This window comes from Bacillus cereus group sp. MYBK30-2, from assembly GCF_051915945.1.
Classification (GTDB): Bacteria; Bacillota; Bacilli; order Bacillales; family Bacillaceae_G; genus Bacillus_A; species Bacillus_A paramycoides.
The window spans coordinates 1-57,671 of record NZ_JBQAFR010000010.1 but is presented as its reverse complement, the minus strand read 5'-3'; the positions used below and the strand labels follow the sequence as shown (position 1 = coordinate 57,671).

Sequence of the window (57,671 nt, the reverse complement as noted above, 5' to 3'; positions counted from 1 at the left end):
GGCCGTCCAAAAGGAACTTATGAAGTTTCTTTAAAAGCGAACGGGCTTCCAGATGAAGTGAAAGGGACAGTTCAACCATCAACAATTAAAGTCACTCTTCATGAAAAAGCGAAAAAGTATGTTCATGTAGATTTAAAATTATCCAATGAAGATCAGATGCCAGCAGGTGCTACCGTTGAGAAATCAAGTATTAAGCCTGACACTGTTGAAGTAGTTGGAACAAAAGAAGAAATAGAAAGTATTTCATCTGCTAAGGCATATATAGATTTAAAAGGTGTTAATAAAACCGTTACAAAAACAGCGGAGGTTACATTGTACAATAAAGAAGGAAAACGTTTAAATGTAAAAACGAATCCATCTAAAATAAGTGTAACAGTGAATGTAGCGACACAAGCTACAGCAAATAACGTAGAAAAAACAGTTCCTTTAACATATGCGAAAAAAGGGAATTTACCAGAAGGTTTAGCTGTTACAAATATTAATGTTGAACCAGGAGAAGTAACGATAGCTGGTCCAAAAGACATTTTGGATAATATACAATCTATAGAGGGGGTCGAGGTAGATCTTAGTCAATTGACGGATTCTACAACATTCGATGCCTCTGTTTTATTGCCAAAGGGTGTCACAAGTGCAAAACCAAATCAAGTGAAGGTTTCAGTAGGGGTACAAAAAGTAAAGCAAACGAAAAGTAAAACTATTGATGGTATCCCGATTCAAAAAAATGGAATTCCGAACGATGTTACTGCTCAGCTACTTTCGCCGCAGGATGGGAAGATAAGCGTTGATATTTCAGGAGAAGCAAGTATAGTAGATAAAATAACAGCTGCTCAAATAACAGCGGTGATTAATCTACAAAATGCATCTCCGGGAACAAAAGATATTTCTATTCAAGTAAGCGGTCCTGGTAATATTTCGATCGAGCCAAAACAAAAAAGTGCTAAAGTTACAATTGTGAAGAAAGAAAAGCCAGATAAAGAAGTACAGGGTAATATTGAACACCCGGATTCAACAAACAATCAGGGAAATCAAACTGAAAAGCCAAAAAATCCTGAACCAGGTCCAGAAAAGGATCAGGAAAAAAATAAAGATAAAGACAAAGAAACTGGTCAAGAACCGAGCAAAGAACCAACAGTAGATAATCAAAAAGAGCAAGAAAAAGGAGCGAATCATAATGGGTAAATATTTTGGTACAGATGGAGTACGCGGGGTTGCGAACAAGGAGTTAACACCTGAATTAGCGTTCAAAATTGGACGTTTTGGAGGCTATGTATTAACAAAAGATACAGACCGTCCAAAAGTAATTATCGGCCGTGATACACGTGTATCTGGACATATGTTAGAAGGGGCCTTAGTAGCAGGTCTATTATCAACTGGAGCAGAAGTAATGCGTCTTGGTGTTATTTCTACACCAGGTGTGGCTTATTTAACAAAGGCGTTAGATGCACAAGCAGGTGTTATGATTTCTGCATCTCATAATCCAGTACAAGATAACGGAATTAAGTTCTTCGGTTCAGACGGTTTTAAATTAACGGATGAGCAAGAAGCAGAAATTGAAGCGTTATTAGACAAAGAAGTTGACGAATTACCACGTCCAACAGGCACTAACCTTGGACAAGTGAGTGATTATTTTGAAGGTGGACAAAAATATTTACAATACATTAAACAAACTGTAGAGGAAGATTTCTCTGGTCTACATATCGCTTTAGATTGTGCACATGGTGCTACATCTTCTTTAGCTCCATATTTATTTGCAGATTTAGAAGCCGACATTTCAACAATGGGAACTTCACCGAATGGTATGAATATTAATGAAGGTGTAGGATCTACACATCCAGAAGTATTAGCTGAATTAGTAAAAGAAAAAGGTGCTGACATCGGACTTGCTTTTGATGGCGATGGAGACCGTTTAATCGCAGTAGACGAAAAAGGAAACATCGTTGATGGCGATCAAATTATGTTCATTTGTGCGAAGTACATGAAAGAAACTGGTCAATTGAAACATAATACAGTTGTTTCAACAGTTATGAGTAACCTAGGTTTCTATAAAGCACTTGAAGCAAACGGTATTACAAGTGATAAAACAGCAGTTGGTGACCGCTACGTAATGGAAGAAATGAAGAGTGGTGGATATAATCTGGGCGGAGAGCAATCAGGTCACATTATCTTACTTGATTACATTACAACTGGTGACGGAATGTTAAGTGCACTTCAACTTGTAAACATCATGAAAATGACGAAAAAACCATTATCTGAGCTTGCAGGTGAGATGACGAAATTCCCACAATTACTAGTAAATGTTCGTGTAACAGATAAAAAACTAGCATTAGAAAATGAAAAAATTAAAGAGATTATTCGTGTTGTAGAGGAAGAAATGAACGGCGATGGCCGTATTCTTGTTCGTCCATCTGGAACAGAGCCACTTATTCGCGTAATGGCAGAAGCACCAACACAAGAAGTTTGTGATGCTTATGTACACCGTATTGTAGAAGTTGTGAAAGCTGAAGTTGGCGCCGAATAATTTGCTAAATTTGTTTTAAAAGGAGCACAAGAAGTGCTCCTTTTTCATATGTTTTATAGACAATGAAAAAAATTTCATTGACGGTTTATATTGTTTGTTATAAGATGGTCTTGTTCTTTTTCTCAAAGTAAATATTGTAAATTATAAAAGCGCCAGAACTACAAGTAGTGTAGTTGACGAGGTGGAGTTTATCGAGATTTCGGCGGATGACTCCCGGTTGTTTATCACAACCGCAAGCTTTTACTTAAAACATTAAGGTGACTTAGTGGACAAAGGTGAAAGTGTGATGAGAGAAAAGGAACGGATGAAAACTAGCTGTATAAGTGTATACGGACTTAAACCCAATTGAGAGGAAGGTGAAAGCCGTTACAAGCTTACAGGGCTAGCAATATGTAATCCGTTTTTTTAATATAAATAAATGGTATCGGACTATGTCGTTACATGTTCGCAGAGCAGTGTAAGCATTTGTAACGGCGACTAAACATGTGTGGAATCGTAGGATTTATTGGAGAGCAAGATGCAAAGGAAATTTTATTAAAAGGTTTAGAAAAGCTAGAATATCGTGGATATGATTCAGCAGGTATTGCAGTACAAGCAGAGAACGGTGTTGTTGTATACAAAGAAAAAGGCCGTATTGCAAAACTTCGCGAAATCGTAGATGAGAACGTAGCAGCAAGTGTGGGAATCGGTCATACACGCTGGGCTACACACGGTGTTCCAAGCAAAGTAAACGCGCATCCGCATCAAAGTACATCAAAACGCTTTACACTAGTTCATAACGGTGTAATTGAAAACTATGAGTTAGTGAAAAAGGAATATTTACAAGATGTAACGTTCGTAAGTGAGACAGATACAGAAGTTATCGTACAGCTTATGGAACAACAAGTAAGCACAGGACTAAGTGTAGAAGATGCATTCCGTAACACGTTATCTCTTTTACATGGTTCTTATGCAATCGGACTACTTGATGCTGAAAATCCAAACATGATTTATGTTGCTAAAAACAAAAGCCCGCTATTAGTAGGTGTTGGTGACAACTTTAATGTTGTGGCGAGCGACGCTATGGCGATGTTACAAGTTACAGATCAATTTATCGAGTTAATGGATAAAGAAATCGTAATCGTAACAAAAGAAAGTATTACAATTAAAAACTTACAAGGTGAAACGATTGAACGTGCACCTTATACAGCGGAATTAGACGCAAGTGATATTGAAAAAGGAACGTATCCTCATTTCATGCTAAAAGAAATCGATGAGCAACCACTTGTAATCCGTAATATTATTCAAAAGTACCAAGGTGAAAATGGCGAGATTGAACTGGATGCAGATATCCGTAATGCAATTTTAGATAGCGATCGTATTTATATCATTGCATGCGGAACAAGCTATCATGCAGGTCTTGTTGGAAAGCAATTCATTGAGAAATTTGCGAAAGTACCAGTTGAAGTACACGTAGCAAGTGAATTCTCTTACAACATGCCATTATTAACAGAAAGACCATTCTTCATTTACATCTCACAAAGTGGTGAAACAGCAGATAGCCGTGCAGTACTTGTGCAAACAAATGAAATGGGTCATAAAGCATTAACAATTACAAATGTACCTGGTTCTACGCTTTCTCGTGAAGCTGATTATACACTTCCATTATACGCAGGACCAGAAATCGCAGTTGCATCGACGAAAGCATACACAGCTCAGCTTGCAGTGCTTTCAATCTTAGCGGCTGACATTGCAAAAGCAAAAGGTGAAGTTCTTGAGTTCGATTTAACACATGAATTAGGACTTGTAGCAAACGCAATGGTAGTACTTTGTGATCAAAAAGAAGAAATGGACGCATTAGCAAAACAATTTTTAGCAACAACGCGTAACTGCTTCTTCATTGGACGTAGCGTAGACTTCTTCGTAGGTTTAGAAGGTGCGTTAAAACTAAAAGAAATCTCTTACATCCAAGCAGAAGGCTTTGCTGGAGGAGAATTAAAACACGGTACAATCGCCTTAATCGAAAACGGTACACCAGTTATCGCCCTTGCTACACAAGAGCACGTAAACCTTGGAATTCGCGGTAACGTGAAAGAAGTAGTAGCACGCGGAGCTAACCCATGTATCATCTCAATGAAAGGCTTAGAAATGGAAGGCGACAGCTTCGTATTACCAGCTGTACATGAAGCACTAGCACCGCTAGTAGCAGTTATTCCATTACAACTTATCTCATACTACGCAGCACTTCACCGCGAGTGTGACGTTGATAAGCCACGTAACTTAGCTAAATCTGTTACGGTTGAGTAGGAGATTGGTAGAGTAACGAGTTTATTATGGATTTGAAATAAAGTTGCGAAGTTTAAAATAAAGTCGCGACGTTTATAAAAAAGTTGTGAAGCTTTACCCCTTTGGATATGATTATCTAAAGGGGTATTTTTGTGTCGAAAAGAGAAAGAACATCTAAAATCGATAAGTGGATTAAAGAGGGGTGAGGAACTGGCAGTGGGAGAGATTATCAGCCTTAGCTTAAAATTCAAGATATTTCCTCATTAGGTCGGTCAATAAGATTAAAAGGTATAAAAACCGGCAGACAACATGAGTTTTTATCGGATTTGGAACGGAACTACTTTTATTTGACTGAATTTTCTGTTGTTATTTTGGCTATTCGTGAATGAAAAAACCCACTGATTAAAGGTTCACTTTATTGAACAAATTAGATTACTAGGCATTACGAGGGGGTTTATTAATGAAAATGAATGAAAAAGCATATCTAAGTATAGAAGAGATTATTTCATTACCAACCTTATCAGGTACAAACATAAGTGATGATGGCAAAAATGTAGCATTTGTCAAGAAGACAGCTAACTGGAAAGACAATAAATATAGGAATCATGTATGGATATATGAAAAAGATAAGGGGCAGAGTTACCCACTAACAACTGGGGATATAGATAGTACATACCCATTATGGTCTCCAAATTCTAGGGATATCGCATACCTTAGCCCAGTTGGTGACGGGGATGATAAGAAAAATCAAATCTTTGTTAAGTCAATAGATGGTTATAGTGGGGTTCAAATTACTGATGAGAAAGAAGGGGTCAGTAAATTCAAATGGGAGCCTACTGGCAAGGGTTTTTATTATGTTGCACAGTCAAAAGAATCTGAGGTGATAAAGAAACGTAAGGAACTATATGGGGATTTCCATCATATAGGTAAGGAATACCAAAATAATTGTTTATACTACATTGAAATAGAAAAAGTGATACAAAATGATAAATATGAACACGAAAATAGCGTTGTTTATCAACTAACTGATGGAAAGGATTTTCATATCCATGAATTTGATATTTCAAATGATGGGAAAAAGGTTGTATTTATGGCTACATCAAGCTCAAATATGGGAGATTATATAAATGGGGATCTATACATATTAGATATTAAAGCTGGAGAGTTACAAAAGCTGAATATAGATAAGTTGTTGGGAGGGAGCGTTTGTTTTTCTCCTGAAGGCAGCAAAATATGTTACTCAGCAAGTATAAGGGAGAAGGATTACTATAAGACTCATATACAAGACAGTACATTAGAGATATATGATATTAATAGTGGAGAGCTAATTCAACCTTTAACAGATTTTGATAGTACGGTTATTCCATTACGGTGGACAGCTAAAGGAATTTTAATTAGATGGCAGAATAAAACTAATTATCTTATTGGGTTGCTATCTGAGGATGGCACTGTGGAAATGTTAAGCGAAAAAGTAGATATCTTTATAATGGATGCTTCTATAACAAGGGATGGAAATCATATATCCTACAATAAGGCTATAACAAATGAAAACTTTGAAATCTATTTAGATGATAAAAAAATAACGAGTGAAAATAGCTTTTTCAAAGGAAAGCTTAAAAGTAACAGGGAAATAATCTCATGGAAAAGTAGTGATGGTCTTGAAATAGAGGGTGTTTTATCAACCCCAGTAGAGTTTGACGCAAATGAAAAATATCCCTTATTAGTGGTAATCCATGGTGGTCCGGCTTGGGCATCTTTTCCAATATTTTCAGACTGTTTTAATGAGAAATATCCTATTGAACAGTTTATCGAAAAAGGCTTTATAGTTTTAGAACCAAACTACAGGGGAAGTTCTGGTTATGGTAATGAATTCTTAAAAGCAAACTATAGAAAACAGGGAATTGCTGACTACGATGATGTTATATCTGGAGTGGATAAACTAGTTGACAAAGGGATTGCAGATAAAGATAGAGTAGGGATTATGGGGTGGAGTAACGGGGGATATATATCAGCTTTCTGTTCTACATTTAGTAGTAGATTTAAAGCTATTTCAGTTGGAGGTGGAATTACTAATTGGAGTACCCATTATGTAAATACAGATATACCTTACTTTATTAGGATGTATTTAGGAAATAATCCATGGAATGATCCAGAGATATATACTAAAACATCACCAATGACATATATTAAATCAGCCTGTACTCCCACCTTAATCCAACATGGTGAAAAGGATGCAAGAATTCCAACTCTAAATGCATATGAGTTATATCAAGGATTAAGGGATATGGAAGTTGATACAGAATTAATTATATTTAAAGGAATGGCGTATAGTTCTGACCAGCCAGGAATTAATGTGGCTATTATGAAGCAGAATTTGATGTGGTTTTCACACTATATTCTTGGAGAAAGTATGAAAGATTTTAGGGTTTTATGATTAATAAATGGATACTTTAGTACAATTGATTTATCTACGGAACAAAAAAAGATATATTAAATAAAATGATCAAACTTTTTTTAACACCTACATTTATTATAGAATTGAAATAAAGGTTAACTACTTTTAAAAAGTTGCAACGTAACACCCTGGTGGATATGATTATCTAACAGGGTGTTTTTATATTGAAAAGGAAAAGAACATTTGGAATTACAAGAACGATTAAGGAACTGCTGAGTGACAATAAGCCGTTTCGTTAAGGGGCCGAATTGTTGAAAAGTGGATTTAATAAAATATACAATTTATCCCGCTATTTGTGGATAGTAAGACTCCCACTGATTAAAGTTTCACATTATTATTAAATATATATTTAAACCATTATAAGTAAAAGCAATAAGGAGAATAATAACATGACAGAGAATAAAAAAGAGTTATCAATAGAACAGCGTGAAGAATTACTCGGAGCATTGAAAGCCCGTTTTGAGAAAAATATGAATCGTCATGAAGGTATTGAATGGGCTAAAGTCCAAACAAAAATAGATGCTAATACTGAAAAACTGTGGTCTCTCAATGAAATGGAGATAACTGGCGGCGAGCCGGATGTTGTTAGTTATGATAAAGGGAAGGACGAGTATACTTTCTATGATTGTTCAGCGGAAAGTCCTAAAGGTCGCAGAAGCCTTTGTTATGATCTTGAAGCGCTAGAGTCAAGAAAAAAACATAAACCAGAAAATAACGCTATTGATATGGCAACTGCAATGGGCATTGAACTATTAACCGAAGAACAATATCGGAAGTTGCAACAACTTGGGAATTTCGACATGAAATCATCGAGTTGGGTACAAACACCTTCTGATATTAGAGAACTCGGTGGTGCCATTTTTTGCGATTATCGCTTCGGGCACGTTTTCGTGTATCACAATGGAGCAGAATCTTATTATGCTGCCAGAGGTTTTCGTGGTTCGCTAAGGGTTTAAGTTTGGCGTAAATAAAAAATTTGTGTTAAGGCTTGTTTTTATAAAAATAGAAAGGGCATATAACAATCATATGTTATATGCCTTTTTTATTATATATTTGGTAATTTATTTAGGTAATGTAAATTTTGCTTTTTTACCTTGTGAAATATCTTTTGCCTCTTTATTTCTCATAGGTCCTAACTCAATCTCAAAGGTTTTGTCTTTCCAAATTTTTTCATATTGTTCTTGATCTAATGTGTATACTTGCAGTAACTCTCCAGATGTTCCAGTTTTAACAGAAGCGTTATAGTCGTAATTTAAAAGCATGCCTTCGCTAAGCGTATATTGTGTACCATCATTAACTCTTAATGTAGAGCTTATAGGAGATAGCGCAACGTCTTGAGTATCTTTGTTATCAAGTTTGAATTTTACTGTTAATAGAACAATACCATTTTTGAAATTTGCAAAGCGTGGAGCTTCGACGGAATTTGGTGTGAATTGAGTAAATTGGTATCCATCTAATGTAACATTAACAGCACCTAATTCTTGACTATTATTAATACTTGATTTCTCTTTTAACATTTTTTTATCGCCCATGTTATTAGCGGTAGCTTTATCTTGGTAGAAAGTTTTATCTGCTGCAACCTTTTCAGTGCCTTGTTTGTTCAAACTTAACGAAAAGTTTCCAGGGCTACCGATTGGGGCATCAAATTTTCCTTTATTAGCCTGTGCAGTTGGAACTTTGACGGAGACTGTTGATAGGCTTGAAATTTTTGTTAAATCATCTTTTCCAAATGGATAAGCGATATAACCAGAAATGGTTTCGCCTGCTTTTACTAAATAATCATTTGTTGGAGCAAGCTTGGATGGTAGCTGGTCTTCTTTTGGGATTAAATCTTTATAGTTACTATAGACTTTCTGAGCACCAGTAAATGACATGTCCAATGCCGGCATATAGTAAATATCTTTAGTTGAATTATTTTTCACACTATAATTTGCAAGAATAACTCCACCGTCTGTTTGATTATTAAAAGGGATGTTAAAGTCTGTATGGAAGCCATTTAATTCAACTAATGTATAACTATTAAGTGATACTGAAATATCCTCTGCTTTATAGATTTGTGGTTCCTTATTTTCAAAAAGAACTTTTGTTTTACCACCTGTTTCTTTCTCCATATAGGAGATCAGCTTGGAATAATCGCTTGAGTTAGTAGCTGTATCTTCCGTCTTTTTATCTTCGGATTTTTTATCTTCAGGTTTATTTTCTTTCGTTGTACCCGTTTTTTCTGTTTTGCTTTCTTTGGTTGTATTTTCTTTTTGTTCTTTATTTGTCGTATCGCTTTGACCACAGCCAGTTATTAGAAAGGCTGCTACGATTACTGTAGAAAATAAAGAAATTACTTTTTTCGACATTTCTCTTCCCCCTATTTGTTTAAAACTAGATGAGTCTGTATAATCAGACCATTTACAACATATCTCACATTAGTCCCATGTTTTATTATAAAAAACAAACCATTATTTACCAGATTTTTATGGTTATTTTTGTTATTTTAATATCTTAATGGTTATTGTGAATAGAAACATAGTCAAAGCTTATATGTAGGTAAATCACAATGTTTTTTGTTACAGGAGAAGTGAAATCATCTTTGTTATTTGAAATATTCCATCTTTTTGTTAGAATGAAAAATAGAGATATATTGAAAGGGGATAAAGACTAGATATGTGGATGAACTTGTAATGATTAGAAGTTGGATTGATGAATTTTTCTCTCTCATTAGTGAGGGTCTATTTAACTATCTATAAATCATTCAAGGACTGCATATTTGGCTTGTACATCCCTTTTGTAAGGATAGATGCCTATTTTATGTATCTGTCTTTTTTTGCGGGAAAGTTTATATCTCTTATATAAAATATGCGGCCTTTAATTTGGAGGAGTATATTATGAATCAATTAAAAAATAAAGTAGCAGTTGTTACAGGTGTTAGTCGTCTAGATGGTATGGGGGCAGCGATTTGTAAAGAATTAGCTGAAGCAGGATACGATATATTTTTTACGTATTGGACGAAGTATGATAAAGAGATGCCTTGGGGCGTTGATCAAAATGAACAAATACAATTAAAAGAAGAGCTAATACAAAACGGTGTGAAAGTATCAAGTATGGAGTTAGATTTAACTTGGAACGATGCACCGGAACAGCTTATAAATAAAGTTACTGAACAAATGGGGTACCCTGATATATTAATTAATAATGCGGCATACTCTAAGAATAATGATTTCTCAAATTTGACTGCAGAAGAATTAGACAAGCATTATATGGTAAATGTTCGCGGGACTACATTGTTAAGTAGTAAGTTTGCACGTGGATTTAAGAAGAAATCTGGTGGTAGAATCGTTAATATTACTTCGGGACAGTTTAAAGGACCTATGGCTGGAGAGCTAGCCTATGCAACAACGAAGGGAGCTATTGATGCTCTCACTAGTACTTTGTCAGCAGAGGTAGCCCATTTAGGTATAACTGTTAATGCAATTAATCCAGGTCCAACTGATACGGGGTGGATGACAGAAGAGATAAAAAGAGGGTTAAAACCGATGTTTCCTTTCGGCAGAATAGGTGAACCGAAAGATGCAGCGAGGCTTATTAAGTTTTTAGTGAGCGAAGAAGCAGAGTGGATTACAGGGCAGGTCATTCATTCAGAAGGTGGATTTAAAAGATAAGTTTTTTACCCCTTTAGATAGATCTAAAGGGGTATTTTATAAAGTGAAACTTTAATCAGTGGGGGTTTTGTTCATCCCCCACTGATTATTAGTTGAACCAATCGGGCGTTTACAGGCAGTAAGACTCCCACCTAACTTCTTTGCTCCAGCCGAATTTTGAGGTGGGAGTCTTACTGCCCGTTAATGCGGGATAAAGATGAAATCTAGCTCGAAAACTTTTATGTTCCTATAGTAATCACGACATTTCCCTTCTTGCGTCCTGTTTCCACATACGTATGAGCTTCTGAAATTTCTTCTAATGGGTACGTTCTATCAATAACTGACTTTAGTTTTTCTACTTCGGTTAGCTTTTTTAGTAGAAGTATATCTTCTTTGCTCACTTTTGCCATCGTTCCATTGACTGACACGTATTTACCGTTAGGAGCTAATGCTTTCTTACAATGTTGTTTTTGATGCTTCCCAACTGCATCAAATATAATATCGTAGCGTTCGCCTCGTTCAGTAAAATCCTCTTTCGTATAATCAATTGCGTTATCAGCCCCTAAAGATTTTACTAACTCAAAATTTGAATTACTACAAACAGCTGTAACAGTCGCGCCGAAATGTTTAGCAAGTTGCACAGCGGCGGTACCTACTGATCCGGAGGCGCCATATATAAGTACTTGCTGTCCTTTTTTTATGTGCCCTTTTCCTAAAAAATGTAATGCTGAAGTTCCGCCGAAAGGAATAACTGCAGCTTCCTCATACGTCACATTGGTAGGTTTTAATGCTATCAATCCGCTTTCATGTACACATGTGTATTCAGCATAACCACCAACGTTAAGTCCTGTTAATGCAAAGATGTGATCTCCCTTTTTGAATTGAGTTACATCTGTTCCTACTTCCTCAATTTCACCAGATAACTCTACACCGAGTATAGGCTTTCTCGGTTTTCTAAAACCTAATATAATTCGCATAGGAATCCAAAATAAAAGGGGACTAGTAAAGCTTCGCATTCTACAATCTCCAGTTGTTACACTTGTTGCGTGAATCTTAACTAATACTTCATTCTTTTTAGGAGTAGGTTTCTTTACGTCTTGAAGCTTGAGAACGTTAGGTGGCCCGTATTTTGTGCAAATAATTGCTTTCATAGTGACCTCCTGAATTAAGTTATTTTCCTCTATAGCATATTTAAATGTTTTTTAAATCATGCTTATAGTTTCGCTTCATAATAAGTAAAAGAAAGATAGTTCTTTTTACAGTGTAGTATTTTCCTTTTAAGAAAGTAGGTACAATAAGAATAGAACGAAGTACTAGTGAGATTAGAATTTCAAACGAGGAGAGTGCCATTTGAAAAAAAGAAAAATAGCGGTTGCAATTGTAACGTATACAGTGTTGCTCGCGACATCTATACATACATATAAAGAGCAATTGGATCATCCTATTATGAGCGATGTAGGGAAGTTGCTTCCAACAAAGATTAAACGTGTTGAAAATGCTGAGGATGAGAGTTCGTTAAAAAAGCTGGTGCAAGATGCAAATGTTTCTGGAGAGAAGATTTCCATTGCAGGTATGCAACATAGCCAGGGCGGACAGACGTATTATCCGAACGGTACGATGCTTGATATGAAAGGCTATAATGAAATATTAGAGTTTAATCCGGGGAAGAAGAGGATTAGGGTACAAAGCGGTGTGACATGGAATGACATTCAGAAGAAAATAAATCCATACGGCCTTGCAGTTCAGGTGATGCAATCTCAAAATATTTTTACTGTTGGCGGTTCGTTAAGTGTAAATGTACATGGGCGTGATATTCGTCATGAAGCATTGATTGATACAGTAGAGTCGTTCAGATTGTTAATGGCAGATGGTACAGTACGTAATGTCAGTAGAGAAGAGAATGCTGACTTGTTTCCGTATGTAATTGGAGGATATGGATTATTTGGCGTGATTTTAGATGTGACGCTCAAGTTAACGAATGATGAATTATATGAAACGCATACGAAGGTAATAGATTATAAGGAGTACTCTTCATATTTTAAGGAGAAGGTGAAAAAGGACGAGAATATAAGGATGCATTTAGGACGTATTTCTGTGGCCTCGAATTCGTTCTTGAAAGAAATGTATGTGACAGATTATGTATTGGCAGAAGATCAACAAAAGTTGAAAGAGTACAGTAAATTAAAAGAGGAAAATATTATAGCTGCACCAAAATTTTTGCTTGGGTTATCACGTTATAGTGATTGGGGAAAGAATGCATTTTGGGATATACAAAGAAGCTATTTTGAACGTACAGATGGTAAGTACGAAACTCGGAATAATGTAATGAGATCTGATAGTGCTTTTATGGAATACGATAATCCAAACTTGACCGAAGTTTTACAAGAGTACTTTGTACCAATAGATGGCTTTGCAGAGTATATAGATGATTTACGAAGTGTTTTAAATGAAGAGGAATTAAATCTCCTTAACATTACAATTCGCTACGTAGAAAAGAATGAGAATGCGGTGCTATCTTATGCGAAAGATGATATGTTTGCGCTTGTACTTCTAATTAATCAAGGACGTTCTGAGGATGAAATAAAGAAAACAAAAGTGGTTATTCAGAAGATGATTGATGTTACTTTAAAGCATAACGGAAGTTATTATTTGCCGTATTATTCTTATCCGGCAAAGGAGCAGCTAAAGAAAGCGTATCCTCGCGTGGATGAATTTCTTCAGAAAAAGAAAGAGGTAGACCCGGGGGAAAGATTTGTAAATTTATTTTATAAGGAGTATAGCAAATGACATATAGAAGATTTGTAGCCTCACAAAGCATTATTATGATGGCTGGTAGTATGGTATTTCCTTTTTATATACTATTGCTTCGGAATGTTGGAAATAGTTTCTCGCAGTTTGGCTGGGCATACGGCTTATTTGCTTTAACTGCAGCGCTAGTATATCCATTAGTTGGGAGAATTTCTGATAGAGTGGGTGATAGAAAGCTATTAATTGTATACGCTTGGTCTATGGCCATATTAATGCTTTGTTTCCCAATCGTAACAGAAGTTTGGCATGTATATATTCTCCAAATTTTAATGGGTGTTTTAGGTGCTGTGCAGCGTAATACTGAGAAGACGTCGTTGGCACGAAAGGTAGCGCATAAGGAAGCTGGTTATGAAATTGGAAAGTACCATGTATGGACATCAATTGGGGGAGCAGTAGCAATTATCGCAACTGGCTACTTAGTGGATTTCTTTACGATTGGTACAATTTTTTATATTGCCTCAGTGTTGTATATGGTGAGTGGATTTGTGTTAAGTAGTAAAAAAATATAATCATTCCCATTTTTACCTGATTCCCCTTTATTTGTTATACTTATGGAGAAGACAAAAGAAGAGGGGACATTGCCTTTGATGAAATTTTTAGTTTTAGCTATTCTCACTTTGTTTTTGATTCCATGGACAAGAAGTGATAATAAACTTCGCGCAGTGGATAAAGGGGGAGATGAGAAGGTTGTAAAGGGTAAGAAATCATCTATTTTAGTTATTCCAGTTTTATTTTGGATTGGTATTGCAATCTATGAATATTTTTGGTTAATTGATGATCGGGTAGATTCAATTCTTACTCATTATTCTGTTGCAGTAGCGATTTTGATTGGGATTGTCTTATTTTCACAAGATAAGATAGGGAAATTAGAAGGTACTTTAAAGGGACTTCTAATGCTTGTGTTACTCGTAAGTTACGGCTATTTTGGTTATTTACATGATATAGTAATCTCGCAAAAGAAATATGATTCTGTCGTGAAGGTAGAGAAAGATATTTCAGAGCCATTTACTGAAAATGATCAACCGTTTACAGTGCCACCTAAAACAGCGGAAAATAAAATGAAAAAGGTATTTGGTGATATTCCGAAAGTAGCTTATTTTGAGCTAGGGGAATTAACACCACAAATGGTAAATGGTGAAGCCTTGTATGTAGCACCAATTGAAGTGTCAGGTTTCTTTAAAGCGCGTAAGGCAGGAACAATACCAGGTTACGTAACGATGTCAGGTACAAATCCTGATGCGGAAGCGAAATTACATCTTGGATATAAAATGAAGTATGTACCAAGCATGTTTTTCGGTAATAAGTTAGAACGTGTCGTTCGAAAAGCAGAGCCAGATTTGATTTTTAAAGGAAAACCAAAATTTGAAGTTGATGATAAAGGGAAACCGTATTATACAATGACGTACGGTGAGTTTATTTCAGGAAGATCAGGTTTTGAAGTAGAAGGCGTTGTCGTTGTTGATGCAGAAACGGGAGCTGTAAAACGATATGATAAAGGGAATGCACCTAAATTCGTTGATGGTGTATTAAATCATGAAACAGCATCTACGTTAAATACGTACTTCGGGAAATATATTCACGGATTTTGGAATACGAAATTCTCACAAACTGACATGAAGATCCCGACTGAGTGGGGGACGAAAGAAGGAGTTACACCAATCTTCGGTAAGGATGGAACTCTATATTACTTTACTGATTTCACCTCTCCGAAAGAAGGAGTAGATTCTGCCCTCGGTTACTCATTAGTCGATGCACGTACAGGGAAGCTGTATTATTATAACGGAAAAGAAGTAAAGGGAATTATGGATGGTTCGGCTGCTACAGAAGTAGTGGATAATTCCTTTAAGAGAGAGAAATGGCATGGAACGATGCCGGTTATTTATAACGTATACGGTAAACCTTCGTGGATTGTACCGGTTATTGATGACGGGGGATTAGTACGTGCTCATACTGTTATATATGCTTCCAATGCAAAAGTTTTTGCAACAGGTTCGACGCAAAAAGAAGCACTTGAGAATTATAAAAATGCGCTGAGCGGAAGTGGTGACTCATTTAGACCGACTTCAAATGGGAAAGAAGCGCAAAAAGAAGGTACTGTACAACGTGTGTATAAAGAAAAATCAGGTGAAAATACGATTGTGTACCTACTATTAGAAAATGAGCAAAAAGTATTTATGGTGCCTGCGAAGAAATTCCCATATGCTATGTTTACAGAAGTGGGGGATCCAATTCAAATCACATATTTAGATACAGGAGAGGCGATGTCATCCGTATCTAAATTTACAAATAGCAATTTGAAAAAGTAAAGCGATAGAGATTCTATCGCTTTTTTTGCATTATTAAACAGGAAAATACGGGATACTTGACGTATATTTATGTTGTAACTATAATTGTTACGATTCGACATTTATATGAAAGGGTGAATGGAAAAAGTGAATGGAGTTAATCACGAAGTATATAAACCTGTAAAGACAAACAGGTTATGGATGATTCTTGTATTAGGGACACTTACGGCAATTGGACCATTATCTATTGATATGTACTTGCCCTCTTTACCAAAGTTAACGGATGATTTACAAACGGGAGCATCTCTCGCGCAGCTGACATTAACTGCATGTTTGCTTGGGCTTTCAGTAGGACAATTATTTGTTGGTTCAATTAGTGACATTTACGGAAGGCGCAAACCTCTTATTATCGCTCTTATTATTTATGTTGCTTCTTCCTTACTCTGTGCTGTAGCACCATCTATTTGGAGTTTAGTGCTTTTACGTTTCTTACAAGGTGCTTCAGGATCTGCTGGGATTGTTATATCACGTGCAATGGTACGTGATATGTATTCAGGTTCTGAAATGACAAAATTTTTCTCACTACTTATGTTAGTAAACGGAGCGGCACCTATTTTGGCACCGATTATTGGGGGACAATTATTACAGTTCACATCATGGCGCGGTGTTTTTATCGTTCTTGGAGCAATTAGTGTATTCATGTTAATATCAGCTACTTTCGTATTACGTGAAACATTACCTCCTGAAGAAAGAGAGACAGGTGGATTGTCAGGAACGTTGGCAACATACGGAAAGCTTTTGAAAGACCGTTTGTTTATGGGATATGCATTGTCGCAAGGATTAGTAACGGCTGCAATGTTTGCTTATATTTCTGGTTCACCATTTGTGTTGCAAAATATATACGGGGCATCACCGCAAGAGTTTAGTTTGTTCTTTGCGATTAACGGTATTGGTATTATTATTGCTAGCCAAATTACTGGCCGCTTAGCAGGGAAAGTTAATGAGAAAACTTTATTTGTTTTCGGTATTGTTATTGCGGCTGTTGGTGGTCTATCGTTACTACTTACAATTGTATTAGGTATAGGTCTAATTGGTGTTTTATGCTCGTTATTCCTTGTCGTATCAAGTGTTGGGGTTGTATCAACAACTGGCTTCTCGTTAGCGATGAGAAATCAAAAACAAGCAGCAGGAACAGCATCAGCTTTATTAGGTTTATTACAGTTCATTTCAGGAGCACTTGTTGCGCCGTTAGTAGGTATTGGTGGAAGTAATACAGCATTGCCTATGTGTGTTGTTATAGCTCTTTGTGAAATTGGTGCTGTGTTATGCTATTTATTCATGGCAAAAAGAAGTGAAAAGCAGTTTGAACTGCAACAAAACAAAAATTTAGAGGCTTAATAAAAAGAGATGATTCAAAGGAAAGATTTGAATCATCTCTTTTTTTCATTTCTTTGAAATAGCTCATACATATTATTTATGATCGCATCATATAAGAAAGCAAGTTTATCCCATACCCAACGGTTACTATCGACCTCTTTCTCTCCGCAGTCGATAATATCGGTATGATCTGTAATTTTATATGCTTTTTCAACGATGATAGGGGCGATCTTCGGTATACGTGGAATTTCTTTTAAGACATCTGCAAAGTTTCCAATATAGACATGACCGATAATTTCGATTGTTAATGATTTATCAGATATATTGAGTACAGTATGAAATTGATTTGTATGTTGTTGTTTTAAATGTTGGGCTAGCTGAAATGGAGCATTCTTCTTTTTTAATAAGCGGCGAAGGCCCTCTGTATTTTCAATATGAAGTGATCTTTCGCGAATAAGGACGCGAATATCTTCTCCCATAAAAGGTATTGTATTGTACATAGATGATTCTCCTTAAAAACTTAACTGCGCTTACTATAAGCATATGTAAGTCTAGCATGGTTTGTTCTCTATGTGTGCTTACAGTTTTGTAAGGTAGCATAGTAAAGTGGTGCAAAAGTTACTTGAATAAAGTGACGATACTGTGACAAAAATGTTGGTATATATATTAAGAAATCATCTTAAGTGCAAAATTTAGGATGTTCTCGGTATAATAAAACAAGTGGAGATAAGAGAAACTGTAATTTGTGGTAGATGTAGATAAAAGGAGAATAAGAGATGAAGAAGATTTTCGGTATTGCAATGCTTGGGAGTATGCTCCTTCTAGCGGGATGTAATGGAAATAAAGACACGAAAGATACGAAAGAACCGAAAGAAAAGGTAGAGCAATCTACTGAACAGACAGAAGATATGAAAGTGTATCGCGAGGTACATGAAAAGTATGATGTGAAGATGAACAAAGAAATTAATAAAGCGTTACAGTTATTTGAAGTGGCAAAAGAAAAGGGCGGTAAGGAAATAACTACTGCTAAATATAAGGAAGACGTGCGAAAGGTAACAACGGGCATGTTAGAAGATATTGATCATATGCGTAAAGAAATTCGTGTACCGAAGTCGAAAGAACAAGAACATGAATTATATGTTGGCTTCTTAAATGAGTCAGAACAAGCAATGAAAAAATTGCAGAAGTTAGCAGAAGAAGAAGACTCATCGCTGATTCGTGATATAGAAATTAATTTTTCAACAGCATCGACATACTATAAACGTTTTCAAACAGAAACGGAAAAATAACCTTGCATGCGCAAGGTTATTTTTTCTTCTTACCATCTCCGTCTTCATCCTCGCATAGTAATACTTTCTGCTCTTTGTGAAATTCTGAAATTATTTGGTCGGTTCTCTTTTAGATCCAATTACTAAACTAGATTTATATGCAGGTGATGGCCCGAATAACTATGCAAAATGGCATAATAAAGAATTTGACGCTTTAGTAAAAGAAGCAGAAGTTGAACAAAATGAAGATAAACGCTTTGATTTATTACACAAAGCAGAAGATATCATGTTTACAGATTCACCGTTAATCCCAATTATATTCCCTTCTGATTCCTACTTACAAAAAGGATCAGTACCGGGACTTCAATATTATGTTGGATCTAAGCCAGATTTAAGATATGCAAAAATAAAGAAGTAGGCAACCGCCTACTTCTTTATTTTACTTCTCTTTTATATTCTTTTTTCGTTCCATCAGAGAAGACAACTTTTAAATCGAATTTTTGATAGTCTTTATCAAGTTTGAATACATTTACTACTTGATCAATTACTTCTTGATCTGGTGTGTTTTTATCAAATTTTAATTCTTGTAGAAGAGGGCTTAATTTTGTAATAGCCTCGTCGCCTGTGAACTTTACATCTGTTTTATGGTCTTCAATTTTTGCTTCCATTTTTTTATCCGCTGCTACATTTTTATAATCAGCTTCGTAGTCTTTCTTCGTATCTTGATAGTCTGCTTTTAAATCAAATTCATTAAAGTTTAGCTTTAAATCTGCAGGAGCTTCATTCTTTGCCTCTTCTGTCGTCTTCTTATTAGAAGTTGTATCTTGTTTTGCAGGAGCTTTACATCCTGTTAATGCAGGTACTAGCATAAGAGCTAATAAAGCTGATAGTAAAATTCTCATCATAAATTCCTCCTTAATGTAACTTCGTTCTATACAAGTTTTTCCCAATTTCATGTAATTATGTATGTGTTGAAAATAAATTATTTTCTTATAGCTTCAAGGATTTATCCACAATTTAAATCAAAAATGATTTGTATGTATATGGTAAATTGAAGTTGTGAGGAGGTACTGAAATGGATGAAGAGTATAAAGAGATGATAAAAAAAGCAATCGAATATATAGAGAATCATTTGCATGAAGAGCTTACGACAGAAAGAGTGGCATCCTACAGTGCAGTATCGATGTATCATTTTCATCGTATTTTTCAAAGTTATATCGGGATGAGTGTAACGGATTTGGCAGAAAGCTTTTATGAAACGCTTTTAGAAGAGCCGGCAAATCTGCAATTTGAAGAAGTAGAAAAATAAAAAGTAGGGAGAAAAGATATGCTCAAATGTGTGAAACTGATAAGTATTAGTTTAGTAGTATCCTCGTGCATTATGGGAATCAACTATTTAATTAGTTATCTTTGGTCAGGACATATACCTTCTCTGATATGGAAAACATATTTGATGTTTATATTTATTATGAGTTTTAGTTCAATACAAAAAGAGAGCTGACAATAGTCCTTTTTGTCTTCTTATTATTAAAACAAATGCTTATCACTGTATTTGGAAATACGGGTATACTCTCCGAGATTATTTCCCGCAACATACGCAGCAAATGGTTATTATACAATAATATTCGACGGAGTTAGTTTAGAGAAAAATATTATTTCATTATTGTTTATTATTTTAGTTACACAACTGGTAGTAGTAATTGTTATATGTAAAAAAGGTATCCTTCATATGGATACCTTTTTTACTAGGTTTTATTATTTTGCAACTTCTGTCCATTTGTAGTTAAACTCACCGCCGAAGTCAGTTGTTACAAGTCCTTTAATAAATCCGTGTTGTAGGTAAGAACGACCTTGTTGATATAAAGGAGCAACAGCACCATCTTGTAATAAGATTTTTTCAGCTTGTTTCATTGCTTCCCAGCGAGCTTTTTCATCACCGGCTAAATCTGTTTCTATGAATTTATTTTTCGATTTTTGCCCACTTGAAGTTTAACTGGCCTGCAAAGTCAACTTGCACAATTCCTTTTACATAAGAACGTTCAAGATAAGATTCTCCTTTTTGATAGAGAGGAGCGATAACAGAGTCTTTAAATAATATTTTCTCTGATGCTAGTAATGCTTCAAAGCGGGCTTTTTCATCACCAGCTAAAGTAGTTTTGACTTTCTCAATTGTGTCATCAAACTCTTTATTAGAGTAATGATCTAAATTGTAAGGATTATTTGTTGTAAATAGTTCAAGGAATGTAATTGGATCAGCAAAGTCAGGGCTCCAACCGTCAATTCCAATTTCATATTCACCTTTCAATAATAATGAAACCTGCTGCTTACGCGGCTGAGGTTTTATATTAACCGTTAGGCCATCTAGGTTTTTTTCTAATTGTCCTTTTAAAAATTCCCCTGTTTTCTTCTCAAGGTCACCATCACTTGTTAATAGTTCTAATGTTATTTTTTCAGATCCAAGTTCTTGTTTTGCTTTTTTCCATAATTCTTGTGCAGATTTTGTATCGATTTTTGTTAAATCGCCGTTTGCAGCACGGAAGTCTGTTCCATCGGGACCTTTTGCAAAGTTTTTCGGAACGAGACTATAAGCTGGCGTAGAGCCATCATTTAATAGCGTATTTACAAAGGCTTTCCGATCAATTGTTTGAGAAATTGCTTGACGTGCAGAGACGTTTTGAAGTACTTTGTTTTGTTGATTCATACGTAAAAATTGTACGCCTACGTTTGGACGTTCTTTAAAGTTTCCATCCTTTTTATACTTATCAACGAAATCAGATGTTAATTTTATGCGGTCTAATTGTTTCGATTCGAATAAATTTACTTCTGTTGATTTTTCTTTCACAACGTTGAAATTGATTTCTTCGAGTTTGACATTATCTTTATCCCAATAAGTAGGGTTTTTCTTAAATTTAAAGCTTTGTTCATGCTTCCAATCGCTTAGTGTAAAAGCTCCGTTGTACAAGATTTTATTATCTTCTAAAGCGTACTTATTACCTTGTGATTTAAAGAATTCCTCGTTGATTGGTAGAAATGTTGGGAACGCCGTTAAGCTAATAAAGTATGGAACAGGACGCTCTAGTTCTACTTCAAACGTATGGTCATCAACTGCTTTTACACCAAGTTGATCGGCTGGAAGCTCCTTGCTGTTAATTTTTTTAGCGTTTTTAATATCAAAGAATAAAAAAGCATATTCAGAGGCTGTTGCTGGATCGACAGCTCTTTGCCAAGCGAAGACAAAATCTTTCGCTGTTACAGGTGTGCCGTTCGACCATTTTGAATCTCGTAAATGGAATGTGTATTTCGTTTTATCACCACTTACTTCATGAGATTTTGCAACACCAGGAACAGGTTTATTACCTTCACCAAGATTATATAAACCTTCAAATACGTTTCTCATTACTTGACCAGAATCAGTATCAGTAGCACGAGCCGTATCCATTGTTCGAATCTCGGTAGGGGAAGATAAGTTTAAAACTTGCTTACTAGGTGCCTCATCTTTTGCATTTGCTCCGCTCGCTTCGTTTTTATAACTACCGCAACCAGTTAATAAAATACTTACTCCTACAACTGATGCAATACCGGGTACAAACTTCTTTTTCATTTGATTTTCCTCCTAAATAATTAATAAGATTGGATGATGATGAGGGAATGAAAAATAAAAAATCCCTCTTTTCGTATTGAGAAAGAGGGATTTTTACGTACAAGTTATGCACCCGTATATAAACGAAGTCCCTCATTCTATCTTTCAAGCATAAAGCTTGCAGGAAGTGGCACAGTATTCAAAATGAACCTGTTGCCGAGGTTTCAAAGGGCCAGTCCCTCCACCTCTCTTGATACAATGAGTAAACAAATTGACTATATTCATTTTTTTGTTTCTTTGATAATTCAAAATCTTACACCTTAGAGAATGAGGTGTCAATTGAATGTAAAATAGTTTAAATTTTCAGTTTTTAAAAAAGAACCACTGCATATGTACAGTGGTTCTCCTATTTAGAAGTTAAAGTTATCTGGGTCTGGACCAACGCGATGATTTTCATTTAAAGCTTGAATTGCTTTCATATCATCAGTGCTTAATTCGAAATCAAAGATACTCGCATTTTCAATAATACGGTGTTCTTTAATAGACTTAGGAATTGTTACAACTTCATTTTGTAGATCCCAACGTAAAATCACTTGTGCAGTTGATTTGTTATATTTTGCAGCAATTTCTTGTAATGTTGGATTATCCAGTAGTTGTCCCTGCATTAATGGTGACCAAGCTTCAAGCTGAATGCCATGCTCTTTACAGAAAGTATGCAATTCTTCTTGCGCTAAACGTGGATGGTATTCTACTTGGTTAACCATTGGCTTAATTTCTGCAATTTCAAATACGTCTTGCAGGTGGTGAATATGAAAATTACTCACACCGATAGCACGAACACGACCATCTTTATAAAGCTTCTCTAAAGCTTTCCATGATTCAGTGTACTTTCCTTTTACAGGCCAATGTACTAAGTATAAATCTAAATATTCTAGACCTAATTTTTCTAATGTAGTTTCAAATGCTTGTAATGTTGACTCGTAACCTTGATCACTATTCCACACTTTTGAAGTGATGAATAGTTCTTCACGAGGGATGCCAGATTCGCGAATTGCTTGACCAACGCCTTCTTCATTTTTATATATCGCAGCAGTATCGATGCTACGATATCCATTTTTAATAGCTGCTTTTACAGATTCAATTACTTCTGATCCGTCTTCTACTTTAAAAACACCTAAACCGAACCAAGGCATTTTCACGCCATTATGTAATGTCGTGTAATCATTTAAACTTGTTAAAGTCATATTAATTCCCCCTAGCTTTTTTATTGGTTGCTTCAATTGCTTGTTGAAGGACTCCTGAAAAATTATTTTCATATAGAACTTTTAAACCTTCAGCCGTTGAACCTCCTGGTGTTGTTACTTGTTCGCGGAGCATAGCTGGATCCTGTGTTTGTTCAAGCATAGAAGCAGAGCCAGAAATCATTTGAATGACAAGATGTTTTGCAGTTGCTTCATCGACTCCATAACTTTTTGTCGCTTCAATTAAGCTTTCAGCAAAGTAATAAAGGAAGGCTGGCGCACTTCCAGTAACTGCAGTAAGTTGATGAACTTCCTCTTCGGTGCACAGTTGCGAAGTGCCAATGCCTCTTAAAAGCAGTTGTAAAGTTTCTTGATGCATCTCATTTACGGATTGTCCCATTGTGTATAAGGAGATAGACTTTCCAATTTCAGCAGCTGTATTTGGCATAATCCAGGCAACAGGTGTTCCTTGAGGAAGTCTTTCTTCTAGGTAAGATGGTCCGATTCCAGCAGCAACTGTTACGACAAATTGGTCGGTTAGAAGAGGAAATAACTCCTTTAATAACTGTTCATGTGCAGCAGGCGGCATTGCTAAAACAATCGTATCAACAGATGTAATATGCTGCTTCCAATCCGTTGTAATCGATATATCATATTGAGTTTGTAATTGCGTTAGTTTTTCTACATTGCTCCGGTTGGAAACGATAATTTCTTCGATGTATTCTTTACTTGTTTTGAGTAATCCGGAAAATATAGCTTCTGCCATACGACCAGCACCAATAAATAAAATTCGATGTTTAGTTGGCATATCCTTTATTCCTTTCTAGTGGAGATATGTTATAAAAAACGATACCATCTTTAAGAGGATTTTGTAAAAAGAAAAGACTTATAGCGAAAAGAATGAAGTTGGAGAGAGGAGGATTGATACAAAAAGGTTATAAAGATTATTATATTTTAAAAATAGTTGTAATTAAAAATCCCTGAAGTAGTTATACTTCAGGGATTAATAGAATATAAGTCTATGATTTCGTCATACCAAGTAATACAGCGCCGCCGATAATTAAAACACTACCTAGTGCAATAAAGATCAATTGACGTTTTGTTTTCTTTTCACCTAAGAAGACAATCGCACCAAATGTTGAGATAACGATTCCAGTTTGAGATAATGGGAAGCTTGTTGCTACTCCGACACGTGGTAGTGAAAGAAGTAAGAATAAGTTTCCTGTTCCCCATAGTAAACCAGATAAAGCATTACGAATTGCGTATTTGTTAAATGGTTTATGTTTAGATGTCAGTACAACTGCACCAACAAACATACCAACTGCCTGTGGTAAAATAGCAGACCAACCATCAATGTTATACCAACGAATAATAATTACATATACAAGATAGCCGAAAGTAGAAACAATTAAAGTAAGAAGTCCCTTTTTCAATTGTCCTGGTGGCTGTGCATTTTCTTTATCATCTAGTGATGTGAATACAACACCAACTACGATTAATAGGATTGCAATCGTTCCCAGAACAATCGTTGTAGTAGTAGTCCACTCACGAAAAGCGATAACTCCAAAGATAGAAGTTGCAACAAGTTGCATACCAGTGGAAATAGTTACAGTAGTTGAAACACCTAGTTTTTCAACTGTTTTTAATTGGTTTACTTGTCCTAAAGCCCAGAATAAGCCTGAAATAAAACCAACAATCAAGATTGTCATTGTTAAAGCTGGTTGAGTAAATACATACATAATTGTTGCGAAGAATAGAGCACCGATTGTCATACCTACCGTTTGGCTATATGCACCACCGCCCATTTTTACGCTTACTAATAAGATGTTTCCCCATGCGATTGCAGGAAGAAGCGCTAATAAAATGTCCATTACAAGACTCCCTTCGGTTTTCTATACCAATATAATTACATATCGTTCTAACGATCGGTAATGCCCCACTAATAGAGTAGAAGATTACCGATCGCTAAAACAGGATGAAGAACTTACGATATAAATGCGTTTTCATTTCTTCATTTTTTGAAACACCTCCATATAATAACAGGAAATTGACTGTTTTAGAAAGTAAATTCAAATAGAATGTATATTTTAATAAAAAATAAGATTCAGTTATTTTATAGCGATATATTTTATTTCTTAGGAAATAAAGAAGCAGCCTTTGTCGAAAGCTGCTTTAGGAAGTGGTAATTCGCTTATTAATGAGTTGAATACATAATAAAAATAGAAGTGACATGCTAATCGTTATGATGACAAGTGTCCAAGCGAGTTGCATATTACTTGCATCGATAGCCATATAAATTGCCGTTGGAATCGTTTGTGTTTTGCCAGGTATATTTCCTGCAAACATTAAAGTGGCACCAAATTCACCGAGTGCGCGAACAAAGCTTAAAATCATACCGCTAAGTAGTGCGGGGAATGCAAGCGGGAGTGTAACGTGTAGAAAAACTTGATACTCACTTGCACCAAGGTCGCGCGCGCCATCTTCAATTTGTACATTTGCGATAGAAAATCCTGTTTTTGCTGATTGATACATGAGTGGAAATGCAACGACTGTAGAAGCAATGATAGCAGCAGTAGATGTAAACATAATGGACTGCTGAAATAATGATTCAATCCACTTTCCAATGGGACTGTTATTTCCAAAAATGATAATGAGAAAAAAGCCGATAACAGTTGGTGGAAGTACCATCGGTAATAAAAAGATGGTTTCTAGTAGTACTTTATATCGCCACGAGGAGCGTGCTAACGCCCGTCCAATAATCGTTCCCAAAATCGTAACGATAACGGTGGCGCATGCAGCTACTCGTAAGGATAGAAAGACAGGTGACAAAATTGTATCAAAGCTCATAGTAATTATGGCAGGATTGTAAATCCATATTTCTTAAAGATAGATTGTGCATCTTTTGACTGCAAATACTCATAGAATGAAGTCGCCTCTTTCTTATGCTTAGATTCCTTTATAACACCTAAAGGATAGTGGATTGGCTCATGAGAATTAGCTGCTGCCGCCTCTCCAATTTTTACTTTGTCTGAAACGAGAGCATCTGTTTTGTATACGATACCGGCATCAACATTACCTGTTTCTACATATGTTAACACTTGGCGAACATCTTTTGTAAATACGATTTTATTTAGAACGTCATTCCAAAGATTTTTATGTGTGAGAGAAGCTTTTGCATATTTTCCTGCAGGTACAGATTCGGGTGTACCAAGTGCAATTTTCTTGATTTTCTCATCTTTTAAATCTTGAAATTGTGTAAGAGAACTATCTTTTGGAACGACTAGAACTAGTTCGTTTCCAAGAAGATTTTTTCCTTCTTTTTCATTAATGAATCCTTTTTTAACGAGGGTTTGGAATTTATCTTCTGCTGCAGAGAAGAATAAATCAGCAGGCGCACCTTGTTCAATTTGTTGTTGAAGTGCACCGGAAGCACCGAAGTTAAAAGAAAGCTTAATATTTGGTTCTTTCTCTTTATATTGCTTTTCAATTTCTTTTAATGCATCTTGTAAACTTGCAGCAGCTGATATAGTAAGCTCTACTGTTTTTCCTTCTTTAGCAACTGATCTTTCTTTCTTTTCTCCGCTTGAACAAGCTACACTGAATATAAGAAGAAAAGAAAGTATAAGTACCCCAATGGATCGTAATGTGAATTTGTTCATAAAAAATCCCCTTTCGTTTACCATATTAATTATAACTAATTATATTTAATTATAAATAGTTATAATTGAACATATTTAGAAATGTGTGATTGTTTTTAAAAACTAGGAGAAATATTCTTTTCTTTGTTACAATGAAGGGAGAAAGTGAGGAATCGTCTATGGATCATCATTCCTACACAACGGAAGAAGTAGCAAAGCGATTAAAAGTATCAAAATTAACTGTATACGACTTAATTAAAAAGGGCGAACTCCCTTCTTATAGGGTTGGTAGACAAATGCGCATTGATGCAGCGGATCTAGAACAATATATAAAGCAAATGAAAACAGGTAAGGTACAAGTTACTCCTGTAAAGAAGGACGAAATTAGTAGTTCGAATACACGCATCATTAGTGGTCAAGAACTAACGTTAGATATGTTGGCAAAACATATAGAAAATCGTTTGCCAAATTCTAATATATTAAGGGCGTATCAAGGTAGTTTAACGAGTTTAGTGAAGATGTACCAAGGAGAAGGAAGCGTCGTTAGTTTGCATTTGTTTGATGGTGAAACGGGTACATATAATGTTCCTTACGTAAAACGTATTTTAGTTGGACAACCATGTATTATGATTAATTTATTAGCAAGAAATGTTGGATTTTATGTGCAAAAAGGAAATCCCAAAAATATAAAAACATGGGCTGATTTATCTCAGTCATCTATACGATTTGTAAATCGAGAAAAAGGTTCTGGTATTAGGGTGTTAGTGGATGAGCAATTGCGAATTCAAAAATTAAATAAAGAAGATATTAGCGGATATGAATGGGGAGAATCAAATCACCTTGGTGTTGCCTCGCAAGTTGCGAATGGAAAGGCTGATGTTGGAGTAGGATCAGAAAAGTTTTCGCAAATTGTAAACGTAGACTTTATTCCGATAAGGAAAGAACAATATGATTTAGTACTTCTGAAGAATAAAGAAAATGAGGAACTTATTGAGGTTATGAAAGAAGTTTTGCAATCTGAAGAGTTTCATAATGAATTAAAAGCAATTGGTGGATATGATATAAGCAAAACAGGCCAAATTATATATGAAACAAACTAAAAAGCTGCTTGTCTATAAGACGAGCAGCTTTTTCTATATATAAAGGGGTTTGGGGAAACAAATTGTTAAACGAGACTTTGAGCAAGTGCGTAAATGAAAGCCGTAAGAAGAGCTGCTCCACTTGCAAGTCCGATAAAATCTGATTTGTTGAAAGTAATGTTGTTCATCATAATCTCTCCTTATTTGTTTAATGTAGTTGCAACAGCCTTTGCATCGACAAGTGCGGATAGCACCATGCCCATTGTGTTAAAAAATTTGTTTGATTTCATTTTGTTCATCATGTGTATCCGCTCCTTTTCGAATTGTTGTTGCCCTGCTTTATGTCTTAATTATATGAAATATAGGTAGTTGCAACTATCGAATTAGCTTACGAGAGGATTACACTTTTGTAAGAAAAAAAGACATTCGTGTAAGAATGTCTTTTAAAGCATATTGATATGATGTTGCTCCGTAATTGTTTTTAAAAAGCTACGCATCGAATTGGTCATGTAGCTATCTTTACGGCGTATGAAAACAGTTGAAATACTGCCGTATTTTTCGGGAATTGGATGGCAATGTACTTTACCTGCTGTAGAAAGGTGCTGCACCGCAGATTGGGGGACAAGTGTAATCCCAAGACCGAGCGCCACACTATTTAATATTGTTTCTAATATGTTAAATTCCATAATTCTATTTGGCAGCAAACCTTCATCTTTAAGCCATCGTTCTAGCTTGGAACGGTATCCACATCCTTGATTAAAAACGAGTAGGGGCGTCGTAGTAAATTCTTCTATATGAAAAGCTTTATTTTGTGTAACAAGCATTAATTTCTCGGTACTAACATCGTATTGTTCAATTAGTGGATGTTTAATAGGACCTGATATAAAGGCACCATCCAATTGATGATCGAGTACTTCTCTAATAAGTTCTTCCGTTAGACCAGCTTGTAATGATAAATCGACATTTGGGTAGCTTTTATAGTAAGAAGATAAGATGGTAGGCAATGTACTGACTGTTTCGACTGTACCGATTTTTAATATACCAGATGGTGTTTCACTGTCTAAAAATACTTGTTTTAGCTCTTCAACATCTTGCAAAATTTTATTAACATAAACAAGCATTTTTCTTCCTTCAGCTGTTAAAGTCATGCCTCGTTTATGACGATAAAAGAGCGGTGTTTTCAGCTCATTTTCTAATTGTTTAATGCGTGCTGTTACATTTGATTGTACGTAATTTAATTCTTTTGCTGCGCCGCTTACACTACCGCGATCGGCAACGTTCTGGAAGATTTGTAAGTCTCGTAATTCCATTTTATGCTCCTCCTTGATGTTAACTATCATTATAAATGATAGTTAACATCATTTTGAATCATTTTACGTGATATATTTTTTCTTTTACAATTCTCTTTGTGCAAAAAGAAAGAAGCGGGGGATTGTGGTGAGAAAAGGTCAAATGATAATAGGTGCTTTAGCATGTTTAATTGCGAGTATGTCATGGGGAGCGATGTTTCCTGTTGCTGATCATGCACTAGAATACATAGATCCATTTTATTTTTCGTTTATTCGTTATGGGGCAGTAGCAATTGTACTGATTGTATTATTGCTGCTGAAAGAAGGAAAGAAAGCATTTCGCTTAGAAGGAAGAGGGAAGTTACTCGTCTTTTTTGGAACAATGGCGTTTACTGTATATAATGTATTAGTTTTTCTAGGACAAATGTTAATGGGAAAGTCAGGTGTAATGGTAGCTTCTATTATGGAAGCACTTATGCCGATGATTTCAATTTGTATTTTATGGGGATACAAGCATATAAAACCGAAAAGGTATATGATAACGAGCATGATTATCGCGTTTGTAGGGGCTATATTTGTTATTACGAAAGGTGACATGAGTTTCTTTTTAACATTGAAAGATAACATATTTTCACTAGCATTCATATTTATTGGTGTTGTAGGATGGGTTATTTATACGATGGGTGGTCAAACGTGTAGTGATTGGTCAACATTACGTTACTCAACATTAACTTGTGTATTTGGGACAGCAGTTACAGGGGTTATAACAATAATCATTACGGCACTTGGATATGTATCAGTTCCAAGCATGGGAACGATTTCTATTGTGAAATATGATTTGTTATTTATGATGACGTTACCAGGTATTGTAGCACTACTTGCTTGGAACTACGGTGTGAAAATCTTATCATCAATTAATGGTATTTTATTTATTAATTTTGTGCCAATTACTACGTTAGTTATTATGATGATGCAAGGATATAAAATAACAATGTTTGATATTGTAGGAACATTACTTGTTATTACAGCGCTTATTCGTAATAACGTTTGCCAAAGAAAAGAAGAAAATATAAGTAAGCAAGTTTTACAAGAAGAGCAATTACGCCAAGCCGTTTAATAGGCAATTGGAGGATTTTACATGTTAGAAAGTTTATTGTTTTTCTTTGCCGTTGGAGTTGCTTGCGAGCTTGCAGCAATTAATCGAAATGGTCGTAAGAAGATAAAACAACAAGCTGAACTGATACAGCTTCTAAAAGAATTAAAGGAAAGAAAAATTTAAGAAGACGACCGGGCATAGACGGTCGTCTTCTTCTATATAAAGGGGAAAGGGGACACAAAGTTATAGGGTCGTAGCAGCGTAGATGAAAGCAGTAAGAAGAATCGAGCCGCTAGCTAGTCCTAAAAAATCTAATTTGTTAAAAGTGATGTTTTGCATAATACATTCTCCTTACTTGTTTAATGTAGAAGCAACAGATTTTGCATCGATAAGAGTGGATAATACCATGCCCATTGTATTTAAGAAATTGTTCGTTTTCATTTTGTTCATCATATAGATCCACTCCTTTTCAAATGGTTGTTGTTACTTTCTGACCTAATTGTATAAGATATTGAAGGGAGTCACTATCGAATTAGCTTACAAGAAAATTACACTTTTGTAAGAATTGAAATTTAACAATAAATACTTATTTTTATTACCAACTCCTAAAACTTAGTGTTATAATCGTTATAAGAAAATGATTATACTTCGGATATTCAGAAAGGAACGAAACAAATGTATAAACCAATTACATTTTCGTTGAAATATATATTTAAAATGGCTGGGAAGGTAGAAGTACAAGGGAGAGAGAAATTACCGGAAGGTGGCCCTTATGTTGTTGCTTGCACACATACAAGCTTTATGGATGTTCTAATGTTAGCGGCAGGAATGTATCCAACCCAAATTCATTACATGGCAAAAAAAGAATTGTTTGAAGGGAAATTCAAAAATTGGTTTTTTAAAAATGTAAATGCGTTCCCCGTAGATCGTGCGAATCCAGGGCCAAGTACACTAAAAATCCCCTCGCGTTTATTAAAAGAAGGAAAAGTAGTAGGGATTTTTCCAAGTGGGACGAGGTCATCAGAAGACGTTTCATTAAAAGCTGGTGCTGTTACGATTGCAATGCGTTCTAACGTCCCGTTAGTACCAGCAGCTTATATTGGTCCATCAAGTGTAAAAGAATTGATAAAAGGAAAAAAAGCGCGATTAGTTTTTGGGGACCCAATTCAAATCGATGCTGGAGAACAAGTGGATCGAAAAACAGCTATGAAAATGATGACAGATCAATTAAATGCAAAGTTTGAAGAACTAAAGGAAGTTTTGCAGACAAATTAAAAATAAGAAAAGACGACCGGGCATAGACGGTCGTCTTTTCTATTACTATTTATATAAAGGGGAAAGGGGACACAAAATTATATAAGCGTAGCAGCGTAAATGAAAGCAGTAAGAAGAATTGAGCCGCTAGCTAGTCCTAAAAAATCTAATTTGTTAAAAGTTATGTTATTCATTGTGAATTCTCCTTACTTGTTTAATGTAGAAGCAACAGCTTTTGCATCGATAAGAGCGGATAATACCATGCTCATTGTATTTAAGAAATTGTTCGTTTTCATTTTGTTCATCATATAGATCCGCTCCTTTCCAAATGGTTGTTGCCCTGTTTCTGACTTAATTGTATGAAATATTACGGAGAGTCACTATCGAATTAGCTTACAGGAAAATTACACTTTTGTAAGAAAAACGAATGGAGGTGTAATGATTAGAAGATTTGACATATGTTCATGGGATTCATTAAGTTAAAAGTAGAGGTGAGTGTATGGCTAATATTAAAGATATTGCAAAGATGGCTGGGGTTTCAGTTACGACTGTTTCAAGGGTGTTAAATGATCATCCATATGTAAGCGAAGAAAAAAGGAAAGTTGTTTTAGAAATAGTTGAGAAATTGAATTACTCACAAAATGCAAATGCTGTCCATTTATCAAAAGGGAAAACGAATATTGTTGGTGTGATTTTACCTTATATTAATCACCCATGTTTTGATGCGATGGTGGGTGGAATGATGGAGGTTGCATTGGCTCACAATTATCGAGTGCTTCTTTGCCAAACGAATTACAACAAAAAAGAAGAAATGAAAAGTTTACATATGTTGAAAACAAAGCAATTAGATGGTCTTATTATTTGTTCGCGTGCAAATGATTGGGAAACGATCGAGCCCTATGCTTCTTATGGGACGATTATTGCCTGTGAAGATAATGATATTTCGAATATCTCAAGTGTATATACAAATCATTCGGCAGCTTTTCAATTAGGAATGAATTATCTTATTGAGAAAAGTTATAAAAAAATTGGTTATTGCACGGGAAGAAAGTTAGGGCCGAGTAGTCAAAAGCGTTTTGATGTTTATAAACAACAATTGCAATCCATAGATGAGGAAGTCATTGAAGAATGGATTTTTACAGAATGCTTTACATTAGAAGATGGCGTAAGAGTGGCTCATAGGTTAAAGGAGATGAAGAGTCGCCCTGAAGCATTAATAGTAGCAGGAGATGAAGTTGCTATTGGAATCATGACAGAAGTTGAAAAGTTAGGTATAAAAGTTCCTGAAGATTTAGCGATTATTGGCTTTGATAATCAGCCGATCTCACAAGTGCTACAATTAACAACTATTGATCAAAATTTAAAGGGGATAGGTAAAACAGCTTTTGAAATGTTTTATCGGCAAGTGAGCGACGAGAGTTCTAAACAAGAAAAGGTGGAAATTCCGTATGAACTTGTGGAACGCTCAACCGTTTAGCTGGAATCCGTTATGTGTATAACCGCATAACGGATTATTTTTTTGAAATGTCTTTGACAGGAAACGCGTTTCATACTTTATAAAAGAGTTAAACCGGTCTGTAATAATCCATGGATTCTTTTCAAGTGTTTAAAACAATGAATAGAATTTGGAGGAATATGCATGAAGGAATTTTTATCGAGTATGAAAAAATATGTAGAGGATGACGAAAAGATTTTAGCTTTTGTGGTAGGGCTATTTGAGAAGGATGATTTCACTTTAGCTTACCGACATGGGATTTTCGCAGCTACTACTAGACGTCTCCTTTTTTACGGGAAATTTTCGTGCTATCCTGCAATATTTGAAGAGTATTCGTATTTGCATATAGATGACATAGATTTCCGTCCGTGTTTCGAATTTACTTGTAATCATGAAATGGTTAGAGCTAAGTATATTCAGAAAGGGAACGTGGAGCGATTTGTTCGTACAGTTAGAGCAAATATGAATAATTAATCACCCCCTTGTTTAAACATAATGTCGTGGTCATTATGAGAAAAAATGCGTAATAAAAACCACTTCTAAACCTCTAGGAGATAGTGATACAATGTCAAATGGGGGGAGGTATGAACTATGGTTAATCAACGTGTGAAGGAAATCGCATTAATTACAATCGGTTCATTACTATTTGCAATTGGTATTAATTACTTCGCAATTCCAAACCGTTTATCAGAAGGCGGAATCATCGGTCTAACGGTTGTTACTTATTATTTATTTGATTGGTCACCAGGAATTGTGAATTTTGGTTTGAATGCAATTTTATTAGCTGTAGGTTATAAATTTTTTGATAAGAAAACGATGGTTTACACAATTATAGGTATTGTGGAAACATCTTTGTTTTTATATGTTACAGAGCACATTCAGTATCAAGTGAATGGTGATACATTATTAGCGGCTTTATTTGCTGGTGTATTTGTAGGTATCGGATTAGGATGTATGTTCAAAGCTGGAGGTACATCAGGAGGATCAGCAATTTTAGCACGGTTAGCAAACCAATATTTAGGTTGGAGCGTTGGTAAAGGTGTGCTTATTATTGATATCGTTGTAATTGCTGGTTCTGTATTTATAATAGGACAAGAAAAGGCAATGTATACACTTGTTGCTGTATTCATCGGAGCGAAAGTGATTGATTTCATTGTAGAAGGTATGGATACAAAAACGGCTGTTACGATTATTTCGAATCAACCAGACTTAATTCGCGAGACCATTACGAACAACATGACACGCGGTGTTACTGTGTTAGAGGGGCGCGGCGGATATACTGGTAAAAATAAAGAAGTATTGTATGTTGTTATTAATAAGCAAGAGCTTGTTAAGTTAAAGCAAGTTATTAGTCGAGTCGATGAAGATGCCTTCGTTGTCATTCACGATGTACGCGATGTACTTGGCGGTGGCTTTAAAGCAAGTTAGAAGATGAGCGAGAAAATTCGTTCATCTTTTTTTATTCTTACAAAAATGTAAGGGGAATGTAAGGGGATTGAATGGTAGACTCACTTCCTGCTCTTTAGAATGGATGTATAAGTATCCTGCAGAGGAGGAAGATCAGTATTATGAAGAAAAAAATGATTACTACTGTAATAGCGATGATAGCGATAGTGGTATTGTTATTACCTACGAAACTTGGACCAGTTATTGATAAATATAATCCGCTTTATACGACGAAAGAGTACTATACAATTGTGAATACGATTGGTCAGCACGTTGGTGATGAATGGTATGAATATGAATTTATTGCATTTGATGAACGTGGAAGAGAACAAAAAATAAAGAAAACAGTGAAACATATGTTAAAGACAGACGAGGCGTTAAAAGTTTTTGCAAAAGGCCGCTATGGTGAGTCGATTGAAGAGATTGAGACTGCAAGCATTCCAATAAATGCGAAGAGCAAACTTTTGGTGATGAGATAGAAAAATATACCCCCATCTATTTTTTGTCGAAAGGTAAAATACTAGATGGGGGTATTTTGTTGTGCATAAAAAAATGCCCTAGTTCATATAAACTGGGGCATTTTTTATATAAAGGGGAAGGGGACACACTGAAGTAGCATAAGTGAAAGATATAAGAAGAGTAGGCTACTAGCAATGTAATTTGGTTATGTGAGTGCTCTTCTTATTTGGTTCGCTTTCTAACTTTATTTTACGAAATATACGTAAGAAGAACTATCGAATTACATTACACATATCTTACAAACATGTAAGCCTTCTGTAATGTAATTCGATAGTTAGATGTTAGTAAACTAAATATAATGCAAATATAAAGTTTTAATTTTTCACTTTTTGTTTTGTAATGTTAATGAAGAACGAAAAACCAACTAACTTTGAATAGCCCTCATCTTAGCTTAAGATGAGGCCCTTTTTTTAAACCTTACAATATTGTAAGGTTTACGTAAGTTAATTCGATAGTAATTTTGTCATATTTTTTGCATAATAGATACAAATAGATAAAATAATTAGGGATATAGTAAGAAGGGAGAAGAATGGGATGCGTAAAGAAGAAGTAGTGAAGTTTCCAATTAAAGATTTCTGTAGCTACTTTACTGTTGCCGTAGTGTGTATTGGATTATTTGATATAATAACAAACTTAGTTGTTAAATAATATAGATGAAAAACAAGAAGGGAGATCCTTTCTTGTTTTTTTTATGGGGGCATAAAGATGAAATGGATTGATAGTCATATACATGTTGATCAATACAAAGATGAAGAGAAAAGCAGATTACTTAAAGATGTGGAGAATAGTAAAGAGATAAAGGGGCTTGTTGCAGTATCTATGAATTATCAATCATGTAAGGAAATTTTATCATTAGCAAAGAAATATCCCTTTATACACCCAGCGATAGGATTTCATCCGGAGCAACCGATTCATAAAGAAGAATGTGAGCGTATATTTAAATTAATTGAAGCTCATGTTGAGGAAATCGTTGCGATTGGCGAAGTGGGACTACCGTATTATTTAAGGCAAGAAGACGCGGGTATTACTATACATTCATACATATCAGTATTGAAAAGATTTATAGAACTAGCTAGTGAGTATGATTTGCCGATTGTATTACACGCAGTTTATGAAGATGCTGACATTGTATGTGACTTACTTGAAGAATATAAAGTTTCACGTGCACATTTCCATTGGTTTAAAGGAAGTGAAGCGACAATGAAACGGATGATGAGGAATGGTTATTATATTTCTATCACGCCGGATGTTTTACATAAGGAAAAAATTAGAAAAATCGTTTCGTATTATCCGCTTGAATATATGATGGTAGAAACAGATGGACCGTGGGAATTTCAAAAAGATGTTATGACGCACCCAAGGATAATTCGAGAGGTACTAGAAGAAATCAGTGTCATAAAAAATATATCCGTTGATAAGGTTGCGGAAACAATATATGAAAATACAATTCAATTTTATCTGAAAGGATAGGAGAGTCACTCTTATCCTTTTTGTTATGGATATTTTTTCTAATATTTTCTATAATTTATCATATGTTTAATTTGATGAGGGAAGTAGGGGAGAAAATGGGGCAAGTATATAAAAAAATAGCTATTACGATTATGGCCGGGGCGCTTTCATTTGCAGCGTTTGGATGTGAATCTGAAAAAAAGTGACTAATATAAACGTAGCACAAGAAAAAAAGGAAGAACAAATTGATCCAGAAGTTGAAAAACAGATGAAAGAAAGTGAGAAAAAAGGGAATACGGTTGGAAACAGCTCTAACAAGGGGAAAATGGCAGAAAGTGATGGATGGGTTTATTATGCGGTGAATGGTGATAAAAATACAGGAGGCATTTATCGTACGAAAGATCAATTTCAAACATCAGAGGTTGTAGTAAAAGGTGTGAATGCTTCTTACATAAATATAAAAAATAAATCTTTATATTTTATTAACACGGACGAAGGTAGAAATGCAATATTATCCTCGTTAATGAAGTATGATATATCTTCTAAAAAGCTGGATACGTTAAAAACAGATACAAATTATGTTTATATAAAAGACCAAACTTTATTTTATCCGAAAAAGTATTCTGAGCACGGTGGTTTTGACATTGTTGGAATTGTAAAAATGGATTTGAAAACAGGACAAGAAGAGGAAGCGACATTTAAAAACTCTGGTTGGTCCAGGACGATAGATGATAGTATTCTACATTGGAATAAAAATCGTGGAACACAAGTAACAAAAGATAATAAAACTTGGTCAAAAGAAAATTATGCGGAAATTTCTAGTGCGACCTATAATAATGAAAAATTATATGCTGTGGTCGACTTCTCGTTACCATTTGAAACAAACAAAGCTGAGCATGGCATATATGAGATAGACATCCAACAAAATAAGGAAGAATTATTAGTAAAGGACGCCTTACAGATGAATATGAAAGGTGATACTTTTTATTACTTGAAAAATGATGGAGTATATAAGAAGAAAATTAATGGTGGAAAGGAAAAGTTAATTTATAATAAATCGGTCGAACCAACTAAATCCTATTTATACTTTGTAGCAGGAGATATGTATCTCTATACGGATAATGGAACTATTTTGAATCTGGATACAAAGAAATCAAACGAAGCAAAAGATAAAAAGTTAGCGGATGACATTATGTTAAAGAAAGTATTAAATGCACAAATGGAGCTTACTAATATTCAAATTGCTGCACTAACAAGTAGCCCAAAACGAGTGGGGAATTTTTCATATGGAGAATTACTGAATCCTGCTTATAATACGAAGGTTGCTTTAGAGACTACGCTATCTACGTACTTCTCAAAACCATTCATAGCAGAATATATGAAGAGTCAGTATATTAAAGAACTGAATGGAACGATGCATTATGTTATTGGAGATCCAGGGGCGAAAGCGGGGACTAAATATACAAAAATTATTTCTGCACAGTTAAAGGATGGAAAGATAGAGGCGCAGGTAGAAACGTATAACGATTATGACAATGTAACGGAAGAAGTAGAAATAGAATTTATTTATGAAAATGATCAATGGGTTATTAATAAAATGCCACGTTTTGATTTAGGTTAAAAAAACACCAAGCATCTCGCTTGGTGTTTTTCATTATGACTCTAATTTTTTCGCACGTTTTAATAATAAAATAAAGACAATGATAATGAACCCAAGTATAAGGAAGAATCCATATTGTTTTACATAATCAATTACGTCATCCGTAGTGGTTGGCTTGTCGACGTGAATGCCGTCTTTATTAGTAGTAATATGAATATCTTTCATTTTTACTTCATTCGCTTCTTTTTGTAAATCAATCCATTCTACGTTTGGAATGCTTTCAAGTTCCTTTAATACTTCTTTTAATGGTTGAACGCCTAAGTAAGGATGATAGAATGCGCCGATAATTCCATCGGATAGTTTAGTAATAGATAAAGCACGTTCTTTCATTTTGTCAATATCTTGTGGCTTACCTTCTTCAATAAATCCAACCGTTTCAGGCATTAATTTCATCCCATGTAAAAATGATGGTGTACTCGTATAAGCTGGTGAATGCATAGATTTCCAAGTTGTATCGTTTAGTTGTAGTTGTCCCACATAAGTAGAGAAATATTGAGAAAGTATCTCGTATCCTTTTTGAGACATTGTATAGTGTGGAGCTTCAAAAGCAACTGGATACAATTTAGCTTCTACAAGCTCTGTAATCCCTTTTTCAATATGCTCTTTAATATACTTTTCTTCAAAAGCTTTTCCGTTTTCCACGTATTTATTATAGTCCTCTGTAGATTGAAAATCGTCTTTTGTTTTTGGCTTTTCATGGTTCGGTTGCCGAATTGGTTGATCAGTTTTTACATCCCAAAATTCAAAACCTTCTCCAGTTTCACTATCATAAAATTGATGGGTGTAACCATGCATAACGATAGAGCCACCATTATCTTGCATAAATTGTAAAACATCAATTAATTCAGAGTTATCATTTAAATGTACTGTTTTTCCTGTGTCTGGATCTTTGTAAACAGGGATAACAGTAATCATATAAGGAAGCTTTTTCTCTTTTAGTAATTCAGCGATTTCTTTTAATTGCTTTACATCTGCAGCTGGATGAATGTCTTCAAGACGTAAATAAGCTGAAGTTTTATTTGTTTTAGGTTTTTGTCCGAAATAAGAAAATAACATTTCACCGACGTAATGAGACATCTAATCAAAAAGGTTTGGAGTTGCAACATAATAAGATGTTCCTTGCTGAATGATTAATGGGTGGGTTCCGTTTGAACTGAACGCATTAGCAAGAATGGTTCCGTTCGTATCAAACGATTGAATTAATCGTTCCTCTTCTAAGGTGTTTTTTAGCTTCTTACTTGGATATTCAATTTTGTTAACTCGTACATCATCGCTTTTCAATGTAATGAAAGAAAAATGATTAGATAATTGTTCAACATTTTGTCCTAACACTAATACGGGACCTGAGAATTTTTCTAGAAATTGTTTTGCTGCAATAGAAAAATCTTCTTTTTTCTCTCCGATATAAACAATATGTGTATAAGGTGATGATTCAGTAATTTCATTTACTTCCTTCAAACTTTTTACTGTTATATCATTTGTAAAATGTCCTAACTGAGTATTAAGGATTTGTACATTATTTGTAATTTTATCGTCCTCTGTACTATACAAAATAAGTACTTTTGGTTTTGATGATGTTTGCGCAGAGGTGTGTATAGGGATGAGTAGTAAAATGCTGAATAAGAATATTAGGCATTTTTTCATGTTGTATGCTCCTATTCTCTATATATAATAATTCAATTTACAATTATATACAAAAAACGAATTGTAGTCTATGTAAGTTACATTTTTGCACGTATTTATCATATGTTTTTTCACAAAATCGGTCTAAAGCATGATGATAATATGTACAATTATTTGCTATGATTAAAGAGTAAGAGAGTGATAGAGTTTAGGTAATTGTAAAGGGAAGGCTGAAAGGGGACAAATTTCAGCGGAGAAAGAGGTAGAGGTAGTGAAGAAATTCTTTGTAGGATTTTTAGTTGTTCTTGGAGTGTATTTATATTTCCAAGGTAAGTCTGAAGGAATGGGTAAGCTAATGAATGAGACAAGCTATGTTGATTCAGAGGAAGCAAAACAGATGAAACAGATCATTATAGAGGAAGCAAAGAAAGTAAATCTTCCGGAATGGATACCTCTTACAATTGCCGAACATGAAAGTAGGTTAAATCCAAGAAGCGTTGGAGATAACGGGACTTCATTTGGATTGTTTCAATTACATCGCGGTGGTGGGCTTGCACCAGATCATTTAACGGATGAAGAGTTGAAAGATCCACGTATAAATGCACAAATTGCAATGCCGCATTTAATGAAAGGGTACAAACGTGGGGTGCAAAAAGGTTTGACTGATTTTGCATTACTAAAATATATAGCGAATACATCTGGATGGCCAGGAAATTTAGGACCAGAGTGGACGGATAGCAATATGAAGTATAACGTCGGATTAGAGGATGTATACTATCGAAATAAAGGCGTAATAAAAGAGTAGGTTTTCTATACCTACTCTGTTTTTTTTGAATAGTTTAATCCTTTTGTCTTGTGAAATACTGCGATAGTTGTATTTTCACATTTTCAAGTTTTGTAGAAACTTGCGGTATTTTATATCCTACATACAATGGTGAAACTACAAACCTGGGAACAACTTTACAAATGATTTTTCCGTTCAGGTGATAGAAGAATAAATTATAACTACTACACCCTTTATGGAAATCCGTTAATATGTAACATACAGTTTGCTGAATGTAATTTGCCATTTCATCTATAAATGAAATATCTTCAATGATGATGTTAAATTCAGTAAAACCGATAATGGGACGCTCTGAAATATTAAGTTCAATGCGCTCGTTTTTTTGTACAATTACCCCTTGGAAATTTTCCTTCTCTACGTTTTCTAGATAGTCTACATATTTCATTCCGATGATTTGCATATGTGCATGATGCAAACTTCCGCCTGAAAATGGGCCGTGATTTTTATATAAAATAACGGATGTGAATTCATTACGTTCCTGTAAGTCTAACCAATGTTTAATGGAGAAACGAATTAGTGATCTCATATGTTCTTCTGTATATGTTGCGATATGATCATCACAATTATCGGTTTCGATTAGCACAGTTTGAAATGTATCTTTTAATGTAGGGAATTTATTTTTTAACCAAATAATAGAGCCCTCGGTTGCTAAAATATCAGTTAAATTTTCTCTGTCGCAAAAAGGACAAGCAGCGCTTCTGTTACGAATGCTTTCTGGTTTTTGTTTGCCGATATCATTCAAAAAATAAAGTTGTTGTGTATCCATTTCTCTATACCCCTTTAAAATGTGTGTAAAACTGCCGTCTAATACATTCGGGAAAGGGAGGGGGAAATCCTTTAAAGGAAACAGAGCAAAAAATAAAAGACAAGATATCCTCATTACAATAGGGTACCTTGTCTTTTATTTTTTCTTTAATAATGTGTATGGATAATATAGAGTATTTTCATTTTGTTTCTTTTTTCTATTTTTCATTGTGTATAAAGCAATTGCTGTACTTGCGATTACAATAATGGCTTTCTTCATATTCATATACCCCTTTTTATTGTTCATTTAATTCTTGGCTAACTGCTTTCGCATCAACTAAAGCATGCAAGATCATTTTTACCATGTTCATCATATCTCTTCACTCCTTTTTATAGTTCGTTTAGTTCTTTTACAACTGCTTGTCCGTTCACTAATACCTCAAAGATTGCTTTTACGATTTCTTTCATCATGATTGTTTCCTCCTTTATTTGTCTCTCTTGTTTACATCTTTATTGTATAGGGAGGCATCTTTTCGTACTATCGCTTTCCATTACGTGAACATAACAGTTTTGTAAGATTTGATGTCACTTATTGAAATGTTTAGTCTATCTTCATTATTTTCAGAAAAATGACTATTCAAACATGAAATGGGAAAGTATAATAAAGAAGTAAGTATTAAATTCCGTACGAAAGGAGTGAATGAGATGAAATGTTCTTTAGCTACGCGCGCAAAATTTTTAGATTATATCTATATTTGTCGTGCAATTTTTCATGATGTAGTTGTTAACGGGATACGTATGCCCTTTTTTAACAATTGCATAGTAGCTATTGAACGATAGAAATCTCTTCACCCATTTTTGATAAAACGTGTGAAAAGGGAGCTATTTAGCTTCCTTTTTCTATGCCAAAAACCATGGGGAACGTTTCTTTCCCATGGTTTTTTATATTGAAAGGAGTACGGAAAATGACAATTTGTAGTGTGAACAATATAACGAAATCCTTTGGTGGAAACATTATATTTGAAAATATATCGCTTGAAATAAAGAATGGTGAACGTGTTGGTTTAGTTGGTCGTAACGGAAGTGGGAAGACGACGATCTTTCAGCTTCTAACAGGGATGGAGAATGTGGATGTAGGAGCTATCCATATGAAGAAAGGAACACGTATTGGTCATGTGGCACAAATTCCAAAGTTTGATGATGGAATAACCGTATATGATGTATTAAGTTCTGCTTTTAAAGCAGAAAAGGAATTAGAAAGGGAAATGCATGCTTTAGAAAAGAATATGGCGGAAGAGCTGGAACCATTTGCTTTAGAAAAATTAATGGAGAGATACGGAATAATTCAAGAAAGATTCGCATTTCTCGGTGGTTACGAAATAGAAGCAAATATTATGAAGGTAGCAAATGGTTTACAAGTGGCGGAACTATGCTCTCGATTATTTACGGAATTAAGTGGTGGTGAACAGACAAAGGTAAGTCTTGCGTATATGCTATTGCAGAAACCAGATTTACTTTTATTAGATGAACCAACAAATCATCTAGATTTATTTGCCGTAGAGTGGCTAGAACAATTTTTAAAAGAGTATACAGGAACAGTTATGGTCATTTCGCATGATCGCTATTTCCTTGATGAAGTTGTAACGAAAATTTTTGATTTAGAAGATGGAGAAATTCACGTATATCATACGAACTATTCACAGTTTGTTGAGGAAAAGGAAGAAAGATTGCTTCAGGAATTTCAAGCTTATCAAGAACAGCAAAAGAAAATAAAGAAAATGAAAGAAGCAATTAAGCGTCTACGTGAATGGGCAAATCAAGCGAATCCTCCGAATGAAGGATTGCATAAGAGAGCGAGAAATATGGAACGTGCATTAGAGCGTATAGAGAAATTAAAGAGACCCATTTTGGAAAGAAAACAGATGGGACTTCAGTTTGAAGGGCAAGAGAGAAGCGGAAAAGATGTTGTTGTAATGAAAGAAGTTAGCAAAGGATTTGCTGACAGAGCTTTATTCGAGAAAGCAAATTTGCATATTCGTTTTCAGGAGCGCGCAGCTATCGTTGGACGTAATGGTACAGGAAAGACTACGTTATTAAAATTACTACTAGAAGAAATACAGCAAGATGCTGGAGAAATTCGGATTGGTAGTAGTGTGAAAATCGGTTATTTATCGCAGCATGCGTATGGGAATATGAAGAACAATGTACTGGAAGCTTTCAGAGAGTGTGTAGCTGTAACAGAGGGAGAAGCAAGACACATATTAGCTCGATTTTTATTTTATGGTCCAGCTGTTTTTAAGAAAGTCACGCAACTTAGTGGTGGAGAAAAAATGAGGTTAAGGCTCGCGCAACTTATGTATCAAGACATCAATTTTTTAATTTTAGATGAACCGACAAACCATCTTGATATTGAATCAAGGGAAGTTTTAGAGGAAGCACTTGAACAATATAATGGGACGATTTTAACTGTTTCACATGATCGTTATTTCTTAAATAAATTATTTGAAAAGACATATTGGATTGATGAGCACAAATTATTTGAGTTTGCAGGGAATTATGCATGGGCTCGTCAAAAGTGGGAAGAAAGAATTGAGAAGCAAGTAGTGAAACAGAAGCAGCAAGGGAGTAAAGCGTTAGAAATGATACCTATAAAAAAGCAGGAGTCTAGAAGTTTAGAGAAAATTGAAAACGAGTTAATGCATATAGAAGAAGATATATATGCACTTGAATGTAAAATGGAAAATGTAGTTGATGTTGAAATGCTTGAACAATTGTATGAAGAAAAAACGAAAAAAGAGTTGTTACGAGCAGATTTATATAATGAGTTAGAGAATATTGTGGAGTAAAGAAAATAGAATGAAAAAGAGCAAGTTGTTTTCTCATATTTTGAGGGAGGGCTTGCTCTTTTTTTGTATAACGAAGAGATAAAAATTGGTATAATTTTCTTATTGGGATGATAAGAAAATGAGCTTTATGCTACGGAAACGTGAGGAGAATTTTATGTTAGGATACGCGCGGATTGCTACAATCGTCATGATTTGTTTAGTTTACGCAAATCATGTTTCACGTGAAACAGCAAATTTACAAATTTTTGTCGGCATTGCACTTTTCATTTATATTGTGAATCATATTTTACTTGTAAAAGAAAAAGGGGGTAGAAAACTCGTTTTTTATACCTTGATCGCAAACGGTATTGTCACAGCGTTATTAGGATTTTTATTTCCCGAGACATGTTTGTATTTAATTATATTTGGAATTGATGCGATAGGATTATTTATTCATGATTGGCGTAAAAGTACGACTTATTTTTTTATCGCTTTTTTCTTTCTTTGTTGGTTTATAAATATAATGCATACGTACCAACATACAGGGAGTCTGGAATTGGAGAGTAATGCAATTAACTTTATGTTCATCGTTTTCAGTGCTTTAGCTGGAAACTTAATAAAAAAACTTACAGCTGCTCGGCAAATGGTAGATGAGCAATATGGGAAATTAGCATTATCTCATACAGCTTTAAAAGAAGCACATGAACAATTACGGCTATATGCTAAAGAGGTGGAAGAATTGACTGCCGTTCGGGAGAGGAATGATATTGCCCGAGAAATTCATGATACAGTTGGTCATAATATGACAGCTTTACTTGTTCAGTTACAACTAGCAGAGGCTTTATGGAAACAAAAATCGGACGCTACGGAAGAGGTTTTACATACATGTCATGGATTAGCTAGAAAATCACTTCAAGAAGTGAGAGCTTCTGTGCATGCCTTAAAAGAGGAAAGTAAACTAGGGAACATAATAGAGAATATGCGTGAAATGTTACATGGATATTCTAAAGCGACGAAAGTACAAGTATCTTTTCAATTACAAGGGGATCCGGTTGTGATTCCGTTGTCACTACAGCCTACGTTACTTCGTATTATGCAAGAGTCTTTAACGAATGCAAAACGTCACGGGAAAGCTAGTTTATGTGAAGTAAGTTTAGTTTGTTCAGTGGAACAAGTTAAGTTATGTATTTCGGATAATGGTATGGGAGTCAATGAAGTAAGCCCTGGGTTTGGGTTACTTAATATGAAAGAACGTGTAGAGGAGCATGGTGGAATCATTCAATTTGAGAGTGAAATAGAAAAAGGTTTTCGCCTAAAAATCGAATTCCCGCTCCGAGAAAAAACATGGATAATAGGGGGAGCGTTATGATTCGAATTATGATTGTTGATGATCAATCACTGATTCGTGATGGATTGGCAATGATATTAAATTTACGTCCGGAACTGGAAGTGGTGGGGACGGCTAGTGATGGGGATGAAGTCGTACAAAAGGTGAAACAATTACAGCCTGAAATTATTTTGATGGATATTCGGATGCCTCGTATGAATGGTGTTGAAGGAACTCGTTTAGTTAGAGAAAAGTTTCCTCATATAAAGGTTCTTATGTTAACGACTTTTAGTGATAGTGAGCTTATTTTTGAAGCATTAGAGCAAGGAGCGAGCGGATATTTATTGAAGGACATGGAGACGGATGCAATCGTTCAAGCTATTTTAACGGTACACGGTGGAGGCGCTGTGCTTCCTCAAGATATAACAGCGCAAATTGTAAAGGAATTAAAAAAGACAAAAGTAGCAGTAGAGTGCCCCCCACCAGAACAACTAGAACAATTAACTGAGCGTGAAGTAGATGTTTTAAGGGAAATTGGGCTTGGCTTAAATAATAAAGAGATTGCTGAAAAGTTATTCATTACAGAGGGAACTGTAAAAAATCACGTTTCTAATTTAATTAGTAAGCTCGAACTGAGAGATCGAACACAAGCAGCAATATACGCAGTAAGATATGGTGTTACGACATACACATGACTTTTGGCATATATAAGTGTGAAAAAGCAGCAAAATTTGCTGCTTTTTTTATTTTGTATTTCTATCTCAAGACTGATGGAGAGAAGAAGAAATTTTTCTACAATGAAAGTGTAGATGAATGCAAAGGGGCTGAATCAATATGTTAGTCATTGATCATATTACGAAATCATTTGGCAAGAAGGAAGTTGTAAAGAGTGTTTCTTTTGAAGTGAAAAAGGGTGAAACATTTGGATTGCTTGGTCCAAATGGAGCAGGGAAGTCAACGACGATATCAATGATTTGCGGGTTAATTCCATACGATAGTGGTGATATAAAAGTTGGTGGGAAATCTGTAAAAGAGTATCCATTAGAAGCAAAAAAGAAAATCGGTATTGTCCCGCAAGACATTGCGCTGTATCCGACACTTTCAGCAAAGGAAAATTTGATTTTTTGGGGAAAGATGTACGGTTTAAATGGAAAAGCTGCAAAGGAGCGGGCAGAGGAAGTGTTAGCTTACGTCGGTTTACAGGATCGGGGAAAAGATAAAATTGAAACATTTTCAGGTGGAATGAAAAGGCGTATTAATATTGGTGCAGCACTTATGCACGAACCAGAGTTATTAATTATGGATGAACCGACAGTCGGGATTGATCCACAATCGAGAAATCATATTTTAGAGACGGTTAAAAAATTAAATGAAAAAGGTATGACGGTCATTTATACGAGTCATTACATGGAAGAAGTTGAGTATTTATGTGAGCGAATTGCCATCGTTGATCACGGAAAGGTAATTGCACTAGGAACGAAAAGAGAGTTATGCAATCGTCTAACAGATGGGTTTATAGTGAAATTACAATTAAATCGTTATAGTACGGAACTGCTACAAAAGTTGAAAGCACTACCTGTTGTTGAGCGGATTATTTTTGACGAAGATAATAGCACGATTGATATTGGACTAAATGGTGGCGAGGCAATTGGCACGGTTGTGTCAGTAGTTGTTGAGAACAACGCTCAAATTTTAAAACTGGAAGTACAAGAACCGAATTTAGAGGCACTCTTTTTACAATTAACAGGACGTTCACTGCGTGATTAAGGAGGTTAGTGCGAGATGAAAAGTTTCATTATTGCATGGAAAGATTTAAAAATCCGTTTAATTGATCGCCGCGGATTTATGATGATGATACTTATGCCGCTTTTATTAACAGCGATTTTAGGTTCAGCGTTAAGTAATGTATTTGATAGTGGTGGACTACCGAAAACAGTAATTGGCTATTATCAAGAGGGAACGGATGAGTTTGCAGATGTCTTTCAAAAAGATGTATTGCAATCTAAAGAAATAAAAGATGATGTGAAAGTAAAGGTAGTTAACTCCCAGGAAGAGCTTGAAGATATGTTAAAGGAAAAGAAAATCGATGTAGGAATTGTCATCCCAAATAAATGGAGCGAACAAGTACAAGATGGAAAATTAAAAGAACCAAAGGTGCTTATAGACCCATCAAAAGATATACAAGCGAAAATTGCTGAGTCAATGATCCGCTCTTTTTCAGAACGTGTTCAAACAGTCGCAGTGTCTACTAAAAGTGTTGTAACAGAATTAGCAAAATCTCAGCAGGGTGATGTAGCACAAGTTGCAAAAGAGGTAAGTGGAAGTCTACAGACGATAGCAACTACAGGTGCGGATAACATCGAAAGAGGAACGATAGGTAAAAAAACAATTGCGGCGATGCAATATTATGCGGCAGCGATGTTAGTCATGTTTTTACTATATAACATAACAGTAGGTGCAAAGTCAGTTGTAACAGAGCAACGAACTGAAACGTTGGCGCGTTTGTTCAGTACACCGACGAGCTCATTTTCAATTTTATTCGGAAAGTTTTTAGGTACATTACTATTTGCCTGTATACAATTTGGAATGTTTATAGTTGCTACACACTTTATGTTTCATGTGGAATGGGGCGAAGACGTGCCTCAAATAGTAGTGTTGGGAATTTCTTATGCAATTTGTGTTTCTGGTTTATCTATGTTAATTGCAGCCTTTATTCGTGAGGAAAAAACGGCAGATTTAATGGGGGGAATCGGTATTCAAATACTAGCTATATTAGGAGGATCAATGTTACCGATTTACGTATTTCCCGATACACTTCAAACAGTTGCGAACATTGCTCCGAATAAATGGGCGCTTACGAGCTTCTTAAATATTATGTCGGGAACATCTTGGGATGTGCTGCTCCCTGTTATTTTAAGTTTATGTAGTGCAGGAATTATCTCCGTTATGATTGGAACGTTACGTTTACGTACGAGATAGGAGGGGAAATGATGAAGAAGGTTTGGGCGCTTTGTTGGCTAGAATTAAAACAAATTTTAATTAAGCCACAAAGTTATATACTCATGTTTGGAATGCCTATTATTTTCACACTCATTTTCGGTGGGCTTTTAGGTGGAAGTGGGAATGAGAAAGTAAATATTAGTTTAGTAGATAAAGATGGTTCTGTATTATCTAGCAAGTATTATGAGGAAATAAGGAAAAGTGATTTGATTTCTATAGAGAAGGTAACGTATGGGGAAGGGAAACAGAGGATCGAAAACAAGAAATCATCGGGTATAATCATCATTCCGAAAGATTTTCAAAAGAGTATGCTAGATAGAAAGGTAGAAAATATCGAATTTCAAGCTAGTGCTGATTTTACTGGTGGAACTTCTGTGGAGCAAGTATTAGCAAGTGCATTAAAAAAGATGGAGATAGAAGTTAGTGCAGCAAGAGATTTTGAGAAGAAAAGTAACACTTCGTGGGAAACGATGTATGAAACAATTTATACAAAAGTAGATCCTGTTTCGATTCAAAAAGAATCGATTTTACATGATGATCAAAAGTTAAATAACGTTACAGGGCGAGCTGCAGGTTTTTCAATTCTATTCGTCATGATTGTCATGTTAAGTGCGACGGGAACTATTTTGAAAGCTAGACAACTTGGTGTTTGGTCTCGTTTATTAGGAGCGCCAGTTTCAAAAGTTCAAATACTAGCAGGATATATCCTTTCCTTCTTTTTAATAGGGTGGATTCAATTTGGTGTTTTAATGATATTAACGTATTCATTATTTGATGTGCAGTGGGGGGATTTATTAGGGGTTATTACACTTGTTTCAGTATTGTTATTAGCGGTCATTGGTCTAGCTTTATTATTGGCAAGTATCGTAAAAACAACAGAACAGCAGTCCGCACTAGGTAATATCGTTGTAATTTCAACATGTATGATTAGTGGTCTTTATTGGCCAATCGAAATTGAGCCGGTATGGATGCAGGCGGCGGCAAATTTTGTTCCGCAAACGTGGGCAATGCGTGGCTTTACGGAGCTAATTGTAAGGGGAGGCACATTAGCAGATATAGGAGGATATATTGGTATACTCAGTTTATTTGCAGGAGTATTTTTCGTAATTGGTTTAACGAGAATACGTTACGACTGAAAAAAAGAAAGCAGAGTTACAGCTTTAAGCGCTGAACTCTGCTTTCTTTTTGTGTATCGTCTTCTTTCATAGAGATAATAATTGCGATCCCTAACATAACGAAAAAAGCTAAAAAGAGGACGAACTTTGGGAAGAATGGGAATAGTAATAATGCCCCGACTATCATGATTGTTAATAACACATAGTGCAGGACATATTGGAATAGGTTGTCTATATTTTCGCCCCCTTTTTGGTAGTTAATTGTTATTATTCTATGCTGGGCTATTAGATAATAGAATAAATTTTTTGCTAAGTTTACCTAAATTAAAGATTGATCAATAATTTTTAAAAAATTCTTAAAAATATTTATATAGAAAGAATTGACAAAATATAGTGAACGATATAAGCTAATAACCATAAAGTCTACCGGAAAGGTCGGAATAAGATTGTTACCCCTCAAAAACATCTATTTTTTTGCGTTTAAAACCGACTTTTCCGATTGGCTATAAAATGTTGCTGTGGGAGGCATACATAAGGCAAGCAGTTCATAAAGTGTAATTATTAAAAAAAGTTAGGGTGGGGACAATGAAGACAAAGACAAAAAAATGGGCTGGTGTATTTTCAGTATTACTGAGTAGTTCGTTTGTGTTATCTGCTTGTGGGGGACAGGAAGATACGGCTTCTACAGAACCAGTTAAACAGCAAGATTTAAAGAATATAAAAATCGAAAAGATTGCTGCTACAGATAAGACGAAAGTACCTGATAAAGCAAAAAATCGAAAAGACACGTTAGTTGTTGGAATTAATAAACCAGGTGGTGTCTTTTTACCATACTTCCAGCAAAATGGTTGGGATGGAAACGTAACGTCTGTTATTTTTGCATCTCTTGTATCAACAGATAAACAAGGAAAACCAATTCCAGAATTAGCTGAGAAGTGGGATGTTTCCTCTGATCAGTTAACATATACATTCCATTTACGTAAAGATTTAAAATTTAGTGATGGTTCGCCATTAACAGCAGATGATGTAGCGTTCACATTGACGCTTTTACATGATAAGGCATATGAAGGTGAAATAGACATTTCTCAATACGCGGTTAAAGGTGGTAAAGAATATAAAGAAGGAAAAGCAACTTCTATTGAAGGTCTTCAAGTTATAGATCCACAGACAATTAAAGTTACGACTGAAAAAGTTAACTCTCAAACACTAACTGCTTTAGGTGGTCCAGTGTTATCAAAAGCTTATTATGGAAAAGACTATAAACAAAATACAAGTTTAGACTATTTAAAAGAGTTATATGGAAAACCGATAGCTGCGGGCCCATATAAATTCGAAAAGTATATTCCAGGCCAAGAAGTTCGATTTGTAGCAAACGAAAATTATTATGCAGGTAAACCGAAAATTCCAAACTTCATTTATAAAATTACTGCTGGTGATACGAAACTACAATTGTTCCAAACAGGCGAAGTTGACTACACTGGCCTAGGTACTGGTGATGAAATTCTTGAGCAGGCGAAAGGTTTACAATTCGCGAACATTCAAATCGAAACGGCGGCATCATTTAGTTATATTTATATGAATAATAATAAGCCGTATTTAAAGGATAAAAAGGTTCGCCAAGCACTTATTTACGGATTAGATCGTAAAAAGTATGTTGATACAGCATTAAAAGGATACGGTACGGTAGCTAATGTACCAATTCATCCAACTTCTTGGGCCTATACGGAAGAAGGGGTTAATAAATATGAATACGACAAAGAAAAAGCGAAAAAATTATTAGATGAAGCAGGATGGAAAGTTGGTTCGGATGGAGTGCGTGAAAAAGATGGTCAAAAATTAAAGCTTTCTTATTTCGGTCCAAGTTCGGCTAAAGATAGTGATTTATTAATTCCAATTGCGAAAGAGAATTATAAAGAGATAGGTGTAGAGTTTAATCCTGAATTTATGGACTTTAATACTATGCTTTCGAAGGTAAACAAAGGTGATTATGATTTGGCTTCTGTTTCGACACCGATTACAAGTGATCCAAGTGAAACAGCTGGTGAATATTTATCTGGTGTCAATGAGAAGAGTCTTGGTTATAAAAATGCGAAAGTAGATGAGCTAATTAAAAAAGGTATTGAGACAGTTGATATTGAAAAACGTAAACCGATTTATAAAGAATTATATAAAGAGTTAAGTGATGATCCACCAGTAATTCTATTAAACTATCGTAGAACAATTACTGGATACAACGGGAATATAAAAGGAATTGACCCTGAAAAATACAATAGTATTAGTGCAAACTTACCAGTATTATCTATTGAAAAATAACGATAAGAATGTATAAGTAGAAGACATTTTTTCATTCGGTTAGTAATGTACCGCTTTGAAAAAATGTTCTTCTATTTTAGGCATAAGATTGGAGAGAAAAAGGGTGAAAACATATATCGTTCGTAGGTTGTTACAAATGATTCCTACACTGTTGGGTACGTCAGTTATTATCTTTTTTTTGTTCGCGCTTCTTCCAGGGGATTATATTGATTCAAATCCAAAGATTACACCAGAAAGGGCAGCTGAACTTAGGGAATTATATGGATTAAATAAGCCAATCGTTGAGCGTTATTTTCATTGGTTAGGTAATGCATTGCAAGGGGATTTTGGTTTTTCGCTTCAATATCAAGAACCTGTAACGTCATTATTAAATAAATTTATTTGGAATTCTTTTATTGTAGCGGTTATTGCATTGTTCTTTATTTGGCTAATTGCACTTATTATCGGTGTATTTTCCGCGACAAAGCAACATTCCTTATTTGATAAGCTTGTAACAATTGGTGTCTTTGCAGCGATGTCATTCCCTTCATTCTTTATCGGTTTGTTTTTAATTAAAGTGTTCGCGGTTGACTTTAAGTTATTACCGATAGGCGGAATGATTGATGTTGGGAGTAACTCAACTGGGATTACTTACGTAATAGAAGTTGCAAAGCATATGGTTTTACCAGTGTTTATTTTAACTCTTCTTGGAGTAGGTTCATTAACTCGTTATTTTAGAACGAGTATGTTAGAGGTTGTGAGACAAGATTACATTCGAACGGCTAGAGCAAAAGGTTTAAAAGAGAAGACCGTTATTTATAAACATGCATTAAAAAATGGAATTTTACCGGCTATTACATTGCTTGCATTTGAGTTACCAGGATTGTTTTCAGGGGCAATTATTATTGAACAAATTTTCAACTGGCCAGGTATAGGTAATATTCAATTGGAAGCACTTAATTTCCGTGATTATACAGTATTAATGGCATTTACGATGTTTCTTTCTTGTTTGACAATTGTTTCAAACTTTTTAGCGGATGTTGTATATGCCGTTGTTGATCCACGTATTCGGTTGAAGTAAGGGGGGAGAGAGATGGAAACTGTTACAGCAATTACAGAGAAAAAAGCAAAAAAGAAAAGACGGAATGAATCATCGCCGTGGAGACAAGCTTTTAAAAGGATAAAGAAAAATAAAATGGCACTTATAGGGTTTTATGCATTAATTTTTATGTTTTTATTTTGTTTTATCGGTCCATTCTTTTCACCGTATGCATCAGGAAAAATACAAGTTACGCTAATTAACAAACCACCTAGTTTTTCTCATTGGCTTGGTACAGATCAATTAGGAAGGGATATTTTAACGAGGCTTATGCAAGCGGGGCGGATTTCGTTAACAATTGGCTTAGCTTCAATGGTTTTATCAGTTATACTAGGTGCTTTATTAGGAGCTATTGCAGGTTTTTACCGTGGTATCGTCGACAATATTATAATGCGTCTTGCCGATATTTTAATGTCGATGCCAGGATTACCGTTACTTATTATAATGGGGGCTATTTTATCAGAATGGAAAGTACCATCTGATTATCGTCTTTATGTCATTATGATTATTTTAAGTTTAGTAGGTTGGCCAGGACTTGCTCGTCTCGTACGGGGTCAAATTTTATCGCTTCGAGAACAATCGTTTATGCAAGCTGCTGACGTGCTCGGGATAAAAGATTACCGGAAAATCGTATATCATTTGATCCCGAATGTTTTGCCAATATTAATTGTTGTATCAACATTAGGTGTTGCGGGTTCTATTTTAGGGGAGTCTGCACTAAGCTACCTAGGTCTTGGTGTCGTTCCACCTACACCATCGTGGGGGAATATGATTAGTGCAGCAAACTCATTAATCGATTTCCAAAAACGTCCGTGGTTATGGATTCCACCTGGTTTTGCAATCTTTATAACAGTCGTATCAATTAATTTACTTGGCGATGCACTTCGTGATGCATTAGATCCAAAGATGAAGCGGTAGGTGAGGAAGCATGAGTAAAGCAGTAGTAGAGCTAAAGGATTTACAAACACACTTTCAGACGGAAGAAGGTACAGTAAAGGCTGTTAATCATGTTAGCTTTTCAGTTCGAGAAGGTGAAACAGTTTGTGTAGTAGGCGAATCAGGTTGCGGGAAAAGTGTAACGGCCTTATCTATTATGGGACTTATTGCTGAATCTGGTGGCATCGTTGGTGGCGATATTCTTTATGAAGGAAAGAGCCTTTTAGGAATGAAAGAGAAAGAACTCCGTAGTTTAAGAGGAAATGATATCGCGATGATTTTCCAAGAACCGATGACATCGCTTAATCCAGTCTTCACTGTCGGAGAGCAAATTGTTGAGACGTTAAGGGAGCATGAACTACTTAGCAAAAACGAAGCATACAAAAAAGCAATTGAATTAATTCGTAAAGTCGGTATAGCTCGTGCTGATGAAATTGTACATTCTTATCCTCACGAACTGAGCGGTGGAATGTTACAACGTATTATGATTGCTGTTGCGCTTAGTTGTAATCCAAAGTTATTAATTGCAGATGAACCGACAACAGCTCTTGATGTTACGATTCAAGCACAAATATTAGACTTATTAAGACAAGTAAAAGAGGAATTTAAAACGTCTATCTTATTAATTACACATGATCTAGGTGTTGTAGCGGAAATGGCCGATTACGTTGTTGTTATGTATGGTGGTAAAGTCATTGAAGAAGCGCCAGTAGTAGAGCTATTTCAAAATCCTAAACATCCATATACGAAAGGGTTGCTAAAATCAAAACCAGTAATGGGGAAACGAACAGATAAACTTTATTCTATTCCAGGGCAAGTTCCGAATTTAGTTGGCTTAGATGAGTTTTGTTACTTTAGCGGTCGTTGTGAGCATTGCATGGAAATATGCAAAAACGAAGCACCAAATCTGAATGTACATGATGAGAATCATAAAGTGGCTTGCTGGCTATATGAGGAGCGTGCGGAATAATGAGTGAACCATTATTAGAAGTGAAAAATTTAAAGACATATTTTCCGATTAAAGGCGGCGTATTTAGTAGAACGATTGGACATGTGAAAGCGGTAGATGGAGTAAGCTTTACAATCGATAAAGGAGAAGTGTTTGGCCTCGTAGGGGAGTCTGGAAGTGGGAAAACGACGATAGGGAAAACAATTCTCCGTCTCGTTCAAAAAACAGAAGGTGAAGTGAAATTTAAAGGTCAAGATGTTCATAGTTTATCAAAAGAGGAACTAAGAAAGCATCGTCCTAATATGCAACTTGTCTTCCAAGACCCATTTAGTTCATTAAATCCAAGAATGAGAATTGGAGAAGCACTTGGGGAACCGATGTTGGCCCACGGACTAGCAACGAAAGAAAATGTCCGTGAAAAGGTGATAGAGGTACTGGAGTTATGTGGTTTAGCTCCGTATCATATTGACCGATATCCGCACGAATTTTCTGGAGGACAACGTCAACGTATCGTTATTGCAAGGGCAATGGTATTAGATCCAGAATTTATTGTAGCTGATGAACCTGTTGCGGCATTAGATGTATCTATTCAAGCACAAATCATTAATTTATTTAGTGAATTACAGGAGAAAAAGGGATTATCCTATTTATTCATTTCACATGATTTAAGTGTTGTGGAGCATTTATGTACGAAAATTGGGATTATGTATTTAGGAACGATTGTGGAAACAGCGCCTCGTGATGAATTATTTGCAAATCCACTTCATCCGTATACAAAAGCATTGTTATCAGCTGTACCAATACCAGATCCAACGGTGAAACGAGAGCGAATTATTTTAGAGGGGGATATTCCAAGTCCAGCGAATCCACCTTCAGGTTGCCGTTTTCATACACGCTGCCCATTTGCAACAGGGGTTTGTAGAAAAGCTGTACCGGAATTTCGTAATGTTGGTGAAAATCATTTTGTTGCTTGTCATCATGTGTAAAAGAAAAGGACTCTTTCAAAATGTGAAAGAGCCCTTTTTTTATTTACTTGATGAAGTTTGTTTCAATACAAATTGCTCAATTGCGTGAGCAACACCGTTTTCATTATTCGTTAATGTAACAACGTCACATAATTTTTTTACGTCCTCTTCAGCATTACCCATTGCAACTGATAAGCCAGCTACTTGTAACATTGGCACATCATTAAAGTTATCACCGATTGCAACAGTATCTTCAATTGGTATATTGAAATAAGCTGCCATTTCTTGTAGCCCATTTCCTTTATGACCATGCTTATCCATAATTTCTACATTAGTAGGGGCTGATGCTGTAACTGAAATGTCCGTATCTTCTTGTAAAGTTTGCAATAGCTGCGAACGATGGGCAGCATTAAATGTTAAAATGAAGAATTTAGATATTTCTAATTCTGGATTATTTACAACATCTTCGATTTTTTGGAAATCAGTAATTAAGTTTGATTTCTTTTGTTTTTCTGTAATTCTTTCAAGTTCCTTAAGTGTAACATCTAGTGTATGCTTGTTCTCTTCGAATGCCTGCATCACTTGGTCTTGCCATGTATAAGGAGAATAAACCCCTTTATTTGTGTACAACTTATATGGAAATCCTTCAGATTCTAGTAACTTTGCAAGCTTGTACACTTTATCGTTTTGTAAACAACGCGAGTTAATTACCTTTCCATCCACATAAACAATTGCCCCATTGCTTGCCCCAACTGGAAGAGAGAGTTGATATTCTTCCAATAGTTTTAAAGCATCCTCTTTTGCACGACCAGAACAAATCATTACAATATGACCGGCTTCTTTTGCAGTTTGGATAGCTTGTAAGTTCTCTTTGGAGATTTCAAGATTAGATGATAATAGTGTACCATCCATATCTAGTGCGATTAATTTCAAAATGACCACCTCTTTGTTTTCATTATACATAGTTATGAAAAGGAAACATATATACACGGCTTGAGTAAATTTTCCTATTTATATAGTTAAGAATGATTTTGTAACAAAACTAAGTAGATATAATGCTATATTTCTATTTGTAACTGTAATGTTACATTAATATTACAAACATATAAGTGTTGAAAAATGCTATAAATAAAGGTTTTTAGGATGTGTTGATAAAAAACGTAAAAAAAATGTAATAAAAATTACGTAATTATATTGCAACGTAATAATAGTTATGTTACATTAATGTTACAAACGTTACGTAATTAATTTTAATGTAACGTTAACATAAAAACTATGAACGAATCATTTCTTAGAAATTACATATAGATAACTTATAAAAAAGGAGAATGAATAATATGAACAACGAGCAAGTATTAAATGTAACAAAAGGTGACTTCTTAGGATCAGCAAGCGGAGCGGTAGTATTAACAGCATTAATCGTATTTCTATCAAGCGTATTAGTATAATAGAAGTTTTGTAATAAAAATAAGAGAAGGGAGAATGAAAATTATGAACAACGAGCAAGTATTAAATGTAACAAAAGGTGACTTCTTAGGATCAGCAAGCGGAGCGGTAGTATTAACAGCATTAATCGTATTTCTATCAAGCGTATTAGTATA

53 protein-coding genes, 9 pseudogenes and 1 riboswitch (1 of these 63 running past the window's edge) are annotated in these 57,671 nt (G+C 35.2%); of the genes and pseudogenes, 41 read left to right on the top strand and 21 right to left on the bottom strand.

Annotated elements, in window-relative coordinates; genetic code table 11:
* The 7 genes and pseudogenes from ACTFQM_RS25660 to ACTFQM_RS25630 form a co-directional block, all read left to right on the top strand.
* A protein-coding gene (locus ACTFQM_RS25660) for a CdaR family protein (RefSeq protein ID WP_002175414.1) crosses the window boundary here: on the top strand, window positions 1–1,179 show its 3' portion. It extends 297 nt beyond the left edge of the window; only the last 1,179 of its 1,476 coding nucleotides appear in the window; the start codon falls outside the window, past its left edge; the stop codon is at window positions 1,177–1,179.
* Window positions 1,172–2,518: a phosphoglucosamine mutase gene (gene glmM / locus ACTFQM_RS25655; RefSeq protein ID WP_002175413.1), complete on the top strand. Its 1,347-nt coding sequence runs from the start codon at window positions 1,172–1,174 to the stop codon at window positions 2,516–2,518. The genes ACTFQM_RS25660 and glmM overlap by 8 nt, the downstream gene beginning before the upstream one ends.
* A 286-nt stretch (window positions 2,519–2,804) precedes the next feature.
* Window positions 2,805–2,989, top strand: a pseudogene (locus ACTFQM_RS25650) (hypothetical protein).
* A 12-nt stretch (window positions 2,990–3,001) separates the two neighbouring features.
* The gene (gene glmS, locus ACTFQM_RS25645) at window positions 3,002–4,804 is read left to right on the top strand and encodes a glutamine--fructose-6-phosphate transaminase (isomerizing) (protein WP_002175412.1); all 1,803 of its coding nucleotides are present in this window, start codon (window positions 3,002–3,004) and stop codon (window positions 4,802–4,804) included.
* Window positions 4,805–4,935: 131 nt separating this feature from the next.
* Window positions 4,936–5,169: pseudogene (locus tag ACTFQM_RS25640) on the top strand (TnsA endonuclease N-terminal domain-containing protein); the annotation flags it as partial.
* A 74-nt stretch (window positions 5,170–5,243) separates the two neighbouring features.
* On the top strand, window positions 5,244–7,217 hold the full coding sequence (locus ACTFQM_RS25635; RefSeq protein WP_440036812.1) for a S9 family peptidase: 1,974 nt from the start codon (window positions 5,244–5,246) through the stop codon (window positions 7,215–7,217).
* A gap of 410 nt (window positions 7,218–7,627) precedes the next feature.
* Window positions 7,628–8,194 carry a DUF4256 domain-containing protein gene (locus ACTFQM_RS25630; protein ID WP_440036810.1) on the top strand — a complete coding sequence of 189 codons (567 nt, stop codon included), beginning with the start codon at window positions 7,628–7,630 and terminating at the stop codon, window positions 8,192–8,194.
* Window positions 8,195–8,299: 105 nt separating this feature from the next.
* Here the strand turns inward: ACTFQM_RS25630 and ACTFQM_RS25625 are convergent, their stop codons facing one another.
* On the bottom strand, window positions 8,300–9,586 hold the full coding sequence (locus ACTFQM_RS25625; RefSeq protein WP_440036809.1) for a DUF5068 domain-containing protein: 1,287 nt from the start codon (window positions 9,584–9,586) through the stop codon (window positions 8,300–8,302).
* A 528-nt stretch (window positions 9,587–10,114) separates the two neighbouring features.
* On the opposite strand from ACTFQM_RS25625, the gene ACTFQM_RS25620 reads away from it, so the two are divergent.
* On the top strand, window positions 10,115–10,888 hold the full coding sequence (locus tag ACTFQM_RS25620; RefSeq protein ID WP_440036808.1) for an SDR family oxidoreductase: 774 nt from the start codon (window positions 10,115–10,117) through the stop codon (window positions 10,886–10,888).
* A gap of 218 nt (window positions 10,889–11,106) precedes the next feature.
* Here ACTFQM_RS25620 and ACTFQM_RS25615 read toward each other — a convergent pair whose 3' ends face one another.
* Entirely contained in the window at window positions 11,107–12,018 is a 912-nt protein-coding gene (locus ACTFQM_RS25615; protein WP_440036807.1) for an NAD(P)-dependent alcohol dehydrogenase, read from the bottom strand.
* 199 nt (window positions 12,019–12,217) lie between these two features.
* Between ACTFQM_RS25615 and ACTFQM_RS25610 the strand changes: the two genes are divergently transcribed.
* The 4 genes from ACTFQM_RS25610 (at window position 12,218) to ACTFQM_RS25595 (ending at window position 17,358) form a co-directional block, all read left to right on the top strand.
* Window positions 12,218–13,654, top strand: coding sequence for an FAD-binding oxidoreductase (locus tag ACTFQM_RS25610; RefSeq protein WP_440036805.1), 1,437 nt, complete (start codon window positions 12,218–12,220; stop codon window positions 13,652–13,654).
* Complete coding sequence (locus tag ACTFQM_RS25605) at window positions 13,651–14,184, top strand: MFS transporter (RefSeq protein WP_440036803.1); 534 nt, start codon at window positions 13,651–13,653, stop codon at window positions 14,182–14,184. Before ACTFQM_RS25610 ends, ACTFQM_RS25605 begins: the two co-directional genes overlap by 4 nt.
* 78 nt (window positions 14,185–14,262) lie before the next feature.
* Window positions 14,263–15,981: a DUF3981 domain-containing protein gene (locus tag ACTFQM_RS25600; RefSeq protein ID WP_440036823.1), complete on the top strand. Its 1,719-nt coding sequence runs from the start codon at window positions 14,263–14,265 to the stop codon at window positions 15,979–15,981.
* A 117-nt stretch (window positions 15,982–16,098) separates the two neighbouring features.
* On the top strand, window positions 16,099–17,358 hold the full coding sequence (locus tag ACTFQM_RS25595) for a Bcr/CflA family multidrug efflux MFS transporter (RefSeq protein WP_082183415.1): 1,260 nt from the start codon (window positions 16,099–16,101) through the stop codon (window positions 17,356–17,358).
* A gap of 32 nt (window positions 17,359–17,390) precedes the next feature.
* On the opposite strand, the gene ACTFQM_RS25590 is transcribed toward ACTFQM_RS25595, so the two are convergent.
* Window positions 17,391–17,837: a hypothetical protein gene (locus ACTFQM_RS25590; RefSeq protein ID WP_440036801.1), complete on the bottom strand. Its 447-nt coding sequence runs from the start codon at window positions 17,835–17,837 to the stop codon at window positions 17,391–17,393.
* A 276-nt stretch (window positions 17,838–18,113) separates the two neighbouring features.
* Between ACTFQM_RS25590 and ACTFQM_RS25585 the strand changes: the two genes are divergently transcribed.
* A complete protein-coding gene (locus ACTFQM_RS25585) occupies window positions 18,114–18,626 on the top strand; it encodes a hypothetical protein (RefSeq protein ID WP_440036800.1) in 513 nt (170 codons plus the stop codon).
* Between the two features lie 16 nt (window positions 18,627–18,642).
* On the opposite strand, the pseudogene ACTFQM_RS25580 reads toward ACTFQM_RS25585, so the two are convergent.
* Window positions 18,643–18,729: pseudogene (locus ACTFQM_RS25580) on the bottom strand (DUF3951 domain-containing protein); the annotation flags it as partial.
* On the opposite strand from ACTFQM_RS25580, the pseudogene ACTFQM_RS25575 reads away from it, so the two are divergent.
* Window positions 18,727–19,023 (top strand): annotated as a pseudogene (locus ACTFQM_RS25575) (peptide ABC transporter substrate-binding protein); the annotation flags it as partial. The pseudogenes ACTFQM_RS25580 and ACTFQM_RS25575 sit on opposite strands and share 3 nt — an antisense overlap.
* A 16-nt stretch (window positions 19,024–19,039) precedes the next feature.
* Here ACTFQM_RS25575 and ACTFQM_RS25570 read toward each other — a convergent pair.
* Window positions 19,040–19,507 carry a YusW family protein gene (locus ACTFQM_RS25570; RefSeq protein WP_025151059.1) on the bottom strand — a complete coding sequence of 156 codons (468 nt, stop codon included), beginning with the start codon at window positions 19,505–19,507 and terminating at the stop codon, window positions 19,040–19,042.
* A 173-nt stretch (window positions 19,508–19,680) separates the two neighbouring features.
* Here ACTFQM_RS25570 and ACTFQM_RS25565 point away from each other — a divergent pair.
* Both ACTFQM_RS25565 and ACTFQM_RS25560 read left to right on the top strand, forming a co-directional pair.
* Window positions 19,681–19,842, top strand: a pseudogene (locus ACTFQM_RS25565) (AraC family transcriptional regulator); the annotation flags it as partial.
* Window positions 19,843–20,102: 260 nt separating this feature from the next.
* A pseudogene (locus ACTFQM_RS25560) lies at window positions 20,103–20,388 on the top strand (hypothetical protein).
* Here ACTFQM_RS25560 and ACTFQM_RS25555 read toward each other — a convergent pair.
* The 7 genes and pseudogenes from ACTFQM_RS25555 to modA all read right to left on the bottom strand — a co-directional run.
* Window positions 20,361–20,561: pseudogene (locus tag ACTFQM_RS25555) on the bottom strand (peptide ABC transporter substrate-binding protein); the annotation flags it as partial. The pseudogenes ACTFQM_RS25560 and ACTFQM_RS25555 sit on opposite strands and share 28 nt — an antisense overlap.
* A gap of 4 nt (window positions 20,562–20,565) precedes the next feature.
* Window positions 20,566–22,206, bottom strand: coding sequence for a peptide ABC transporter substrate-binding protein (locus tag ACTFQM_RS25550; protein WP_440036798.1), 1,641 nt, complete (start codon window positions 22,204–22,206; stop codon window positions 20,566–20,568).
* A gap of 134 nt (window positions 22,207–22,340) precedes the next feature.
* Window positions 22,341–22,445, bottom strand: a riboswitch (SAM riboswitch).
* Window positions 22,446–22,595: 150 nt separating this feature from the next.
* Window positions 22,596–23,429 (bottom strand): aldo/keto reductase, encoded by an 834-nt coding sequence (locus tag ACTFQM_RS25545; protein WP_440036797.1) that lies wholly within the window; start codon window positions 23,427–23,429, stop codon window positions 22,596–22,598.
* Between the two features lies 1 nt (window position 23,430).
* On the bottom strand, window positions 23,431–24,234 hold the full coding sequence (proC, locus tag ACTFQM_RS25540) for a pyrroline-5-carboxylate reductase (protein WP_440036796.1): 804 nt from the start codon (window positions 24,232–24,234) through the stop codon (window positions 23,431–23,433).
* Window positions 24,235–24,445: 211 nt separating this feature from the next.
* Window positions 24,446–25,297: a GRP family sugar transporter gene (locus ACTFQM_RS25535; RefSeq protein WP_002175392.1), complete on the bottom strand. Its 852-nt coding sequence runs from the start codon at window positions 25,295–25,297 to the stop codon at window positions 24,446–24,448.
* A 301-nt stretch (window positions 25,298–25,598) separates the two neighbouring features.
* Complete coding sequence (gene modB / locus ACTFQM_RS25530) at window positions 25,599–26,273, bottom strand: molybdate ABC transporter permease subunit (protein WP_025151064.1); 675 nt, start codon at window positions 26,271–26,273, stop codon at window positions 25,599–25,601.
* A gap of 5 nt (window positions 26,274–26,278) precedes the next feature.
* Window positions 26,279–27,085: a molybdate ABC transporter substrate-binding protein gene (modA, locus tag ACTFQM_RS25525; RefSeq protein WP_440036793.1), complete on the bottom strand. Its 807-nt coding sequence runs from the start codon at window positions 27,083–27,085 to the stop codon at window positions 26,279–26,281.
* Between the two features lie 131 nt (window positions 27,086–27,216).
* On the opposite strand from modA, the gene ACTFQM_RS25520 reads away from it, so the two are divergent.
* Window positions 27,217–28,164, top strand: coding sequence for a helix-turn-helix transcriptional regulator (locus tag ACTFQM_RS25520; protein ID WP_025151066.1), 948 nt, complete (start codon window positions 27,217–27,219; stop codon window positions 28,162–28,164).
* A 65-nt stretch (window positions 28,165–28,229) separates the two neighbouring features.
* Here the strand turns inward: ACTFQM_RS25520 and ACTFQM_RS25515 are convergent, their stop codons facing one another.
* Together ACTFQM_RS25515 and ACTFQM_RS25510 are read right to left on the bottom strand one after the other, a co-directional pair.
* Window positions 28,230–28,331, bottom strand: coding sequence for a DUF3948 family protein (locus tag ACTFQM_RS25515; protein WP_016103331.1), 102 nt, complete (start codon window positions 28,329–28,331; stop codon window positions 28,230–28,232).
* A gap of 255 nt (window positions 28,332–28,586) precedes the next feature.
* The gene (locus ACTFQM_RS25510) at window positions 28,587–29,453 is read right to left on the bottom strand and encodes a LysR family transcriptional regulator (protein WP_440036792.1); all 867 of its coding nucleotides are present in this window, start codon (window positions 29,451–29,453) and stop codon (window positions 28,587–28,589) included.
* Between the two features lie 127 nt (window positions 29,454–29,580).
* Here ACTFQM_RS25510 and ACTFQM_RS25505 point away from each other — a divergent pair, with 127 nt between their 5' ends.
* Together ACTFQM_RS25505 and ACTFQM_RS25500 are read left to right on the top strand one after the other, a co-directional pair.
* Window positions 29,581–30,549 (top strand): DMT family transporter, encoded by a 969-nt coding sequence (locus ACTFQM_RS25505; protein ID WP_440036791.1) that lies wholly within the window; start codon window positions 29,581–29,583, stop codon window positions 30,547–30,549.
* Between the two features lie 21 nt (window positions 30,550–30,570).
* A complete protein-coding gene (locus tag ACTFQM_RS25500; RefSeq protein ID WP_002115427.1) occupies window positions 30,571–30,711 on the top strand; it encodes a YrzO family protein in 141 nt (46 codons plus the stop codon).
* Window positions 30,712–30,771: 60 nt separating this feature from the next.
* Here the strand turns inward: ACTFQM_RS25500 and ACTFQM_RS25495 are convergent, their stop codons facing one another.
* Complete coding sequence (locus tag ACTFQM_RS25495) at window positions 30,772–30,867, bottom strand: DUF3948 family protein (RefSeq protein ID WP_082183413.1); 96 nt, start codon at window positions 30,865–30,867, stop codon at window positions 30,772–30,774.
* Window positions 30,868–31,203: 336 nt separating this feature from the next.
* Here ACTFQM_RS25495 and ACTFQM_RS25490 point away from each other — a divergent pair, with 336 nt between their 5' ends.
* Window positions 31,204–31,803, top strand: a complete 600-nt coding sequence (locus ACTFQM_RS25490; protein ID WP_440036788.1) for a lysophospholipid acyltransferase family protein — start codon at window positions 31,204–31,206, stop codon at window positions 31,801–31,803.
* A gap of 77 nt (window positions 31,804–31,880) precedes the next feature.
* Here the strand turns inward: ACTFQM_RS25490 and ACTFQM_RS25485 are convergent, their stop codons facing one another.
* A complete protein-coding gene (locus ACTFQM_RS25485; RefSeq protein WP_078173584.1) occupies window positions 31,881–31,976 on the bottom strand; it encodes a DUF3948 family protein in 96 nt (31 codons plus the stop codon).
* 305 nt (window positions 31,977–32,281) lie between these two features.
* On the opposite strand from ACTFQM_RS25485, the gene ACTFQM_RS25480 reads away from it, so the two are divergent.
* The 6 genes and pseudogenes from ACTFQM_RS25480 to ACTFQM_RS25455 all read left to right on the top strand — a co-directional run bounded on the left by ACTFQM_RS25480 (window position 32,282) and on the right by ACTFQM_RS25455 (window position 38,312).
* Window positions 32,282–33,259 carry a LacI family DNA-binding transcriptional regulator gene (locus ACTFQM_RS25480; RefSeq protein WP_440036786.1) on the top strand — a complete coding sequence of 326 codons (978 nt, stop codon included), beginning with the start codon at window positions 32,282–32,284 and terminating at the stop codon, window positions 33,257–33,259.
* A 162-nt stretch (window positions 33,260–33,421) separates the two neighbouring features.
* Window positions 33,422–33,751 carry a PH domain-containing protein gene (locus tag ACTFQM_RS25475; protein WP_440036785.1) on the top strand — a complete coding sequence of 110 codons (330 nt, stop codon included), beginning with the start codon at window positions 33,422–33,424 and terminating at the stop codon, window positions 33,749–33,751.
* Between the two features lie 117 nt (window positions 33,752–33,868).
* Window positions 33,869–34,705, top strand: coding sequence for a YitT family protein (locus ACTFQM_RS25470; RefSeq protein ID WP_002175380.1), 837 nt, complete (start codon window positions 33,869–33,871; stop codon window positions 34,703–34,705).
* Between the two features lie 140 nt (window positions 34,706–34,845).
* On the top strand, window positions 34,846–35,202 hold the full coding sequence (locus ACTFQM_RS25465) for a YxeA family protein (RefSeq protein WP_098304412.1): 357 nt from the start codon (window positions 34,846–34,848) through the stop codon (window positions 35,200–35,202).
* Window positions 35,203–35,947: 745 nt separating this feature from the next.
* On the top strand, window positions 35,948–36,712 hold the full coding sequence (locus ACTFQM_RS25460; protein WP_327910354.1) for a TatD family hydrolase: 765 nt from the start codon (window positions 35,948–35,950) through the stop codon (window positions 36,710–36,712).
* 95 nt (window positions 36,713–36,807) lie between these two features.
* A pseudogene (locus ACTFQM_RS25455) lies at window positions 36,808–38,312 on the top strand (DL-endopeptidase inhibitor IseA family protein).
* Between the two features lie 33 nt (window positions 38,313–38,345).
* On the opposite strand, the pseudogene ACTFQM_RS25450 reads toward ACTFQM_RS25455, so the two are convergent.
* A pseudogene (locus ACTFQM_RS25450) lies at window positions 38,346–39,995 on the bottom strand (DUF2334 domain-containing protein).
* Between the two features lie 250 nt (window positions 39,996–40,245).
* On the opposite strand from ACTFQM_RS25450, the gene ACTFQM_RS25445 reads away from it, so the two are divergent.
* Window positions 40,246–40,779: a transglycosylase SLT domain-containing protein gene (locus ACTFQM_RS25445; protein WP_440036783.1), complete on the top strand. Its 534-nt coding sequence runs from the start codon at window positions 40,246–40,248 to the stop codon at window positions 40,777–40,779.
* 34 nt (window positions 40,780–40,813) lie between these two features.
* Here the strand turns inward: ACTFQM_RS25445 and ACTFQM_RS25440 are convergent, their stop codons facing one another.
* Together ACTFQM_RS25440 and ACTFQM_RS25435 are read right to left on the bottom strand one after the other, a co-directional pair.
* Window positions 40,814–41,584: a DUF4931 domain-containing protein gene (locus ACTFQM_RS25440; RefSeq protein WP_440036781.1), complete on the bottom strand. Its 771-nt coding sequence runs from the start codon at window positions 41,582–41,584 to the stop codon at window positions 40,814–40,816.
* Window positions 41,585–41,719: 135 nt separating this feature from the next.
* Window positions 41,720–41,848: a hypothetical protein gene (locus ACTFQM_RS25435; RefSeq protein WP_002175366.1), complete on the bottom strand. Its 129-nt coding sequence runs from the start codon at window positions 41,846–41,848 to the stop codon at window positions 41,720–41,722.
* 419 nt (window positions 41,849–42,267) lie between these two features.
* Between ACTFQM_RS25435 and ACTFQM_RS25430 the strand changes: the two genes are divergently transcribed.
* From ACTFQM_RS25430 to ACTFQM_RS25400, 7 genes are all read left to right on the top strand, one after another.
* On the top strand, window positions 42,268–42,402 hold the full coding sequence (locus ACTFQM_RS25430; protein ID WP_002139888.1) for an RAxF-45 family protein: 135 nt from the start codon (window positions 42,268–42,270) through the stop codon (window positions 42,400–42,402).
* Between the two features lie 74 nt (window positions 42,403–42,476).
* The gene (gene abc-f / locus ACTFQM_RS25425) at window positions 42,477–44,408 is read left to right on the top strand and encodes a ribosomal protection-like ABC-F family protein (RefSeq protein ID WP_440036820.1); all 1,932 of its coding nucleotides are present in this window, start codon (window positions 42,477–42,479) and stop codon (window positions 44,406–44,408) included.
* 154 nt (window positions 44,409–44,562) lie between these two features.
* Window positions 44,563–45,756: a sensor histidine kinase gene (locus ACTFQM_RS25420; RefSeq protein ID WP_440036818.1), complete on the top strand. Its 1,194-nt coding sequence runs from the start codon at window positions 44,563–44,565 to the stop codon at window positions 45,754–45,756.
* Window positions 45,753–46,409, top strand: a complete 657-nt coding sequence (locus ACTFQM_RS25415; protein ID WP_002175363.1) for a response regulator — start codon at window positions 45,753–45,755, stop codon at window positions 46,407–46,409. The genes ACTFQM_RS25420 and ACTFQM_RS25415 overlap by 4 nt, the downstream gene beginning before the upstream one ends.
* 139 nt (window positions 46,410–46,548) lie before the next feature.
* The gene (locus ACTFQM_RS25410; RefSeq protein WP_048376270.1) at window positions 46,549–47,481 is read left to right on the top strand and encodes an ABC transporter ATP-binding protein; all 933 of its coding nucleotides are present in this window, start codon (window positions 46,549–46,551) and stop codon (window positions 47,479–47,481) included.
* A 15-nt stretch (window positions 47,482–47,496) separates the two neighbouring features.
* Complete coding sequence (locus ACTFQM_RS25405; RefSeq protein WP_440036779.1) at window positions 47,497–48,693, top strand: ABC transporter permease; 1,197 nt, start codon at window positions 47,497–47,499, stop codon at window positions 48,691–48,693.
* An 11-nt stretch (window positions 48,694–48,704) separates the two neighbouring features.
* Entirely contained in the window at window positions 48,705–49,850 is a 1,146-nt protein-coding gene (locus ACTFQM_RS25400) for an ABC transporter permease (protein ID WP_440036777.1), read from the top strand.
* Window positions 49,851–49,866: 16 nt separating this feature from the next.
* Here ACTFQM_RS25400 and ACTFQM_RS25395 read toward each other — a convergent pair whose 3' ends face one another.
* Window positions 49,867–50,064, bottom strand: coding sequence for a hypothetical protein (locus tag ACTFQM_RS25395; protein ID WP_033719971.1), 198 nt, complete (start codon window positions 50,062–50,064; stop codon window positions 49,867–49,869).
* 350 nt (window positions 50,065–50,414) lie between these two features.
* Between ACTFQM_RS25395 and ACTFQM_RS25390 the strand changes: the two genes are divergently transcribed.
* From ACTFQM_RS25390 to ACTFQM_RS25370, 5 genes are all read left to right on the top strand, one after another.
* Complete coding sequence (locus tag ACTFQM_RS25390) at window positions 50,415–52,142, top strand: ABC transporter substrate-binding protein (protein WP_440036776.1); 1,728 nt, start codon at window positions 50,415–50,417, stop codon at window positions 52,140–52,142.
* Between the two features lie 103 nt (window positions 52,143–52,245).
* A complete protein-coding gene (locus ACTFQM_RS25385; RefSeq protein WP_440036775.1) occupies window positions 52,246–53,202 on the top strand; it encodes an ABC transporter permease in 957 nt (318 codons plus the stop codon).
* Between the two features lie 12 nt (window positions 53,203–53,214).
* On the top strand, window positions 53,215–54,138 hold the full coding sequence (gene opp4C / locus ACTFQM_RS25380) for an oligopeptide ABC transporter permease (protein WP_025151084.1): 924 nt from the start codon (window positions 53,215–53,217) through the stop codon (window positions 54,136–54,138).
* 10 nt (window positions 54,139–54,148) lie between these two features.
* Entirely contained in the window at window positions 54,149–55,126 is a 978-nt protein-coding gene (locus ACTFQM_RS25375) for an ABC transporter ATP-binding protein (protein ID WP_098304421.1), read from the top strand.
* Window positions 55,126–56,091: an ABC transporter ATP-binding protein gene (locus tag ACTFQM_RS25370; RefSeq protein ID WP_440036774.1), complete on the top strand. Its 966-nt coding sequence runs from the start codon at window positions 55,126–55,128 to the stop codon at window positions 56,089–56,091. Before ACTFQM_RS25375 ends, ACTFQM_RS25370 begins: the two co-directional genes overlap by 1 nt.
* A gap of 39 nt (window positions 56,092–56,130) precedes the next feature.
* Here ACTFQM_RS25370 and ACTFQM_RS25365 read toward each other — a convergent pair whose 3' ends face one another.
* Window positions 56,131–57,003 (bottom strand): Cof-type HAD-IIB family hydrolase, encoded by an 873-nt coding sequence (locus tag ACTFQM_RS25365; protein WP_440036772.1) that lies wholly within the window; start codon window positions 57,001–57,003, stop codon window positions 56,131–56,133.
* A gap of 404 nt (window positions 57,004–57,407) precedes the next feature.
* Between ACTFQM_RS25365 and ACTFQM_RS25360 the strand changes: the two genes are divergently transcribed.
* Entirely contained in the window at window positions 57,408–57,518 is a 111-nt protein-coding gene (locus ACTFQM_RS25360; RefSeq protein ID WP_001058532.1) for a DUF3948 family protein, read from the top strand.
* Between the two features lie 34 nt (window positions 57,519–57,552).
* On the top strand, window positions 57,553–57,671 hold a 119-nt coding region (locus tag ACTFQM_RS25355), incomplete at its 3' end, for a DUF3948 family protein (protein ID WP_002074222.1).

Coding starts and splice junctions, on each gene's coding strand:
- glmM (WP_002175413.1), top strand. CDS start 1,172: ATGGGTAAATATTTTGGTACAGATGGAGTACGCGGGGTTGCGAACAAG.
- glmS (WP_002175412.1), top strand. CDS start 3,002: ATGTGTGGAATCGTAGGATTTATTGGAGAGCAAGATGCAAAGGAAATT.
- ACTFQM_RS25635 (WP_440036812.1), top strand. CDS start 5,244: ATGAAAATGAATGAAAAAGCATATCTAAGTATAGAAGAGATTATTTCA.
- ACTFQM_RS25630 (WP_440036810.1), top strand. CDS start 7,628: ATGACAGAGAATAAAAAAGAGTTATCAATAGAACAGCGTGAAGAATTA.
- ACTFQM_RS25625 (WP_440036809.1), bottom strand. CDS start 9,586: ATGTCGAAAAAAGTAATTTCTTTATTTTCTACAGTAATCGTAGCAGCC.
- ACTFQM_RS25620 (WP_440036808.1), top strand. CDS start 10,115: ATGAATCAATTAAAAAATAAAGTAGCAGTTGTTACAGGTGTTAGTCGT.
- ACTFQM_RS25615 (WP_440036807.1), bottom strand. CDS start 12,018: ATGAAAGCAATTATTTGCACAAAATACGGGCCACCTAACGTTCTCAAG.
- ACTFQM_RS25605 (WP_440036803.1), top strand. CDS start 13,651: ATGACATATAGAAGATTTGTAGCCTCACAAAGCATTATTATGATGGCT.
- ACTFQM_RS25600 (WP_440036823.1), top strand. CDS start 14,263: ATGAAATTTTTAGTTTTAGCTATTCTCACTTTGTTTTTGATTCCATGG.
- ACTFQM_RS25595 (WP_082183415.1), top strand. CDS start 16,099: ATGGAAAAAGTGAATGGAGTTAATCACGAAGTATATAAACCTGTAAAG.
- ACTFQM_RS25590 (WP_440036801.1), bottom strand. CDS start 17,837: ATGTACAATACAATACCTTTTATGGGAGAAGATATTCGCGTCCTTATT.
- ACTFQM_RS25585 (WP_440036800.1), top strand. CDS start 18,114: ATGAAGAAGATTTTCGGTATTGCAATGCTTGGGAGTATGCTCCTTCTA.
- ACTFQM_RS25570 (WP_025151059.1), bottom strand. CDS start 19,507: ATGAGAATTTTACTATCAGCTTTATTAGCTCTTATGCTAGTACCTGCA.
- ACTFQM_RS25550 (WP_440036798.1), bottom strand. CDS start 22,206: ATGAAAAAGAAGTTTGTACCCGGTATTGCATCAGTTGTAGGAGTAAGT.
- ACTFQM_RS25545 (WP_440036797.1), bottom strand. CDS start 23,429: ATGACTTTAACAAGTTTAAATGATTACACGACATTACATAATGGCGTG.
- proC (WP_440036796.1), bottom strand. CDS start 24,234: ATGCCAACTAAACATCGAATTTTATTTATTGGTGCTGGTCGTATGGCA.
- ACTFQM_RS25535 (WP_002175392.1), bottom strand. CDS start 25,297: ATGGACATTTTATTAGCGCTTCTTCCTGCAATCGCATGGGGAAACATC.
- modB (WP_025151064.1), bottom strand. CDS start 26,273: ATGAGCTTTGATACAATTTTGTCACCTGTCTTTCTATCCTTACGAGTA.
- modA (WP_440036793.1), bottom strand. CDS start 27,085: ATGAACAAATTCACATTACGATCCATTGGGGTACTTATACTTTCTTTT.
- ACTFQM_RS25520 (WP_025151066.1), top strand. CDS start 27,217: ATGAAGGGAGAAAGTGAGGAATCGTCTATGGATCATCATTCCTACACA.
- ACTFQM_RS25515 (WP_016103331.1), bottom strand. CDS start 28,331: ATGAACAACATTACTTTCAACAAATCAGATTTTATCGGACTTGCAAGT.
- ACTFQM_RS25510 (WP_440036792.1), bottom strand. CDS start 29,453: ATGGAATTACGAGACTTACAAATCTTCCAGAACGTTGCCGATCGCGGT.
- ACTFQM_RS25500 (WP_002115427.1), top strand. CDS start 30,571: ATGTTAGAAAGTTTATTGTTTTTCTTTGCCGTTGGAGTTGCTTGCGAG.
- ACTFQM_RS25495 (WP_082183413.1), bottom strand. CDS start 30,867: ATGCAAAACATCACTTTTAACAAATTAGATTTTTTAGGACTAGCTAGC.
- ACTFQM_RS25490 (WP_440036788.1), top strand. CDS start 31,204: ATGTATAAACCAATTACATTTTCGTTGAAATATATATTTAAAATGGCT.
- ACTFQM_RS25485 (WP_078173584.1), bottom strand. CDS start 31,976: ATGAATAACATAACTTTTAACAAATTAGATTTTTTAGGACTAGCTAGC.
- ACTFQM_RS25480 (WP_440036786.1), top strand. CDS start 32,282: ATGGCTAATATTAAAGATATTGCAAAGATGGCTGGGGTTTCAGTTACG.
- ACTFQM_RS25475 (WP_440036785.1), top strand. CDS start 33,422: ATGAAGGAATTTTTATCGAGTATGAAAAAATATGTAGAGGATGACGAA.
- ACTFQM_RS25470 (WP_002175380.1), top strand. CDS start 33,869: ATGGTTAATCAACGTGTGAAGGAAATCGCATTAATTACAATCGGTTCA.
- ACTFQM_RS25465 (WP_098304412.1), top strand. CDS start 34,846: ATGAAGAAAAAAATGATTACTACTGTAATAGCGATGATAGCGATAGTG.
- ACTFQM_RS25460 (WP_327910354.1), top strand. CDS start 35,948: ATGAAATGGATTGATAGTCATATACATGTTGATCAATACAAAGATGAA.
- ACTFQM_RS25440 (WP_440036781.1), bottom strand. CDS start 41,584: ATGGATACACAACAACTTTATTTTTTGAATGATATCGGCAAACAAAAA.
- ACTFQM_RS25435 (WP_002175366.1), bottom strand. CDS start 41,848: ATGAATATGAAGAAAGCCATTATTGTAATCGCAAGTACAGCAATTGCT.
- ACTFQM_RS25430 (WP_002139888.1), top strand. CDS start 42,268: ATGAAATGTTCTTTAGCTACGCGCGCAAAATTTTTAGATTATATCTAT.
- abc-f (WP_440036820.1), top strand. CDS start 42,477: ATGGGGAACGTTTCTTTCCCATGGTTTTTTATATTGAAAGGAGTACGG.
- ACTFQM_RS25420 (WP_440036818.1), top strand. CDS start 44,563: ATGTTAGGATACGCGCGGATTGCTACAATCGTCATGATTTGTTTAGTT.
- ACTFQM_RS25415 (WP_002175363.1), top strand. CDS start 45,753: ATGATTCGAATTATGATTGTTGATGATCAATCACTGATTCGTGATGGA.
- ACTFQM_RS25410 (WP_048376270.1), top strand. CDS start 46,549: ATGTTAGTCATTGATCATATTACGAAATCATTTGGCAAGAAGGAAGTT.
- ACTFQM_RS25405 (WP_440036779.1), top strand. CDS start 47,497: ATGAAAAGTTTCATTATTGCATGGAAAGATTTAAAAATCCGTTTAATT.
- ACTFQM_RS25400 (WP_440036777.1), top strand. CDS start 48,705: ATGAAGAAGGTTTGGGCGCTTTGTTGGCTAGAATTAAAACAAATTTTA.
- ACTFQM_RS25390 (WP_440036776.1), top strand. CDS start 50,415: ATGAAGACAAAGACAAAAAAATGGGCTGGTGTATTTTCAGTATTACTG.
- opp4C (WP_025151084.1), top strand. CDS start 53,215: ATGGAAACTGTTACAGCAATTACAGAGAAAAAAGCAAAAAAGAAAAGA.
- ACTFQM_RS25375 (WP_098304421.1), top strand. CDS start 54,149: ATGAGTAAAGCAGTAGTAGAGCTAAAGGATTTACAAACACACTTTCAG.
- ACTFQM_RS25370 (WP_440036774.1), top strand. CDS start 55,126: ATGAGTGAACCATTATTAGAAGTGAAAAATTTAAAGACATATTTTCCG.
- ACTFQM_RS25360 (WP_001058532.1), top strand. CDS start 57,408: ATGAACAACGAGCAAGTATTAAATGTAACAAAAGGTGACTTCTTAGGA.